Origin of the sequence: Rhizobium sp. Leaf384 (assembly GCF_001424065.1) — a bacterium.
Taxonomy (GTDB): Bacteria; Pseudomonadota; Alphaproteobacteria; order Rhizobiales; family Rhizobiaceae; genus Ferranicluibacter.
In genome coordinates, this window is sequence record NZ_LMQE01000001.1 from 648773 (window position 1) to 706443 (window position 57671).

Sequence of the window (57671 nt, forward strand, 5' to 3'; positions counted from 1 at the left end):
GCGCTCGAAGAGGAGAATGCCAAGCTGAAGAAACTGCTGGCCGAGCAGATGTTGGATGTTGCCGCGCTTCGCGAGCTTCTTGCAAAAAAATGGTAGGGCTCGTCGCCCAGCGTGAAGCCGTCACACATCTGAAGACCGCCATGGGTTTTTCGGAACGGCGGGCCTGCCAGATCATCTCCGTTGATCGCAAGATGATCCGCTACCGGTCGTGCCGACCGTCGGAGGTGGCATTGCGAGCAAAGCTGCGCGATCTGGCCAATGAGCGTCGGCGTTTCAGATACAGACGGCTGTNCGATCCGCTACCGGTCGTGCCGACCGTCGGAGGTGGCATTGCGAGCAAAGCTGCGCGATCTGGCCAATGAGCGTCGGCGTTTCAGATACAGACGGCTGTTCATTCTGCTTCGGCGAGACGGAGAGCCTTCTGGGGTCAATCGCATCTATCCCATGGCCGGTAGTTGATTGCATGCAATCACCGTTAGGCGATTGTATCGGGAGGAAGGTCTTTCCGTGCGCAAGCGCAAAGCSAGGCGGCGTGSTGTCGGCACCCGTGCGCCGATCCTCGTCGAAGCAAAGGCAAATGCACGCTGGTCGCTCGATTTYGTCCACGACCAKTTCGCCTGCGGCAGACGTYTTCGCGTGCTGAATGTGGTCGATGACGTCACCCGCGAATGCCTGGCGGCGATCCCGGACACATCGATCTCTGGCCGTCGTGTTGCTCGCGAACTGACRACATTGATCAAACAGCGAGGCAAGCCCGGCATRATCGTTTCCGACAATGGGACCGAACTCACCTCGAATGCCATCCTTGCCTGGTCGAAGGATCATAAGGTCGAGTGRCACTACATCGCGCAGGGAAGACCGATGCAAAATGGCTACGTCGAGAGCTTCATCGGCCGCATGCGCGACAAGTTACTGAATGAAAGCCTGTTCTTCGGCCTCGACCAGGCCCGCAACGCCATTGCGGAATGGGCGGACGATTACAACAATGTCCGGCCCCACTCATCGCTCGAATACCAGACCCCGGCAGCCTATGTCGAGACCATCGCCGCAACCGGCTCCAACGCTACGCAATATGGACGCTTCGCGTTTCCGCCGGTTGCTCACACCACGACATTTGGCATATCAAACTATGTCGAGACCATCGCCGCAACCGGCTCCAACGCTACGCAATATGGACGCTTCGCGTTTCCGCCGGTTGCTCACACCACGACATTTGGCATATCAARAACCGCCGAGGCTCTAATCGCAGCCGGATGAAAGTTCAGTGGCAGGTCAGCACCTGTCGTATCGTGTAGCGATGCGTCGCCAGTCCTTGAGCTTGGCGAAGTGGCTCTCGACCTTGTGGCACTGGCGATAGAGTACCTTGTCGTAGGGATAAGGAAGTTTCCGCTTCGGCTCGATGTAATACAGGGTTAGATACCCCTTGAGCGCTTGCCGGAACCAAGTGCTGTCGTAGCAGCGATCGGCGATAAAAACGTTGGCTGGCGGAGGGCTTTCAGCACGAGATGGGCACCTTTGTGGTCACTCATCTGACCTTCCAATAGCAGCATGACGACGGGACGGCGTTTGTCGTCGCACACAGTGTGAAGCTTGGAGTTCCAGCGGAACTTGGTGCGTCCGATACGTCGGGGAACATCTCCTTTCTAAGCAGGCTCGCCGCCGTGCGGTGGGCCTTGAGATCTGTCGCGTCGATCATAATGCGCTCGGGCTTGGCACCGTCGCACATTGAAGTCGCAAAGATCCAGTTGAACACGCTGAGCCGTCTCAACGGATGAAGCGATTGTAGAATGTCTTGTGTGGGCCGCAGTCCTTCAACACACCTTTCCACTGCAGCCCGTTGCGGATCACATAGACGATCCCGCTCACCATACGCCGGTCATCGACCCGCGGCACACCATGCGCAAGGGAAAGAACGGCGAGATCCGAGACATCTGACGATCGCTCAGCAAAACAAATCACTTATCACGGCCTCATCATGGAGACTGTGAATTACGTCCCAAATCAGACTAATCGGTCCTGAGCTTAGACTGAGTGCAATACCCGAGCAGTGACTGTTTAAGCCGAGATCCTGCCTCGTCATCCAGAATTGGCAAAGGGATTTAGCGCACATTAAAATAGAGTATTCGGTTTTGGCATGTCGTGAATGTTGACGAGCAGGAAAGGAGTTCCCTGCAGACGCATTAACCCGACAAGTTTGGACTGTCGAATTCTACTGACATGAGGACGCTCGGCTTGACGGCTGCCAGTTGCCACTCCAACCATCTACTTTATCACTCCCGGCTGGCTTCGCCGAAGTTCTAGCATGCCCATGTCATCCAGTGTGCAGGAATCTCTGAAGAGGGCGCTAGAAAAAGAGAGCACCAGTTGGCAAAAGCACCGTCGAGAAATTATTTGTCCAAGCGAGCATCATCATCCGCTTCGCTATACCTGCTCCCGTGACCTAATAAAAATCAGGTAGCTTTTAATGTTTACGCTCGCTGCCCTAGACATCAATAAGATTCCGAATGCGGACAGCAAAACCTCAAAACCACCCGTTGTTAAATGAACACGGGTTATATACACCCTCTCGAAGCGACTGCGGAAACGCAACTCGCAGAATGATGACCAGTGAAAATCCGTTAAAAATCGACGGAGCCGTCAGTGGCCTGACTATATGTCACAGCGCACCTCCGTACTAACTTGATATGCCCTAACTTCCCGAAATTTTGCCCGTGGCTAGAAGCCCGTGCCGCCGCGAAGTTCGGACCATACAGTCTTCACGATTATGTTTACGTCCATCCAGAAGGTGAAGTTGTGAACGTAATAGATGTCGCAAGCAATGCGAGCACGAGCCTTGACCGGGTCTGTGGTCGGGCCGCGGAAGCCGCGAACCTGCGCTAGCCCGGTCAGGCCGGGCTTCACCATGTGTCGGTCATGGTAGTGCGGCACCAGATCCTCATAGAGACGATCCGCAGCCAGCATGCCGATGGCGTGGCAACGTGGGCCGACCAGAGACATCTGGCCTAGAAGAACGTTAAGGAGCTGCGGCAGCTCATCGATGCTCGTCTTGCGCAGAATAGCGCCGAGGCGTGTGATCCGGGGATCGTTCTTGGTGGTCTGTGCGACGCCGGTGGCGTCGCACATGTCCGTCCGCATACTACGTAACTTATAGATTCGGATACGTTTGCCGTTCACGCCCCAGCGAACCTGAGAGAATATTGGCGAACCCGGGCTTTCCAGCCGAATCGCAACGCATACGAGCAGGAAGAGTGGGAGCAGAATCGTCAGCGCCGTCAAGGATACCGCGATGTCCAGCGCCCGCTTGGCAGCGAAGTGCGCTGTCTTACCGCTCTTCATGTCCGCGACCGAGCCCTTCTTCAGGGCAGCGCGGGAAATCGTTGCTGCATTGGCATAGGTCATCGTACCATAGTCCTTCATGCAGGCCTCCAAAATCTTGCCACTTCATGTTGCATCGCAATATGCCTCATAATCAACCATCTGTCATCGCCAATTAGAAATTTTATTAACTACGAGCAGCTGCAATGCGTCTGACGCATAGCTCGGTTCTGGTTTTCCAAATTAACCAGCGATGCGCGCCCGCTTAATCGATAAAAAACATGGTGACCGTGAGGGCGATATGCGGCGAATGAATGGTAAGACGCGTTTGAGCCGCAAGACGCGTAAAATCTTCTTGTTTTGCTTCAGGGGGATTTCACCAAACCCTTGAGAAGATAGACGGACAGTTGGCGGATTAACGGCTCCGTAGGGTCGAACCCGTAGCCTCGGTTCAACACAGGAGGCACATATGTCCTTGCGATTTAAGAGCTTGTCCGCCACATTTGGTATATCGATCGCCCTCTGGGCCGTCCTCATTCAGGGTGGACTTGCTCTCTACCAGACCGCGACCTCGGGAAGCCTGAGCGAATCGGCGATGATGGGTTCGGCTGCGAAATCGCCGGACGGACCGTCGGATGCAGCCCACTTCTGACCGCATCCGAAGGCCTGTCCAGAGGGCCGGCGGCTGGTTGGCCCCGCTTGCCTTTAGATCGACGCCGTCGGTCGAAAACGTCGGCCATCGGCCATCAGTCTTTAGTCCGCCCCGAACAGATCGCGCGTATAGACCTTGTCCGCCACGTCGGCCAGATCGTGCGTGTTGCGGTTGGCAACGATCACGTCGCAGGTCGTCTTGAACTCCGAAAGATCGGAGATCAGCGGCGACTTGAAGAACTCCTTGCCCGGCAAGGACGGTTCGTAGACGACGACCTCGATGCCCTTGGCCTTCAGACGCTTCATTATGCCCTGGATCGACGAATCACGGAAATTGTCAGAGCCTGCCTTCATCACGAGGCGATAGATGCCGACCCGCTTGGGGTCGCGTCGCAGAATGCTGTCTGCAATGAAGTCCTTACGGACGGTGTTCGCGGTGACGATCGCGCCGATCAGCGACTGTGGCACCGCATCGTAGTTTGCGAGTAGCTGCTTGGTGTCTTTGGGCAGGCAGTAGCCGCCGTAGCCGAAGGACGGATTGTTGTAGTGCGTTCCGATTCGCGGATCGAGTCCGACGCCGTCGATGATCTGGCGGGCGTCCAGACCGTGCATCTCGGAATAGGTGTCGAGTTCGTTGAAATAGGCGACGCGCATGGCGAGGTAGGTGTTGGAGAACAGCTTGATCGCCTCCGCCTCGCTGGAGTCGGTCAGGAGGATCTGGACATCCTTCTTGATGGCACCCTGCAGGAGAAGCTCGGCAAAGACCCGCGCCCTCTCGGACCGTTCTCCGACCACGATGCGCGAGGGATGGAGGTTGTCGTAGAGCGCCTTGCCTTCGCGCAGGAATTCCGGCGAGAAGATCACGCTCTCGCGCCCGAGCGATTGTTGCAGGCGCTTCGTGTACCCAACAGGGATGGTGGACTTGATGACGATGACGGCGTCGGGATTGACCGACACGACATCCGCGATGGCGGCCTCGACGGACCGCGTATCGAAGTGATTGGTCGCGGTGTCGTAGTTCGTCGGCGTTGCGATCACCACGTAATTGGCACCGGCATAGGCGTCCGCCTTGTCGCCGGTCGCGCGGAAATTCAATCCGCGGCCCAGATAATCCGACACTTCCGCGTCGACGATTGGGGACTTCCCGCCGTTCAGGAGATTTACCTTGTCGATATTGGTGTCGTAGGCAACGACCTCGTTGTGCTGCGCGAGCAGCATGGCGTTGGAAATTCCGACATAGCCGAGACCGGCAACCGCTATTTTCATTGTGAAACCTTCTCTGGACATAAGGACCGATAGCTGTCCGACACATGCATCGGGTCGCAAGGTGCGTATGTAAGCAGCTAGTATGCTGCAGCGCAGCAAGTCCTAACGCGAAGTTGGCGGTTCAACAAGTCACTCGGTCGCGTTTCTGCGCGACAGGCGATCCTCCCAGTTGAGTGCATCGCGCACAATCACGTCGAGATCGTCATATTGCGGCGTCCAGCCAAGTTCCTGCATCGCCAGAGCCGGATTGGCGACGATCATGGCCGGATCCCCTGCCCGGCGTCCGGCAAACTCGACCGAGAAATCCGCGCCATGGACGCGCTTGACGGTGTCGAGCACCTCGAGAACGGAGAATCCGTGGCCGTAGCCACAATTGGCAACCAGCGATCCGCCGCCGGCGCGCATCCGCTGCAGCGCCTTCAGATGGGCCTGGACCAGATCCCAGACGTGAATGTAATCGCGCACGCAGGTGCCGTCGGGCGTCGGATAATCCGTACCGAAAACGCTCATGGATGCGCGTTTGCCAAGCGCCACGGCGCAGGCGATCTTGATCAGATGCGTCGATGTCTTGGAGGATTGACCGGAGCGACCCTTGGGATCGGCGCCGGCGACGTTGAAATAGCGCAGCACCGTGTAGGTCAGGTCGTGCGCGGCGGCAGCGTCGCGCAGCATGATCTCCGTCATCAGCTTGGACGAGCCGTAGGGCGATTCCGGACGAAGCTGCACGGTTTCGGTGACAGGCTCCAGGACGTCGGGCGTACCGTAGACGGCCGCTGTCGAAGAGAACACGAAATGCGGAATGCCGGCCTTCACGACGCTTTCGATGAGTGCGCGCGACTTGACCGTGTTGTTTTCGTAGTAGCCGAGCGGATCGCTGACACTGTCCGGGACGACGATGGAGCCGGCGAAATGGATCACGGCATCGATATCATTGTCCGAAAAGATCTGCGCCAGCAGAGCTGAGTCGGCAATGTCGCCTTCGTAGAAGCGCGCTTCGGGGGCGATTGCCCAACGGAAGCCGGTGGAAAGACGATCGATGACGACGACGTCCTCGCCCGCTTCCTGCAGAGCCCAGACCATATGGCTGCCGATATAGCCGCCACCGCCCGTTACAAGTACCGCCATGCCATGCCTCTCCGTTGATCTTCGCCGTTGGTATGCAGCGATCGTCGTCTTCTGACAAGATGGCGTGCGCCAGTGCCCGTCCCGGCGATCGCGGTGCCGCGAGCGCTTATGTCCGCTTGGCGGCGCGCAGCAGCGCCTCGCCCAAGGCGCCGGTTGCGGACGCCTGCGGCTTCTCCGGCTTCATCGGGCGATGCTCGGCCCGCGGGCCCGGCGCGGATGCCGGCCGGCCGGAGGCTTCCCCGCCGTCCTTGCGCATGGTGAGGCCGATGCGCTTGCGCGGCACGTCCACTTCCGTCACGCGCACCTTCACCACGTCGCCCGCCTTCACCACTTCGTGGGGGTCCTTGACGAAGCGGTCCGCAAGTTGGGAGACGTGCACCAGGCCATCCTGGTGCACGCCGATGTCGACGAAGGCGCCGAATGCGGCAACGTTCGTCACGGTACCTTCCAAGAGCATTCCGGGTTTCAGATCCTTGATGTCATCGACGCCGTCGGCAAAGGTCGCAGTCTTGAAGCTCGGACGCGGGTCGCGGCCGGGCTTCTCCAGTTCCGACAGGATGTCGCGAATGGTGGGCAGGCCGAACCGCTCATCGACGAAGGCCTTGGGATCGAGCGACTTCAGAAGCTGCGAATCGCCCATCACCGCGCGGACGTCGCGCCCGCAGGCCGAGATGATTTTCTTGGCGATGCCGTAGGCCTCCGGATGCACGGACGACGCATCGAGCGGCTCCTTGCCGCCGGGGATGCGCAGGAAGCCGGCACATTGCTCGAAGGTGCGCGCGCCGAGGCGCGGTACGGTCTTCAGCTCGCTGCGCGTCTTGAACGGACCAATCGCATCGCGGTGGGCGACGATCGCCTCGGCCGTCGAGCGGCTGAGGCCCGAGACGCGTGCGAGAAGCGGCGCAGAGGCCGTGTTCAGATCGACGCCGACGGCGTTCACCGCATCCTCGACCACCGCATCCAGCGAGCGGCTGAGGCGCCCTTGGTCGACATCGTGCTGGTATTGCCCGACGCCGATCGACTTCGGCTCGATCTTGACGAGCTCGGCCAGCGGATCCTGCAGCCGCCGCGCGATCGAGACGGCGCCGCGCAGGGAAACGTCGAGGTTCGGAAACTCGTCGGCCGCCGCCTGTGATGCCGAATAGATGGAGGCGCCCGCCTCGGACACGATGACCTTGGTCGGTTTCGATCCGGGCAGCGTTGCCAGCATGTCGGCGACAAGCCGCTCGGTCTCGCGACTGCCGGTGCCGTTGCCGATCGAGATCAGCTCCACCTTGTGCCGGGCGATCAGCCGGGCAATCTCCGCTTGAGCGCCACGTACGTCGTTCTTCGGCGGAAACGGATAGACGGTGGCGGTTTCGAGCAGTTTGCCCGTTCCGTCGACGACGGCCACCTTGACGCCGGTGCGGATGCCCGGGTCGAGCCCCATCGTCGCGCGGGAGCCGGCCGGCGCCGCCAGCAACAGGTCCTTCAGGTTGCGCGCAAAGACGTGGATGGCCTCCTCTTCGGCTCTCTCGCGCAGTTCGCGCATCAGGTCGAGCGACAGCGACATCGACAGCTTGACACGCCAGGTCCAGCGGATGACCTCCATCAGCCATTGGTCGCCCGGCAGACTGCCGAGCTGGTAGGCCGCGGCGATGATGCTTTCGACCGGCTTGACGGGAGACGGATCCGCCTCGTCGACGACGATATCGACCGAGAGGATCTCCTCGTTCCAGCCGCGCAGCATGGCCAGCGCCCGGTGACCCGGCGCGGTCGCCCAGCGCTCGGTATGATCGAAATAATCGGAAAACTTCGCGCCCGCCGCTTCCTTGCCGGCCACGACCTTGGCCCGGAGAAATGCGCCGCTGCGCATGTGGCCGCGCAGTCTGCCGAGCAGGTCCGCATTCTCGACGATGCCCTCGGCAACGATATCACGCGCGCCATCGAGCGCCGTCTTCACATCGGGCACGTCGGGCGAAAGAAACGACGCAGCCCGCTCGGCCGGCTTGATGCGGCGATCCAGAAGGATCGCATCGGCCAGGGGGCCGAGCCCCCTCTCGCGCGCGATTTCCGCCTTGGTGCGGCGTTTCGGCTTATAGGGGAGATAGATATCCTCAAGCTCCGCCTTCGTCGTCACGGCAGCGATCTTCCGCGCGAGATCGTCGGTCAGTTTGTCCTGGCTGCGGATGGACTCGACGATCGAATTTCGGCGGGCTTCGAGCTCGCGCAGGTAGACCAGGCGTTCGGCGAGCGTGCGCAGCTGCGTGTCGTCGAGGCCGCCTGTGACCTCCTTGCGGTAGCGGGCGATGAAGGGCACCGTTGCGCCACCATCCAGCAGCTCCACCGCGGAGACGACCTGGGCCTGCGTTGCCTTGATCTCCTGCGCGATCAGAAGTGCGATCGGCGGAACGGTCCGCGGGGTCGTCTGTGCGGGCTGCGACATGAGGTGCGATCTCCTGATTGCGAGTCGCGCGGACCATAGAGAGATCGGACGGCGCCGCCAAGACGCCGGGAAGCGACCGTGTGGCTGGAGGCGCTCCGCAGCGCCCATGCCTCAGGCGCTGCCGAGGACACGTCGGCGCCATTACTTCGATGCCTATCCGCGCGGGAATTCGAGGCCCATCTCGCGGAAACGCTCGGGATCGTCTCCCCAGTTTTCCCGAACCTTGACGAAAAGGAAAAGATGGACGGGTTGGTCGAGAATTCCGGACAGTTCCTTGCGTGACGCCATGGAAATCGCCTTGATGGCTTCTCCGTTTCGGCCAAGCGCGATCTTTTTCTGGCTGTCGCGCTCGACATAGATGACCTGCTCGATCCGCACCGAGCCGTCCTTCTTTTCCTCCCAGCTCTCCGTTTCCACATGCGAGGAATAGGGAAGCTCCTGGTGCAGGCGCAGGAACAGCTTTTCGCGGGTAATTTCGGCGGCGAGCTGGCGCATGGGCAGGTCGGAGATCTGGTCTTCCGGATAATACCACGGGCCTTCCGGCAGGGCGTCTGCGAGATAGTCCATGACATCGTCACAGCCGGAGCCGGTCAGGGCCGAGATCATGAAGGTCCGTTCGAACGAGACGACCTCATTGGCGGCGGATGCCAGCTGCAGCAAATCTTCGCGCGACACCTGGTCGATCTTGTTCAGCACGAGGATCTTCGGCTGGTGGACCTCCTTCAGCCCCTCCAGAATCATCTGCGCATCGCCCTTGAGCCCGCGTTCGCTGTCGATCAGCAGCATGATGAAATCCGCATCCTTGGCGCCGCCCCAGGCGGTCGTGACCATGGCGCGGTCGAGCCGACGGCGCGGCTTGAAGATGCCCGGCGTGTCCATGAACACGATCTGGGCGCGGTCGTGGATCGCGATGCCGCGCACGATGGCGCGTGTCGTCTGCACCTTGTGGCTGACGATCGAAACCTTGGCCCCGACCAGTCGGTTGACCAGCGTCGACTTGCCGGCATTGGTGGCGCCGATCATGGCGACGAAGCCGGAATGCGTGGGACGGCTGTCAGCGTCCGTCACGCCGTCGATGTCAGTAGCAGCGTTCTGCGTCGTGTCGGCAGGATCCGTGTGATCTTCGGTCATCATATCCGTCAATTCGTTAAGGGCCGGCATGTCTGTCGGCGTGAGTATGAACCGCAATCGCTTCCGCGACCAGAGGCTTGGAAAAGGTTGGCATCCTGCGCGATCCGACGCCGGACTTCAGACGCCGAAGGTCAGGCTCCGGGATCAGGCACCTGAAGTGACCCAGACCCCTTCCCGCTCGAGAATGCGGGTTGCGGCGGTCTGTTCGGCGGCACGCTTGGAACGGTCGATGCCTGTCTCGGGCGCAACGCCGGGGATGATCACCGTCACCGTGAAGCGCGGATCGTGATCGGGACCGGAACGGTCGTCCACGCGATACTGCGGCGCGACGCCGAACTTGGCATGCGACCACTCCTGCAGCTCGGTCTTGGCATCCCGGCGGGCGCCGTCCGCACGCGTGGCCCGCGCCTTCCAGTGCCGGAGCACGAAGCCGCGCGCGGCTTCCAGCCCGCCATCGAGATAGATCGCCGCGATCAGGGCCTCGATCACGTCGGCGCGAATGTTCAGCACATGCTTGCCGGACAGTTTCTTCACATCGGCGCCGGCGCGAATGAAGCGATGGAGCTCGATCTCGTCCGAGATCGCCGCACAGCTTTCGGCACTGACGAGCTGGTTCAGCCGGACGGACAGTTCGCCTTCGTTCGCCGATTTGAAGGTCTGGAACAGGAGTTCCGCGACGCAGAGGCCGAGCACCCGGTCCCCGAGGAACTCCAGCCGCTCATAGTCGGATCCACCGGAATTGCGCGCGCTCGAATGCGTGAGCGCCCGGTCGAGCCTGACCTTGTCGTTAAAGACATAGCCGAGCACGTCCTCCAGGCGTTCGCGCTCCTGGGGTCCGAGATCGCGCGGTTTCATTACTTCAGAACCTTGAACAGGCGGTCGTAGCGCAGATTTGCCGGCCATTTCCAGATTTCGAGGAAGGAGGTGTCGTGACCGAGCGAGAAGAAGATGAGGCTGGCGCGGCCGACAAGATTTTCCGCCGGCACGTAGCCGACGTCGAAGCGGCTGTCGGCGGAATTGTCGCGGTTGTCGCCCATCATGAAGTAATGACCTTCCGGCACCACGAACTCGCGGGTGTTGTCGCCCCGCGTATCCGGGAACTGGTCCAGCGTGTCGAAGCTGACGCCGTTGTCGAGGGTTTCCCGGTAGACCGGCACGTCGGCGCCGGTGTCGTACTGGTCGTCGGCCCGGAAAACACCGGCGGGCTTGCGGGCGACTTCCGTGTCGTTGACGTAGAGGATGGAGTTGCGCACCTGAACCCGGTCGCCCGGCAGGCCGATGACCCGCTTGATATAGTCGATCTCGGGATTGGGCGGAAACCGGAAGACGGCGATGTCGCCGCGCTTGGGGTCGCTGCCGAAGATGCGGCCGCTGAACAGGTCCGGCGAGCGCGGCAGCGAGTATTTCGAATAGCCGTAGGCGAACTTGTTGACGAAGATGTAGTCACCGACGAGCAGCGTCGGCATCATCGAACCCGAGGGGATGGTGAAGGGCTGGAACAGCACGGTCCGGATCACGAGGGCCAGAAGCAGGGCCTGGATGATGACCTTCACATTCTCCCAGAGACCGCTGTCCTTCTTTGCGATTTTTTCTTCCACGCCCGTCCATCCTTGTTTGCCGCTGACCGGCGCTTGTGTCGTCCGAATGCCGTTGGTCTGAAGGGGTCCGTAAGAGTGCGCTATATGGCTCAGGCGCCCTCGCAAAAGTGCGCAGCGTCAGGCACAGCCGGACCTCGACTGTGCCATCCTCTAGCCGCTAACGTCTTCCGGAGCAACGGGCAGCGCTTCTATTATGACGAAGGCCTGCGCCAGCGGATCGTCGTCGGTGATCGTGAGATGGATGACGGCCCGGTGGCCGTGCGGCAGCATGCTCGCGAGGCGCGCGGCGGCGCCCCCGGTCAGCACCATGGTCGGCTTGCCGCCGGGCAAGTTGACGACGCCCATGTCCTTCCAGAGCACCCCCTGCCCGATCCCGGTTCCCAGCGCCTTGGAACAGGCCTCTTTGGCGGCGAAGCGCTTGGCGTAGGACGCCGACCGGTTCTTGCGGCCCTCGGACTTTGCGATCTCGACATCGGTGAAACAGCGCTGGATGAAGCGCTCGCCGAACCGGCTGAGCGAGTTGTCGATACGCCGGATGTCGATGAGGTCGCTGCCGAGGCCGATAATCATGGAAACCTGATGGGCTAGAGAGGATAAGGTTTAGGACGCCTGCGTCTCTTTGAGCCGGCCGGCGAGACGCGAGACGCGCCGCGACTGGAACAGTCGGGCTGCGGCATAGGCGCCGATGTAGAAAACCACCGCACTGCCGACGACCAGCGGCAGGCTGCCGACCAGCAGCGGCTTCAAGACCGGTCCCCAGAGTTCGGAAAACCGGAGATGCGTCAGCATGTTCAGCATGTCGTCTCCCCCCAGCGGAACGGGGCTTCCCGCTCCGAGAATGGCGGTGCCGATCTCGTAGCTGGTCGCGAGGATGATCGGGATGGTCAACGGGTTGGCCAGCGCGGTCGCAATCCCGGCGGCGATAAGATTGCCGGAAAAGAGATAGGCAGCGGCGACCGCGATCAGGATGTGGAGGCCGACAAAGGGCGTCGCGGAGGACGCAGCCCCTGCGGCAACGCCCACGGCGATGGAATGGGGAGACGACGACAGGCGCAGGATGCGCAGGGTCAGATAGCGCAGCCCGCGCGTGAACCCTTTGCGCGGCCATACGAGCTCGCGAAGCCGGGTCGATAGTGTTGCGGGCTGACGACGTCTGAAAATCATGATGCCGTGATAGACGACGGCCGTGTGGCCGTACAATGGCAATCTTATGCCCGCGTGGGCAATCCGTTGCATTTGGCTGTCGCATCCGGACGCAAAGGTGAAGCCCGGACGGCCTTCGTTCGCGCAATCGAACCGGATCGGTCGCCCGCGCGCTATGGCGAACTGCGTGGGCGGAGCATTCATGCTCCCGGCGATCACGGCTGAACGCGGGCCCGCAATGAGCCGCATCGCGCAGCGATCACCCGCGATCCCTCCGGCGGAGATCATGCTCGTCGAAACCGACCCATCATGTGCCGAGATCCGACAAGCGCTCCCTGCCGTGAGCCATCATGGCGCGTTCCGGCGGGAAGGAAACGTCAGCGTCAACGGCCGCGACACAGACATCTGTCGCGCATGCCAGCCTTGCACCAAGCGCAAGGCTTCCGTCTTCATATGCCTCTTTCGAGGCAGGCTCAGAAGCCGTTGCGGAAGAGGCCGCGGTCGATCTGACGCTGGCGATATTCGAGGTCGATCCGGTCAGACGAGCCATTGAGGTAGCTCAGTTCGCGTTCGGATGCCGACAGAGGGCGCAGGGCGCCAGTAAGCTTCTTGATCTGCTTAAACATTTTGGTAAACCTTTCTTCGTTTACCTCCCGAGGCAGAACATAGGGGTTTCCAGCACTGTCCACCAGCGTTGGCTTCGGCGGGCAGCCATGCGGGACACGCATATCGCCACCTGCCGGAGCCTCGCTTGCGGGCGCCCCTGCCTACAGGAAAACCCGCTTCACCGTCGAAACGACCGGCAGTTCCTTCAGCTGGGTCAGCATGTGGTTCAGCTGGCGCAGATCCCAGACCTCGATGTCGAGCAGCAGCTCGCTGAAATCGGCGGCGATCGGGCCCATGGTGATCGCGCGGATATTGATATCGCCGGTCGCCAAAGATTGTGCAATGTCGGCAAGCGTTCCCGGCTCGTTCAGCGCGTTGACCTGCACGCGCACCATGAAGCGGGTGTTATTGGCCTGATCCAGATCCCAGCGCACATCGATCCAGCGCTCCGACTCGTCGTCGAACTGCTGCAGGCTCGGCGACTGGATCGGGTAGATGGTGATCCCCTTGTCCTTCTCCATGATGCCGACGATGCGGTCGCCGGGCACGGCACCGGATGCGCTGAAATGGACGAAGGCATTGCCCGAAAGGCCGCGGATCGGCAGGTCTTCCGGCCCACCGGCATCGATGGGCGTCGCGGTGCTCTTGGAATGCCCCGGGATCTTGAAGGCCATGCCGGCCGCCGAGCGCATGGCGAACCAGCCGTCGTCGGTGGACGGCTTCGGCGTCACGCGCTCGTCCTGGTGATCGGGATGCATGGCGCGCAGCACGTCGAGCGAGGACAGCTCGCCCCGCCCGACGGCAGCGATGGCATCCTCGATATCCTTCTGACCGAGGCGATGCAGGATCGGCTTCATCGCCTCGCGCGAGAACGGCTTGCCGGCGCGCTCGAAGGTGCGCTCCAGGATGCGGAAGCCGAGCCCGGAATACTGCTTGCGGATGGCGGCCTTGGTTGCACGGCGGATCGCGGCGCGGGCCTTGCCCGTGACGACGATTTCCTCCCAGGCCGCCGGCGGAACCTGGATGCCCGAACGGACGATTTCGACCTCGTCGCCATTGGCGAGCCGCGTGACCAGCGGCATGATCCGGCCGTTGATCTTCGCCCCCACGCAGGTGTCGCCGATATTGGTGTGGACGGCATAGGCAAAATCGATGGGGGTCGCGCCGCGCGGCAGAGCGATCAGCTGGCCCTTTGGCGTAAAGCAGAAGACCTGGTCCTGGAAGAGTTCGAGCTTGGTATGCTCCAGGAACTCTTCCGGATTGTCGCCTTCCGCCAGCGCCTCGATCGTCCGCCGGAGCCAGGAATAGGCATTGGAGGTCGGCGACAGCTTGACGTCGCCCTGGGCCTCGGCCCCATCCTTGTACAGCGTATGGGCGGCAATGCCGTATTCGGCGATTTCATGCATGCGGCGCGTGCGGATCTGCAGCTCGATGCGCTGGCGCGACGGCCCGACGATGGTGGTGTGGATCGACTGATAGTCGTTCTGCTTCGGCGTCGAGATGTAGTCCTTGAACCGGCCCGGGACGACGCGCCACCGCGTGTGGACGATGCCGAGCGCACGATAGCAGGCGGGGATGTCCTCGACGATCACCCGGAACCCCCAGACGTCGGACAGCTGTTCGAAAGACAGCGACTTCGACTGCATCTTGCGAAACACGGAATAGGGCTTCTTCTGACGCCCCTTGACGCTGATGCCCGTCAGCCCCTTGGCCGCCAGCAGGTCGCCCAGCTCGTCCTCGATCTTCTTGATCAGGCCCTCGTTGCGCGCGGACAGCTCGTCGAGACGCTGCGTCACCGTTTCGAAGGCATCGGGGTTGATGTGGCGGAAGGAAAGGTTCTCGAGTTCCTCCCGCATGTCGTGCATGCCCATGCGGCCCGCGAGCGGCGCATAGATCTCCATCGTTTCCTCGGAGATCCGGGCGCGCTTTTCCGCCGACATGTGGTCGAGCGTGCGCATGTTGTGCAGTCGGTCCGCCAGCTTGACGAGAAGAACGCGGACATCGTCGGAGATGGCCAGCAGGAGCTTGCGCAGGTTTTCGGCCTGCTTGGCCTTGCGGCTGACGAGATCGAGCTTCTTGATCTTGGTCAGGCCCTCGACCAGCGCGCCGATGTCCTCTCCGAAGAGGTCGTCGATCTCGGCGCGCGTCGCCGTCGTATCCTCGATGGTATCGTGCAGCAGCGCGACGGCGATCGTCGCCTCGTCGAGATGCATTTCCGTCAGGATCGCCGCGACTTCCAGCGGATGCGAAATATAGGGATCGCCGCTCGCACGCTTCTGCTGGCCATGTTTCTGCATGGCATAGACATAGGCCTTGTTGAGCAGTGCCTCGTTGACGTCGGGCTTGTATTTCTGAACCCGTTCCACGAGTTCATATTGGCGCATCATGCGTGTGCGGCTCCGCGGGGGCTGTATATCTGCAGCGTCACTCCTTCAATGGGATTCCATTTAAATCATGACGTGGCGACAACGAAAAGCGCGTCCGGTGCAAACCCGGACGATTCTGACGATATGACACAGTGCTACGGCAGATTTGCCACCATGGGAATCGATGCTGCTGCAAATCATCGTGCTTTCTTGTCGCGACCGCCCGAAAACGAAAAAGCGCCGGACGATGCCGGCGCTTCTGAACAATACGACCAGAATGGGACGATCAGTAGTCGTCGCTCTTTTCCGGGGGAACGAGGCCCTCGATGCCGGCGAGAAGCTCTTCTTCCGTCATGCGGTCGAAGGTCACGGCTTCCGGCTGGTCATCGTCATCCGACGCGTCGGAGAAGGACGCCGCGCTGCCGCCGGTGATCGATGCCGGATCGGCCTCGGGCTCGTCGACCTCGACATGCTTCTGAAGCGAATGGATCAGGTCTTCCTTGAGGTCGCCGGGAGACAACGTCTCGTCGGCGATCTCGCGCAGCGCGACAACCGGGTTCTTGTCGTTGTCGCGATCGATCGTGATCGCTGCACCCTGGGAGATCAGGCGGGCGCGGTGGCTGGCGAGCAGCACCAGCTCAAAACGGTTATCGACCTTGTCGATGCAATCTTCGACCGTAACGCGGGCCATTGCGTATCCTTCGATGGTTCAAGCGCCGGACGCGGCCAGAAACAGCCCTGCCTGCGCAGATATTGACGATGAGAGCGACCAAGCGCACGAGCGGCTTTCCGCCTCTCGGGAACGGATTGGTTGCCGGATACATCCATTGGGGCGAAAATTCAAGTTTTTCATGATGCGCGGCGCGATAAAGCCTCCGGCCGAGCGGTAGTATTGTTTTCCCCGTGTATCACCGAGATTGCGGATACAACCCAACAACTTTAGGTTTGTATGAAAGAAAGACAGTTGCGGGGACGTTTGAGAGTTCGTTTAACATGTTGATGCGCAGGCTGCGCATCGAGACTAGTGGGTGTCGAAAAACTGTGCTCGAACGACATTTGTTCTGTACCGAACTTTTCTCTCGATCGGTCGTGAGATAAGGACAATGATCATGATGCTCCGGCATGCACTTGTTCCGCGTTCGTGAATGAACATGGAAGACGGTGCGAACCTCGCCGGTTTGAAGGAATGCCAATGTTCGATCCGCGTGAAAAAATTGCTCTCTTTATCGACGGTGCGAACCTCTACGCCGCCTCGAAAAGCCTCGGCTTCGACATTGATTATCGTAAGCTTTTGAAAGCTTTCCAGAAGCGTGGCTACCTTCTCCGCGCCTATTATTATACGGCCCTGATCGAGGATCAGGAATACTCCTCCATCCGCCCGCTGATCGATTGGCTGGACTACAACGGCTACAAGGTCGTGACGAAGCCCGCCAAGGAATTTACCGATTCGCTCGGCCGCCGGAAAATCAAGGGCAATATGGACATCGAGCTTGCGATCGATGCCATGGAGCAGTCGGAAACGGTGGATCACCTCGTGATCTTCTCGGGTGACGGGGATTTTACCACACTGGTGGAGGCACTGCAGCGCAAGGGCCGAAAGGTCTCGGTGGTGTCGACCATGTCGACCCAGCCGCCGATGATCGCCGACGACCTGCGTCGGCAGTCGGATCACTTCATCGACCTCCTCAGCCTCAAGGCGGAAATCGGGCGCGACCCCTCGGAACGGCCGTCGCGGCATGTCGAGCCCGTCCATCAGGACGATATCGGCGGCGCCTGAAACGCGGATCGGCGCGGTAGGCTCCCCGCCGGGGGCCCGCCGCGCCGAACGAGGCACCCGTCAAAGGCAAGGCGCATGACGGGGCGAGGATGTCGCCGTGTCAGCCGTCCTTCAGCAGGCGGCTCTTCTGGCGGTTCCAGTCGCGCTCTTTTTCGCTTTCCCGCTTATCGTGCAGCTTCTTGCCCTTGCCGAGTGCCAGCTCCAGCTTGGCCCGCCCCTGATCGTTGAAATAGATCTTCAACGGGATCAGCGACATGCCTTCACGGTTGACGGCGCCCTGCAGCCGGTTGACCTCCCGCTTCGACAGGAGAAGCTTGCGGCGCCGGCGCGGCTCGTGGTTGAAGCGGTTGGCCTGGAGGTATTCCGGCAGATAGGAATTGATCAGCCACATCTCGCCGCCCTCGTCGGTCGCATAGGACTCGGCGATGTTGGCCTTTCCCTCGCGCAGCGACTTGACCTCGGTTCCGGTCAGCACGAGGCCCGCCTCGTACGTGTCGAGGATCTCGTAATTGTAGCGCGCCTTGCGGTTTTCGGCGACGATCTTGCGAACGGTGCGCTCGCTGCCCTTCGGGGCCATCAGTTCAACAGCCCTGCATGGACAAGCGCCGCGTCGATCGCGCTCTCGGTGGCCGGCTCAAGCGACGACATGAGCGGGGAACGGACCTGACGGCTCATGCCGCGAAGCCGGTGAAGGGCAAATTTCGAACCGCAGACGCCGGGCTCCATGAAAATCGCCTTGTGCAGGGGCATCAGCTGGTCCTGGTAGTCGAGTGCCTTGGCAAAATCGCCGGCACGGGTCGCATTCTGGAAGGCGGCGCTCAGGCGCGGCGCCACATTGGCGGTGACCGAGATGCAGCCGACGCCACCATGCGCATTGAAGCCGAGCGCCGTCGCATCCTCGCCGGACAGCTGCACGAAATCCGCACCGCAAGTGATGCGCTGCTCGGACACGCGCTCGATCTTGCCCGTCGCGTCCTTGACGCCGACGATCGACGGATGCGCCTTGCGCAGGGCGCCCATCGTTTCCGGAGTCATGTCGATGACGGAGCGGCCGGGAATGTTGTAGATCACGATCGGGAGCCGGACAGCCTCGGCGATCGCCGAAAAATGGGCAAAAAGCCCCTTCTGCGTCGGCTTGTTATAATAAGGTGTGACGACGAGGATACCGTCGGCGCCGGCCTTCTCCGCATGCTGCGCAAGCTCGATGGCTTCGCGGGTGTTGTTCGACCCCGCACCGGCGATCACGGGGACGCGGCGACCGGCGGCCTCGATGCAGAGTTCGACGACGCGTTTGTGCTCAGCGTGCGAGAGCGTGGGGGACTCGCCCGTCGTCCCCACGGGAACGACACCATGGCTGCCCTCGGAAATCACCCACTGGACGTGATCGACGAATGCGTCTTCATCCACGGAGCCCGTCGGTGTGAACGGGGTGACGAGAGCGGGAATGGACCCCTTGAACATGCACGACTCCTGACGGCGCGCGGGCATCGGAAACCCATGCTTCGGCCGCATTTCACGGTTAGAAAATCGCCGGCACCTTAATCGTCCCGACCTCCGGCGGCAAGCATTGACTGACGGCGCAGGAGAGACGGAAACGGATGAGACGGCCGGGGGTTCAAGCGGTTAGCGCCGATATGTTCAGGTCTTTCGCGATCACGTTTCCGGGCAAACGCGGGATCGGGGGCCGGCTTAACCTTTCATTAGCATCTCGATTGCCAAATGAGGTAGGATTGCAAAGCGGCGTACGGTCGATCATGGGCGGGAAAGTTTTCATGCGTGGTGCCATCCCTCGAACTCTGGTCGCCGCCCTGAGCGTTTCCGCGCTTGGCCTCGGCACGCTGGTCATTCCGCTCGGCGCGCTGGCGGAAACCGCAGGCGTGCCCCTTCCCCTGTCGCGGCCCACCTCGGTTGCGTCCGCTGCGGAGGCGTTCGTGCCGGTTCCGCGTGCGCCTGCCGCCTTTACCGGCATGAATGGGGGCATGACCGACGGGGGCATCACCGGCGCCATTCCGCGCAGCGTCGTTCCCGCCTCCGTCGAGGCTCTCAAGACCGGTCTCGACGCACTGACGAACCGTGATCCCGTTCGTGCCATCGCCGTGCGCGACGCCATGGGGGACGAGACGCTCGACCGACACATTCTCACCTGGGCGATCGCCCAATCGACGCAGAAGGGCATCCCCTCCTACGAGATCGCGCGGGCCCAGCAGGAACTGAAGGGCTGGCCCGGCCTCGGCGGGCTCAGGGCGAGCTCGGAACGGGCCCTCTACCGGGAAAATCCGCCCTCCAGGGACGTGCTCGCGGCCTTCGGCAACACCCCGCCGGAGACGTGGGAAGGGTCTCTCATCCTCGCACGGGCGCTGGTGGCCAAGGGCGATCCGCGTCAGGCGGCGGGCCTGATACGCGCGCTCTGGGCAACGAAAGCGCTGGATGCTGCCACCGAGACGAAGGTTCTTGCGGAGTTTCCGACGCTGCTGACCACGGCCGACCACAAGCGCCGCATGGAAATGCTGCTCTATCGCGGGCGCTTCGAGCAGGCGACGCGCTTCAGCGATCTCGGCAAGGCGCAGTCACTGTATCGAGCCTGGCTCGCCACGTCGAAGAAGGCCGCGAATGCCGATGCTCTGATCGCGGCCGTCGATCCGTCCTGGCGCGGCGATCCGGCTTTTCTGTTCGTGCGGATCGAACAACTGCGCAAACAGGAAAAATACGACGCAGCCGCAAAGCTTCTGCTGCAGCTGCCGAAAGACCCAGACCGTCTCGTCGATAGCGGAGAATGGTGGGTCGAGCAGCGCATCATCAGCCGCGGCCTTGCCGATTCGGGCGATTTTCGCGGTGCCTACCGGGTCGCCGCCGCGCATGTCGCCACGGATGCCGCCGATGTCGTGGACGCGGAGTTCCACGCCGGCTGGTACGCTTTGCGCGGTCTTCAGGACGGACAAACGGCGGCTGCCCATTTCCAGCGCATTTTGAAAGCGTCCAACCGTCCGATTTCGGTTTCGCGGGCCTACTACTGGCTCGGCCGTGCCGCCGAAAAGGGCGGACCCGGCCAGGCGAAAACCTATTATGCCAAGGCGGCGGCCCTTTCGGGCACGTTCTACGGGCAGCTTGCCGGCGCGAAGCTCGGGCGCAAGACGCTCAATGTGACCTATCCGAGCCCGACGGCCGACGACCGCACGCGGTTCGAGAGCCGCGAAGCTGTGCGCGCCATCGCCCGGCTGGAAGCCGCCGGTCACGGGTGGCGGGCAGACGGGCTCTATCTGGCGCTGGCCGACAATCTGACCAGTCCGGGCGAACTTGCCATCCTGTCGGCCCGCGCGGAAAAGACGCGTACGCACAGTCTTGCGCTGCAGGTCGGCAAACTTGCCTTCGGCCGCGGCGTCGATGTCGCGGCGTTGGCCTTCCCGCTGGGCGTCATCCCCGGCACAGCCAATATCTCCGGCTCCGGCAAGGCCCTTGCCTATGCCATCGCGCGTCAGGAAAGTGCGTTCAACCCCGCCGCCGTCTCCCCGGCCAACGCCCGTGGGCTGCTCCAGATCCTGCCGACGACGGCGAAGCTCGTCGCGAGCCGTCACGGCATTCCCTATTCCAAGGAACGGCTGACGACGGATGCCGGATACAATGCGACCCTCGGGGCACATTATCTCGGCGAACAAATCAACGATTTCGGCGGCTCCTATATCCTGACCTTTATCGCCTACAATGCCGGCCCGCGTCGCGTGCCAGAGTGGATCGGCCGCTATGGCGATCCACGCGGCAAATCCATCGACGAGGTCGTGGACTGGATCGAGCGGATTCCCTTCGCGGAAACCCGCAACTACGTGCAGCGGGTGATGGAAAACTATCAGGTCTATAAATCTCGGCTCGGACAGGAGGCCGATATCGTTGAGGATCTGAGAATGGGTCGCCAGTCCTCCTGACCCTTCCGTCGACGCGTGTTCGTCGTCCGTCCGCTTTCTCCCCCGCCTCGCCATCGTCCCCTCACACCGCTATAAGAAGAGACGCGCGACTGCGCGTCGTCGGGCGGAGGACAGGCTGTTGGACAGGCTCAGGGACAAGACCGGAATCATCGAGCATGTCATCCGGGTCCGGGACGGGTTGACGATTTTTGCAGCCGAGTATCCGGCCGCCGCGGGTCATGCCCGGGACAGCGCCCTCCTCCCGGTCATCTGTCTCCCCGGCCTCAGCCGAAATTCGCGCGATTTTCACGGCTTTGCCAAGGCGGTCTCGAGCGATCCGGTAAAGCCGCGTCGTATCGTGTGCATCGACTATCGCGGTCGTGGCCGATCCGCCTGGGATCCGGACCCGAGCCGTTACCAGCTTGCGGTCGAGGCCAGCGATGTTCTCGAGGTCTGCAGCGCCCTCGATATCGACGCGGCGATCTTCGTCGGCACATCGCGGGGCGGCCTGATCCTGCATCTCCTGCCCGGCATGGCGCCGGATCTCGCTCGCGCCAACATCCTCAACGACATCGGCCCGGTCATCGAGATCGACGGATTGCTGGCGATCGCCCGCTCTCTGACTGCGGAAGGCCGCTATCCCTCATGGCGTGCCGCGGCCACGGCGCTGAAGATGTTGCACGGACCCGCCTTTCCGGCCCTTCAACCTTCGGACTGGGACGAGATGGCGCGGAGCCTCTATCGTGAGGCAGACGGCGTGATCCGAGCGGATTTCGACCCTGCGCTGGTCGCTCCGCTTCTCGAGCTCTCGGCTGAAACGCGGCTTGCCGATCTCTGGCCGCTTTTCGACCGGCTGCGGGATCGTCCGCTGATGGTGATCCGGGGCGAGACCTCGACGTTGTTGTCTGGAGAGACGGTCGCGGCCATGGGCCGGAGACATCCGGCACTGCACGCGCTGACGGTTGCGGGCCAGGGCCACGCTCCCCTCCTCCATCTTCCCGACGTCATCGGGCCGATCAAGGCCTTCCTCGCGACGCTCGACTAAAGCGCGTTGCGTGAAAAAGGGATTCACGCAACGCGCTTCAAGGTCTTGTTGTGATGCATGTCGTTTCCCGAAACCGCTGCACAGTTTCGGGCGGCATGCATCAAGAAGCGACGGAGCCGAGACACGCGCCGGGACGGCGAGACGGTGGCCCGATCAATAGGCGTGGTTCGAAAACGAAAAAACCCGGCATCGCTGCCGGGTTTTCCATCAATGACCGTGAGGTCAAGTGATATTAGAAGTCGCGCTGCAGACGGAGGAAGCCCGTCCAGTCCTTCTGGTCGCCCGGGAGCGATTCGTCGCTGTCCGTGTAGTTGACGGTTGCGAGCGTGCGCAGGCCAGTCGTGATCTGGTAGCCAGCGGTTACACCAACGCGCCATGCATCTTCGTTCGAGAACTCGTTGCCTACGCGAACGTTACCGAAGTACTGAGCGGCCGGGGTGATCGTGAACTTCTCGGTTGCCTTGATTGCGTATTCAGCAGCAACGGTCCACTCCGAACGGTCGTAGTAGTAGTTCGGGTCGGTGGCGTATTCGCCAGCGATGCCGAGCGTGCCCGGGCCGAGTTCAGCCGTTGCGAGGATGCGGAAAGCAGCTTCTTCAGCGTCGAAGTCGTAGGAAGCGAGGCCGTAGATGTTGAAGCCAGCGATCGTTGCGCCGAGCTTGCCGGAAACGCCGAGGCTGTCGTTCGGGTCGTTGTTGGTCGGGTAGGAACCGCCTTCGATTTCTTCAACCGAAACGCCAGCGAGGAAAGAACCGCCGTCGTAGGTGTAACGAGCCGAGTTCTGCAGAGCGCCGAACGAAGAGTCGAGCGAGTCGGTTTCGCCAGACAGGCCGTCGTCCCACCAGCTGTAGAAGTAACCGACGTCGAAGCCAGCGATGTTGATCCATGCGCCGTCGAGGAAGGTGTCGCCGTCAGCGTCAGCCTGGATGTTGATGTAGGAAGACAGAGCGCCGAATTCGGTGTCGTTCTTCGCTTCGATCGTCAGGTAACCGCGGCTGTAAGCGTTTACGTCGCCGTTGTTGCGGATGCCGAAGCCGTCATCGTTGATTTCGAGCTGGGTACGAACGTAACCACCGATCTTGAGGCAGGTTTCCGTGCCGGGGATGTAAAAGTAGCCCGTGCCGACGATGGCGTCGGCAGCGTGTGCGCCGGATACTGCTGCGAGAGCGGCAGCGGAGCCGAGAAGAAGGCTCTTAATGTTCATTTCTGACCTCCAGTCAAAAGTTTAAAACGGGTCTGGGTATTTTGCTGAAGGACAGCGTTCCCTGCCCCATCCCCAACACTTCAGAAGTTGGCGATCAACCGCCCTTGCTTCTGGATTTGAAAATACCTGACGCGGCCGATGGCGCAATCACCAACTTGCGATCGCGCACCCTTTCGTCGGCCCTTCCGCATGTCCTGTTGCTGAAACGACACAAAATGGCCATTCGGGCGCTCAACTCTTAACAAGCTCTTAAGAAAATTGTTTGTTGAGAATGGCTTAGGTTGGCCGAAGCTTGCCTGAAACTGGTGAGAATCGTGGCAAAACAGCGGCTGTTGGCCGGCCTGCCCGCGATCCATCCCCTGCTTCGTCGCCCCTCTCCTGGCCGCGTCCGTATTCACAACGCGGTTCGTGCACAGCCGAGAATCGGTTGCGGCGGATGATTCCCGACGAGAATCGTTTCCGGATCTTGGCGTTCACGGAACGAACGGACCGGTCGGGCGCGTGCGGCCGGTGGCGGATGGGCACTCCAGGCGCACCGCTCTCGCGCGCCACAATCTCCAGGCCTTGTCAGTCCCTTCTCGGCTCCGCTGCCGCTCTCGCAGCAGTATCCGGCGCACACGCTGCCGACGCCATCGTCGCTGCTGAACCGGAAGCAATGGAATACGTCCGCGTCTGCGACGCTTTCGGCGCGGGCTACTTCTACATCCCCGGCACGGAAACCTGCCTCAAGATCGGTGGCCGTGTTCGTACGCAGGTCAACTTCGCCGACGGCAACGCGAGCAACTGGCAGTCCTACACCCAGGGCTACCTGACGTTCGCCGCCAAGAGCGACACCGATCTGGGCGCGCTGACCGCCTACATCAACCTTCAGGCCGATACGGACAAGCAGTACGGCAAGACCGACGGCACGCGCGGTCTCGGCGGCGTGGCTCTCGATGGCGCCTGGATCAATCTTGCAGGCTTCGACGTCGGCTACTTCTACAACTGGTGGGACCAGTACGGCATTGCCGGCGAGACAGGTAGCCTGGGCGGCAATCTCGTCAACTCTGCACGCTACACCTATGACGGCGGCGCTTTCTCCGCCGGTGTTGCGATCGAAGATCTTCGCAAGCAGCCTGCCCAGAACCGTTCCAGCAACAACGATCTCGGCACATCCGCTCTGCTGCTCGGCACCGTCGGCGGTGTCAAGGCACTCGTCATCGGGTCTTACGACTTCGATGTCGACGAAGCCGCCTTCAAGGGTGTGGTAACGGCAGAAGTCGGTCCGGGCTCGCTCGAGATCGCAGGCGTCTACGCAACGGATCCCAGCGCGTATTGGTCAAAGTCTGAGTGGTCTGTCGCAGCCGCCTATGCCCTCAAGGCATCTGAAAAGCTGAAGATCACTCCCGGCGTTCAGTACTATGGAAACGTCGACCAGAAGGCATTCGGCGGAACGGCTGTTGGCTTCAGCAACGACGATGCCTGGACGGCCGGCCTGACCGCAGAATACCTGATCACCGATGGCCTGAAGACACTGGCGACGGTCAACTACACCAAGGTTGATTATGACAAGACCCCCGCTGGCGTCGACGACGACAACTGGACCGGCTTCCTTCGTCTGCAGCGCGACTTCTAAGTCCCGCTACCGCAACGTCGTCAGACCTTCGATCTGAAGGTCTGACACCAAAATCATAAAGCCTGCAGTTCTCGCGAACTGCGGGCCTTGTGGTTTTGGAATTTTGAAAATAAGTATGCTCTGTATAAGGCATATACCATACACGGGGATCGGGGCGTTTCGCCTTGGTCCGGCTCTCGAGACCTCGAAGCCATCGCGCTTCTCTGTTCACACCCTCTGCATCGACCTGCGGTGCCGAGAATGCGGACCTGCGTCCACCGTTCTGCGCGGCTGTTTCGCCGCGCCGACAAGACCTGCATCGGCGCCGCCTTCCGGCGCATCATTGGAGACGGCATACATGGATATCAGCGGCAAGTCCTTTCCGGCGGACACCTATGGCGCCGGTTCGTTTTCCGGCCTGTCCTACACCCTGCGGACGGGATGCGATTTCGAGCCGCCGGCCACGCATACCCTCGTCACGCTTCTCGATCGCTATGGCGACACGCTGTGGGAGGGCGGCAAGCACAAGGCCAATGTCGTCGCCTTCATCCACGACCTCTACGACATGATGGCGGACAAAGAGTTTGGCGGCTTCTCCCAGGACATGCTCGACCGCCTGGTGAATGCGCTGCGCAAGCGCGGCAACAGCAGTGCCACGATCAACCGCAAAATGTCGGCGCTGAGCAAGCTCCTGCGCAAGGCACACAAGATGGGCGACATCTCCGTCCTGCCCGATTTCACCCGCCAGAAGGAGCGCGCCGGCCGCGTCCGCTTCCTGGAGCATGACGAGGAGGCGCGCCTCTTTGCCGCGATCGGCGCGCGCAACGACCTCTATCGGCGGCTCTGCATCTTCCTGGTGGACAGCGGCGCGCGGCTCGGCGAAGCGCTCGGTCTGCGCTGGAACGACCTGCAGGGCTCCATGGCCACCTTCTGGATCACCAAATCCGGCCGCAGCCGTTCCGTTCCCCTGACGACGCGTGCCCGCAAGGCCGTCGGTCATGCCACCTCGCGCGGTCTCGGGCCGTTCTCCGGCATCGATCAGCAGCAGTTCCGCACGGTGTGGAAGCTTGCCAAGCTGGACGCCGGTTTTCTCGACGATCCCGATCTCGTGCCGCATGTGCTGCGGCATACCTGCGCGTCGCGGCTCGTCCGCGGCGGCATCGATATCCGCCGGGTCCAGATGTGGCTTGGTCACCAGACGCTGCAGATGACGATGCGCTATGCGCACCTCGCCTCGCACGATCTCGATCTGTGTGTCCCGGTGCTGGAGCGCGCGAACAAGACCTCTGCCGCCGCCGCCAAAGCCAGGCGCATGCCGCAACAGGCGCCCTCGGCGCCGCCGTGCTAATGCATCTCGCACGAAAATGTGCAGCGGTTTCGGGAGATGACATGCGTCAAACCGCGTTGCGTGAACCCTTTTTCACGCAACGCGCTTTAGAGAAAAAGAAAGGCTGTGGCCTGCCGAACCATCCGCCGCGCGGAATGGCGGATGCCGCTGCGGCAAGCCGATGTCGTGGAGGCGCAGCCTATTGGCTGCCGTCCTGCACGATCTCGTCCGTCACCACGTCGAAGCGAACGAGGGTCGCCGGGCCGAACGCGGTGGACAAGGCGACGTCCGTCGCATCGCGGCCGGTCGCCATGAGAATGCGGCCGATCCGCGGCTTGTTGTGCCGGGCGTCGGCGGTGTGCCAGTGGCCGCCGAGATAGACCTCGAACCAGGCACTGAAATCCATCGGATTGACATCGATCGGCACGCCGATATCGCCGAGATAGCCGGTGCAATAGCGCGCCGGAATGTTCATCGCCCGGCAGAGCGTGATCGCCAGATGCGCGAAGTCGCGACACACGCCGACCTGCTCCGTAAAGCCGCCAAAGGCCGATCGCGTCGAATCGGCCTTCATATAGTCGAAGCGGATGTGGTTGTGGACGAAGTCGAGGATCGCCGCCACGCGCGGCCAGCCGGGCGGCGTGTGGGAAAACGTCTGCCATGCGAAGTTCGAGAGACGATCGGTGTCGCAATACCGGCTGCCGAGCAGGAAGACGAGCACGTCGTCGGGCAGATCCTTGATGGAGTGCTGCACGGCGTCATGCGGGATGAGGTCCGGCTGGCCGCTGTCGTAGATCTCGAACGTGGTGGAGAGCGTCGTGATCCCGGCCGGGGCGACGATCCGGCTGCAGCTGTTGCCGAAGCCATCGACATATTCCCAGGCCTCGATCGGCCGGTCGAACTGCAGAACCTGATCCGTCAGCAGGTCCACGCGCCTGGAAGGATGAATGTTGAGCACCAGCAGCATGGCGGTGTCGTGTTGGCATTCATAGCTGATGTGGAACCCGGCTTTGATCTTCAAATGCTCTATCCTTCGGTGTGGAGTGACGGGAGGGTCATGCGGGGCGGGAGAAAGCGTGCGATGCGGATGGTTGCGCGGGCTCCGGCGTGTCGAGCGTTTCGGGTTTCGAACCTTCGGGATGCGCGTTGACATTTGCGGGCTGCGCCACGGCCGGGTGCAGGGCCTCGCTGATAACGTTGACCTGCACCGTCATACTGTCGAAATCCCCCTTCTTGCCGTCGTAGCTTCCCGACAGCGGCACCGCCTGTCGCGGCGTGCGCGCGACGCCGACGCGGATCAGGTCCCGGTTGCCGACGATCCCGTTGGTCGGATCGAACTCCACCCACCCTGCCCCCGGCAGATAGACCTGGCACCAGGCATGGGTCGATCCGCCGCCGAGCGTCACCTGCCCATCGCGGCTCGGCACATAGATGTAGCCCGTGACGAAACGGGCCGCGAGACCGAGCGAGCGGGCGGCCTCCATCATGAGAAGCGCGAAATCGCGGCATGTTCCCTTGCGCAGGCGCAAGGTCTCCAGAGGCTGCTGCGTGCCATGTTCCTGCCGGCGCGCATACACGAAGCCTTCGCGGATCGCGTAGCAGAGCGTCATCAGGAGATGCCCGGTTTCCGTCGGCCGGCCGACGCGCACGAACTGGCGCGCCCATTTGCCCACCTGATCCTCCGGATCCGGGCAATGCCGCTTCATCGTCTGCTCGAGATCAAATGCCTCTTCGGGATCATAGGCGAACGGATAGGTGCGCGCCTCCTCGTCGATCTCGAAATCGATCGGCACATGCGGCGTGTGTTCCAGCCGGATCAGCGTCTCGAAGGTCAGCTCGCGCGCCGGCTTTTCAAAACCCACCAGCGCCACGCAATTGCCGAACACATCGTGGATCCAGCGAACATAGCTCGGTTCGGGCGAGACATGCAGCGAGGCCTCGAGCAGCCTCTGGTCGAAACTGTCGCGCGGGCGGAACATCAGCCGGTGTTCGCCAAAGCCCACCGGCCGCTTGTAACGATAGGACGTCTTGTGGTGAACCGAGAAGAGAACCATTAGCCGACGTTAGCACCTCATATGCCGCCCGTCGCTGGGAAAGCTCACGACACCGGGGAAATTGCGGGGGGCGTCCGCGGCGCGTGCTTCTCCGCCCGGCCCCGGGCCGTGATCCGCGACGTCGCGCCCCGAACGATCCGTCCTTCAAGCGGTTTGAGCGCCTGCTTCCCGCGCCACGCGTGCGCACCCTTCGGCCGAGACCGGGCCCATCCTTATCGGAACGGCCCGTCGGACGCGGCCGCGCAGGCATCGAGCTCGCGAACGACCGCCCGCAGATAGGTGCCGCGCCGGCAATCGCCCGCCTGCAGCGATTCGACCGACAACGCGTCGCGGATCCTGTCGATGAACCCCTGATGATCGAAGGCGTCCGAACGCACATTGACCTCGACCTCCTCGACATAATGCGACACCAGCGGCTCCAGATCGAGGTTCCCGTCCGCCTGATAGGCCGACGCCATATGCTGGGCGAGCTTGACCATCTGCACATAGGGCCCGAGCGCGGTGCTCATGAAAGTCTCCTTCGTGGCTTGCTGCCCCCGCCACCAGGGACGAAAAGGCTGTCGAACTCCCGTGGAGATGGGGATGCCGCCCGCCGAAGCCATCGCTCCCCCGATAAACTTTCCGTCAGATGAGAGATGGAGACGCCGGAAAAAGGCTTGGATAGGCAGCAGGGGGCGTCGTCGGGGGCACGGTCACGCCGTCGTCAACGTCCGACGGCATTCAGTCCGCGATTTTTCGTACCGCAAGCCTCGACGCGGCACGATGGATGTTCAAAGCCGATCCCCGGTTTTGGAAGCACTCGAGCTTGATGTACCGGCCCGCCGAAAGACGAATTGTGGCGCTCGTCTGCACGGAGGTTTCCGTGCCTGCGGTTGCAATCGCGGCGATGAGCTCGGTCGATCCGGCCATAACCTCGCCTGAGGCTTGAAGACGCGCTCCCCGCATGCCCTTCGGGTCAGGAGCGAAGACGACGTTCCCTGCGATGGAATAGACCCCGTCTTCCCAGATGAAGACCGTATCCGCGTTCGACGCCGGGTTGTGCATGGCGGAGCTGTCTTCGATGTCCGGAGCACTGTAGTCGACAGACGTCCACGTGCTGTCGGCGATGGACGCGACGTCTTCGCCGATGGCACGCACGGAGAGCTCGTGAAACCCCTGCTGCGGAGCGATGGTGTGCCCCTGGCTCTCTAGACCGGAGATCGTGTTTCGGCGGAAGCCGACGACGCCCGGGTGCGGGATTTCGTTGACGGCTCCGTAGCGCATCAATGCCCCGGCACCACGATCGTCGATGGCGGTGAAGTGATCGACCCGAATGCCTTGTGGATAGTCAGGCTTGTTGTGTCCTGCAATGATGGCAAGACCGGCCCAGTTGCCGAAGGCCGGCGACCCGCCAGGATTGATCGCCCGGCAATCAGAAATGCGCAGGTTCTGGGTCTCGTTGGCTGCGGCGATGGAAGGCTCGCTTGCCGGTGAAATCACAAATCCGGCTCCACCGGCCAATATCGATGTACACCCCAGGATCGACCCCTCTTGCGCGGTGTTCGCGCATTTGAACCCCCAAGTATCGTTCTGGTAGGAAACATGATTCCCAATGACGAAATGTCGGTTCCCGACGCTCCCTGTCAGGTCGATGCCCTGATCCACGTTCCTGTTCATACCGCCGATGACGGTAAACCGGGAGTTTCCAGCCAGCGCCAGACCACGCGTAAAACGCTTGCTCGCTGACCCGGCAATCTTCCCGGTAAAATCCATCACGCGCGGGTCGGTCACGCTAAACTGCTTGCAATTGTTCACGCGAATGCCGTTGATGACATCATCCGTTGCGACCGGCAGATCGTAGTTCAGATCACGCACCTGCGGCGAGCGGATCGAAAATGCGTCACAACTCAGGACAGCGATACCGTTCCCCGGCCCACCCTTCGACGCCTTTGCCTCCACAACATCGAAATCCGACGAACCGTCGATCCAGATCAGGCCGTGGTTTTCAATATCGCCCGACGTATAGACACCGGTCCCGATGACCTCGATCTTGCGCAGGACGAAGCCGGCTTGGTCGCGCAGGAAAAGCGCTCTGTGAACCGCGCCGGGTGTGCCCAGCTTCAGCCTGCCGTTCATGAGGCCCTTGAACGAGCCGGTCGATGGCCGGAGGTCGCCGTCGAAGTTGAACGTCAGCCCCTCGAGGTCGACCACGAAACCGGACTGCAGGGCATCGAGAAGCCGGGAGAACTGAGAGGACGTGACCCCGTCCTCGACCGCGCCCAGGCCGAAATAGCCGTAGGACTTCGCCAGCCCGTCATCGATTGCCGTCTGCACGACGGCGGCCGTAGCTGCCCTTCCAAGCGGCGTATGGCCGATGTTGATTCGCAAGGTCGCGCTGGCATTGCGAAGGAAACGGCTAGCGCTCATCATGGAGTTCCGGCACATGGTTGCGGGCTCGTCGCCCACATCAACGGGACGTGACGGGGCAAAGCGGCGCTCTTCGTCGCAACATTGGTCATCGGCACCCCGGAACAGACGGACGCACGTCTGACCGCAGCCTCCAGCGTCCTTCCCCACCTCTGTCGGAGGCAATCAGAATATGAGGCCGGGATGCAAACGCCCAAACGGAGACATTCAAAGAGGAAAACGTATGAATCAGGGAGAAAAATGGCGGAGAAGATGGGATTCGAACCCACGATACCCTTCCGGGTATACTCCCTTAGCAGGGGAGCGCCTTCGACCACTCGGCCACCTCTCCGTCGAGGCCCCTGATAGGATCAATCCACGTGGGGATCAAGGGCTATTTGGTCTTTGCCGCGACGATCTTCCAAAACGGCGGCGCGGATGCCGGGTTGCGTCGGCGGACAGGACGATCGGGGCGGATTGATGCGCCCGCTTCATGCCGGCCTGACGTCCCCGCTTGACGTCCGGGGGTGACAAGGTTGAAACAAGGCTGAAAGCCTAGAGATCGGGAACGACCGAGCGACCCTTTACCGGAGCAATCCCATGTCCATGATCATGCACAGGGCGGAGGCCCGTCCGGGGCAGACAAGTGCAACCTACAAGCACTTTTTCGTCGAGCGTCCCTGCCGCATTCTCGTGGTCGGCCAGCATCTGAAGCCCAAGACGAAATATAACGGGCTCCTGCGGCATATCTCGATCGGTGGCGCCATGATCGATTTCAATCCGGCCGTCTCCTTGCCGCAGCATTTCTTCGTGGAAATCATCGGCTTTCCCGAAGAGATCGGCAGCACGGTGGTGCACCGGATCGGCTCGGAGCTCGGCGTCCGCTTCAACATGCAGTTGACGCCGGAGTTCATCCGCCAGTTGATCCGCATGGATTTCGCCCACAACGGCATTGCCACGCGTTAAGCGCTCTTCCCGACACGACGCGCGGTAATCCGGTTGCGGTTCGCCTCCGTAGACGTGTCAAACAGGAGCGCGACGATGAAGACCTATCTGATTGCCTATGCCGGTACCCTCCTCTCCTTCCTCGTCGTCGACGCCGTTTGGCTGGGCGTAGTGGCGCGGACCTTTTATCGCGACCAGCTGGGCGACCTCATGTCGCCGCAGCCGAACCTCGCCGTCGCGGCGGTGTTCTACCTGTTCTTCGCCGCCGCCATCGTCATCCTCGCCGTCCTTCCGGGGCTCCGGGCAGGTTCGCTGCTGACGGCGATCGGCTATGGCGCGGTGCTCGGGCTCGCCGCGTACGGCACCTACGATATCACCAACCTTTCCACCCTGCGGAACTGGCCGGCCCTCCTCAGCATGGTGGACATGATCTGGGGCACCTTCCTCACTGCCCTTGGCGCTGCCTGCGGCCTGATGGCCGTTCGCTGGCTCGGCGACGCCTCGGTCTGAGGCGCGTGCGGCGGCACGTCGGCGCCGCGTCGATGGCCTTGTATTCCTTTGCGCTTCGTCGGTGCATCGGGGAAAGCGGTTGCCTGCTTTCCCCGGCAGACGCTAGGGTGGCGAACCGTCGTCACCATCGGACCCCGACATGTCAGCTTTTGCCCGCTTCACGCCGCTTGCCCGCTCCCTTCCCGCAACCGTGCCCTTCGTCGGGCCGGAAGCCATCGAGCGGCAGCGCCATGCCCGGCTGACGGCACGAATCGGGGCGAACGAAAGCGGCTTTGGCCCCTCCCCGGTCGCAGTGGCCGCCATGACAGCCGCACTTTCGGACGTCTGGAAATACAATGATCCGGAAAATTTCGACCTGAAGCAGGCGCTCGCCCGGCATCTCGGCGTGGGCGCCGACCATCTGGCCATCGGCGAAGGCATCGACGGGCTCCTCGGCCAGATCGTGCGCCTGGTGATCGAGCCCGGCATGCCCGTGGTTACCTCGCTCGGCGGCTACCCCACCTTCAACTTCCATGTCGCCGGCCATGGCGGGCGACTGGTGACCGTGCCCTATGATGGCGACGATCGGGAAAACCTCGCAGGCTTGCTCGAGGCCGTGCGCCGCGAGGATGCGCCGCTCGTCTACCTCGCCAATCCCGACAATCCGATGGGCAGCTGGTGGGATGCCGACAGCGTGCTGGATTTCGCGCGCGCGCTGCCGGAAACGACGTTGCTCGTGCTCGACGAAGCCTATGGCGAGACGGCACCGGACGGCACGCTGCCTGCGCTCTCGGCCCTTATCGACCGGCCGAACATCATCCGGACGCGGACGTTCTCGAAAGCCTATGGCCTTGCCGGCGCGCGCGTCGGCTATGCCATCTCCACGCCGGGCACGGCCGCCGCCTTCGACAAGATCCGCAATCATTTCGGGATGAACCGCATCGGGACGGCAGCGGCGCAGGCCGCCCTCAGGGATCAGGCCTATCTGCAGACCGTGATTGAACGGATCGCCGCCGCGCGCGCGACCATCGCCCGCATTGCCGAGACGGCCGGCCTGAAGGCGCTGCCCTCGGCGACGAACTTCGTCGCGATCGACTGCGGCCGCGATGCGGCCTTTGCGCGGGCCATCGTGGATGGATTGATGGATGAGGCCGGCGTCTTCATCCGCATGCCGGGCGCCGCGCCGCTCAATCGTTGCATCCGTGTCAGTGCGGGTCCGGAGGCCGAAATGAATGCGCTCGCACAGGCGCTTCCCCGCGTTCTCGACCGGCTCCGCCGCGCGTAAGGCGTCGGTCGACGCCTCGCCGTCGCCCGACCTCAAGGCATGAAAAAAGCGCGTGGCCTAGGCCACGCGCTTTTTTCGTTTACCGTTTCTCAGGCGATCAGTTAACCGAGGTCAACGTCATCGACGTGCCCGTTGCGGCGATGTTCAGGCCGACCTGACCCTGAAGGCTCAGGAGCTGCAGGTGGATCGAACCCGACGTGCCGCCGGTCAGAACATTGGCGCCGACGCCGAGACCGACCGTGGCTTCCGCGGACGCCCCCTGGTAGAGACCGGCCAGCGAGCCGTGGTGATAGCCGGCGGTCGGTGCGAGGACGGCCCAGATCAGGCGGCCTTCGGTGGTGAAGCCGAGGTCGATGCCGAGCTTGCGCATGGCGCCGGAGTAATCGTCCACGGGTTCGCCGTCGATGGTCGACTTGAAGGCGCAATTGACCTCCTTCGACGAGCCGAGAACATAGCCGGCACCCCCGGCAATGGTGCAATCGAGATAGCCGATCTTCACGCCGTTGCGGGCGCCGGAGTCGGAATAGGACTGTGCGGGGGCGAGGTCGGCGGCCATGATCGGGAGGGTGCCGGATGCCATGGCTGCAGCGCAGACGATGCTGGCGAGGGATTTGTTCATGATTTTCTCCTGTCAGAACGAGATACGGACATCGACCCGAGATAGGGCGGAAATGCGTTTGGCCCGTTATAACGCGCGACGCGGCGAAACGATCCGACCCGCCTGTGACCGGGATGTCACAAACCATGACAGGGCGTTACGGATGCGCAGTACGGCCAGATGGACCGGCACGACGCTGCGGCTGACCGCGCCAATGCAGGATATTTACCAGGCGTTAACCATGTTTCCAGCACGTTGGAGGGACCAGAATCACCTGATCGGGGCTCGTCCATGTCCATCTCCCGCCGCGGCCTGCTGCTCGGCTTTTCCGCTCTTCTTGCCGGTTGTGCCGACACCGGCTCGATTGCCCGGCTGAATTATGCGGCCTTGCCGGACGAGCGGTTTCCCCTGCCCGCAGTGCCCCTGGACCAGATCGAGCCGGATCTGCGTCGGCAGGACGTTGCCTACCCAACCGGCTACGCCGCCGGGACCATCGTCGTCGATACCCCGGCGCGGCGGCTCTATTACGTGCTTGGCGGGGGTCGGGCCATGCGCTACGGCATCGGCGTCGGGCGAGAGGGCTATGCGCTCTCCGGCAATGCCTATATCGGCCGCAAGGCGGAATGGCCCACCTGGACGCCGACACCCAACATGATCCGTCGCGATCCCGAGCGAAATCTTAAGTATGCCGGTGGCCTGCCGGGCGGCCCGAACAATCCGCTCGGCGCCCGCGCCATCTACCTCTACCGCGGCGGCAACGACACGCGCTTCCGCATTCACGGAACGAATCAGCCCCGTTCGATCGGGCAGGCGATGTCGAGCGGCTGCGTCCGCATGCTCAATCACGATGTCATCGATCTCTATGATCGCGTGAAGGCGGGCGATCAGGTGGTGGTTCTCCAGGCGGCGGCGTGAGGCGACCGCACGTCGTCTGACGCGAAGAAGGAGCCAAGTGAGCCGGGGCAAAACCTTCGCCAGTCTGCGCGAAGACGAAATAAGCTGCGCGTGCCGCACGGCGGTCATCTTGAAGCCCGTGACGAACGCCGCATATACGATCCGGCGGCAGGGACCGACCGGGGCATGCCCGGTCTGCCCATGCCGTAGCTCAGACACAGCCGGGATCCGCATGAAGCTCAAAGCGATACTGAACAGCGACGGCGGCACCTTTCGCACCACCGACATGAAGGCCTATTCCCAGGCCATGGATTCGGCCTTCCGCTCGGCCGGACACGACATCGAGATTGCCGTGGTGTCGGGCGACGACATGGAAGCGGAACTCAAGAAAGCCGCCAACCGGGACGATCTCGATGCGATGATCGCCGGCGGCGGCGATGGCACAATCTCGGCCGCCGCCGGTGTCGCCTGGAAAAGCGGGCTGCCGCTCGGCGTCGTGCCGGCCGGGACCATGAACCTCTTTGCGCGCTCGCTGAAGCTGCCCCTCGACATCTGGAAGGTTCTCGACGTGCTCGCGACCGGCGAGGTGATCGACGGCGACATCGGCAGCGCCAACGGCCGGGCCTTCGTGCACCAGTTTTCCATGGGTCTGCATGCGCGCATGGTCCGCTACCGCGAGTCCTACAGCTTCGCCTCCCGCCTCGGCAAGATTTCGGCCAGCACGCGTGCCGCCATCGGCGTGGTGTTCAACCCGCCGCAGTTCCGCATCGAGTTTCGGGCGGATGGCGTCACCGAGCGCCGAAAGGTTTCCGCCCTGTCGGTGTCCAACAATCACTTCGGCGCCAACGCGCTGATGTATGCGGACGACCTGACCGGCGGCCATCTCGGCTTCTACACGGCGCCGCCCCTCACCCCGCCGGGCGTCGGCCGGCTCGTGTTCGATATTCTCAGGGGCAAGTTTCGCGAGAGCACGCTCATCACCGAGATGAGCGTCAAGCAGGTGGAGCTCTATTTCCCGCACGCCCGCAGGCACAAGATCAACTGCGTGATCGACGGCGAACTCCTGCCGCTTCGCGGCGATGTCGACATCCGGATCCATGCGGGCGAGCTGAAACTGCTCGTGGGACGACCTGTCGAGCCGCAGGCGGCAGCCGTCACGCCGCCGCCGGACGCGACGGCCTGATCGAGGCCACCCTCCGCCGGCGCCGATCTGTCGAGATTACTGGAACGCCGTCTCGAAGAAGCTGCGAAGCTTGCGGGAATGCAGCTTTTCGGGCGGCATTGCGGCAAGCTTTTCCAGGGCGCGGATGCCGATCTGCAGGTGCTGGCTGACCTGGTTCTTGTAGAAGGCGGTGGCCATGCCCGGCAGCTTCAGCTCGCCATGCAGCGGCTTGTCGGACACGCACAGCAGTGTTCCATAGGGCACGCGGAAACGGAAACCGTTCGCGGCGATCGTGGCGGACTCCATGTCAAGCGCGATGGCGCGCGACTGCGAGAGCCGCTTGACCGGGCCGCGCTGGTCGCGCAGCTCCCAGTTGCGGTTGTCGATGGTCGCGACCGTGCCCGTCCGCATGATGCGCTTGAGGTCGTAGCCCTCGTAGCCGGTGGTTTCGGCCACCGCTTCCTGCAGCGCCATCTGCACTTCGGCGAGAGCGGGGATCGGAACCCAGACCGGCAGGTCGTCGTCCAGCACGTGGTCCTCCCGCACATAGGCGTGCGCCAGAACGTAATCCCCGAGCGCCTGGCTGTTGCGCAGGCCGGCGCAGTGACCGAGCATCAGCCAGGCATGCGGGCGCAGGACGGCGATGTGGTCAGTGATCGTCTTCGCATTGGACGGGCCGACGCCGATATTGACGACGGTGATGCCGCCATGCCCCTTCTTCTTCAGGTGGTAGGCCGGCATCTGCGGCAGGCGCGCGAGCGTAAGGTCGCTGTCCGGCGCGTCAGAGCCGGCCTGTGTCACGATATTGCCCGGCTCCACGAAAGCCGTGTAGCCATTGCCGCCCTCGGCCATCTGCTTGCGGGCCCAGGCGCAGAACTCGTCGATATAGAACTGGTAGTTTGTGAAGAGCACGAAATTCTGGAAATGGGCTGCGCTGGTGGCCGTGTAGTGGCTGAGGCGCGCCAGCGAATAGTCGATCCGTTGCGCGGTGAATGGCGCAAGCGGAAAGGGTTCGCCGGGTCCGGGCTCATAGGCGCCGTTGGCAATTTCGTCGTCGGTGGTCGAAAGATCCGGTGTGTCGAACAGGTCCCGCAGCGGCACGTCGATGTTTTCGGCAAGCGATGCCTCGACATGCGCGCCCTCGCCGAAGGCGAAGTGCAGCGGGATCGGTGTCAGGGATTCCGATACCGTGACCCCGGTGCCGTGGTTGCGAATGAGGAGACCCAGCTGTTCCTTCAGATAGTGACGGAAGAGCTTTGGGCGCGTGACCGTGGTCGTGTAGACGCCGGGCGCGGTGACATGGCCGTAGGACAGCCGCGAATCGACATGGCCGAAACTGGAGGTTTCCATGCTGACCTGCGGGTAGCAGGCGCGGAAACGGCTGGCGGCCACGCCTTTGCCAAGCGCCGTGAACCCATCCACCAGGAACGCCGTGTTGCGATCATAGAGCGCCGTCAGCGCATCGACAGCCTTGACGGGATCGTCGAACGTCTGCGGCTCGAAGGCCTCGGGCATGGCAACGGGAAGGACGGGGACGGAGGAGATTCGTGCGCTCATGCGGCATTATAGGATGCCGCCAAAGACAAGCAAACGACAAGTGGCGCCGCGGCGCTGCAATTCCTGCGTCCGCGCTTCCAGACGCTGCCGGCAGCCTGTCTTCAGCTTCGGGCCGGCACGAGGATGACGAGCGTGCCGGCCAGGGCCAACAGCACGCCGGCCAGATCGAACCGATCCGGCCGCACGCCTTCCGCAAGCCACATCCAGAGGACCGAAGCCGCAATGTAGATGCCGCCATAGGCGGCAAAGCTCCGACCGGCCGCCGGCTGCGGGCTGAGGGTCAGGAGCCAAGCGAAGGCGATCAGACTGGCGATGCCGGGAAGGAGCCAGAGCACGGACCGATCGAGCCGAAGCCAGGCCCACAGGCTGAAACAGCCTGCGATCTCGAACAGGGCTGCGCAGGCATAGAGGACAAGGGTGGAGAGAGGGCGTGCGACCATGTCGCAATGATGCTCGCACCTGGGGGATCGGCACAAGCGGATTTGTCGTCGCGGACGCCGTTCCCGGAAACCGCACCTGGGGACGGGAAAACATCGACGGGCCGGGAACTCGCCCGGTTTCGTCAGGTTGGAATGCGGGATGGGCGAGGACGGGTGGTGTCTTGGCACCGCCCGCCCGGTCGATGACCTCCGCCCGATGTCAGAGCTTTGCCTGGCAGAACTGCGCGGTATGGGCGGTGCAGTCGGCCAGCGTCGTGGTGTAATCGTGCTGGCGGCGGCGCTCGGTATCGGCGCTGACGGCGGCTGCCAGGCTCATGGCGAAGACGACCATGAGAGCGCTGATGATCGTGAGGCGGCGAGCAAGAATATCCATGACAGTCGATCCGTTCGAGGCGATTGGGGTGGGTGTGGGTTCGATGATCGTCTTTTCGCACACGCCGCCTGAATTCTAGCTGAGAGGTCGGTTCATGTGCCGTTCAGGTTGAATGCTGCATTGCACGGAGTCTCGTTTTCGGCCCCTCGCCGGACGGCCGGGCGCAGCCTGATGGCCGGCCCGGGACAGGCGCCCGCGTCGGCCCCGCGTCGGCCCCGCGTCGGCAATGGGTGGGCAGGTCTCGGTCGGAACGGTTCTCGTTCTGCGGTTTCTGCGCTAGGTTCACGCGAATCCATGCGTTCGAGAAACCGGAGACACCCATGTCCGCACCGATAGACCTCTATTACTGGCCGACCCCCAACGGCTGGAAGATCACGATCATGCTGGAAGAGCTCGGCCTTCCCTACGCGGTCAAATATGTGAACATTTCCAAGGGCGAGCAGTTTGCGCCCGATTTCCTGAAGATCGCCCCCAACAACCGCATGCCGGCCATCGTCGATCCCGACGGTCCGGGCGGCGCGCCGATCTCGGTGTTCGAGTCCGGTGCCATCCTGCAATATCTCGGCCGCAAGACCGGGCGCTTCTACCCGAGCGACGAGCGGGCACGCGTCGACGTCGATCAGTGGCTATTCTGGCAGATGGGCGGACTTGGCCCGATGGCCGGGCAGGCCAATCATTTCCGGCATTACGCGCCCGAAAAGATCGCCTACGGCATTGACCGCTACACCAACGAGGTCAATCGCCTTTACGGCGTCATGAACCGGCGTCTCGCCGATCGGGCGTTTCTGGCCGGCGAGTATTCGATCGCCGACATGGCCTGCCTCGGCTGGGTGCGCCAGTATGAAAGCGGCGGACAGGATCTGAACGACTTCCCGCATCTCAAGCGCTGGTTCGAAACGCTTTCCGCCCGCCCGGCCGTCATCGCCGGCTTCGATGTCGGGCGTGAGGAACGCGAGCGGCAGAAGCATCTTTCGGAAGACAAGGATGCGCAGAAGATCCTCTTCGGCCAGCGCGCGCAGTAAATCGCCCTGAAGTGGCGGAGCCCATCACGAAGCGGGCTCCGCCGTCCTGCACCTCTTCGTTATCCCTGCCCCGTTCTGCCTGGCTTGGCGGAGCCGACAACGTTCTGGACACCCAAGGGCCAACGGGATGACCAGCCTCAGGGCCGCGGACGCCTAGAGCGCGGTGCGTGAAAAAGGGTTCACACACCGCGCTTCAAGGTCTTGTTGTGATGCATGTCGTTTCCCGAAAGCGCTGCACACGTTCGGGCGACATGCATTAGAGCCGGCTCCAGGTCTGGCTCTTGCAGAGCACCTTCAACACGCAACCCTTCAGCTTTAGCTGGCTGCCGGTAACGGCAGCAGAGCCGCTATAGGTCTTGTCGTTGTTCGGGTCCGTCACCTCGCCGGTGTAGCTTTCGCCCGATCCGGATAACGTGCCGATCTTTTTCCCCGCATGCTTGCCCGTCTTCACCGTGATGCAGAAGCTGCCGCCGCAGCTCTCGATCGCGGCGGTCTCTCCATTGGCCGTCTTCCAGTTGCCGACGATCGGCTCGGCCGCAAAGGCCGGCAGGGCAAAGAGGGCGGCGCCGAGTGCCGCGGCAGACAGTCTCGATAGGATCTTCATGAACTCTCCCTCCAAACGACGCTCCCGAGCGCCCGCATCAAAGTTACGTGAACGTAAAGGGAATGTCAAAAGGCGGTGCGGAAAAGTCCGGACGCGCTGTTCGTCTTCCTGCCCGCAAAAGCGCCATCTGTTTCGTGGTGAACGAAGCGTTGAAATCGACGTGTAAAAGATGCGTAAAATTTGCGGCAAAAGCCCCGTATTGCAGGGTGCTGGATGTTTAACAAAAACCCAAGTTTACCAATCGTTTGAACTTCGTTTGCTGCGAATTAATCATGCATTTTAAGCGCCCATTGAAGGCCGTGCGGCATACTTTAACCCATAAGACGAGCGGAGACGAAACACTCCGCCGACAGCCTCCGGAAGATCAAGAGCCCCGCAGAGGGCCGGGCTTCCAGGGGTCGAAACAGGGACTGCACGAAGAAACGTCAACGCAACAGGGACAACGACAATGGCACGCTTCGACCTTCAGAATTTTACCTATGCCACGATCGGCGGCGAGAACCGCGCGGAAGCCTTCTGCAACATGGGCCTGATGTACGCCACCGGCCGCGGCTGCGATGTCGACGTGATCGCCGCGCACAAATGGCTGAACATCGCCGCCATCAAGGGCTCCGAGCGGGCCGCCGAGCTGCGCGCCGAGCTTGCCGCCACCATGTCGAAGGCGGATCTTGCCATCGCACTCCGCTCGGCCCGCGAATGGATGACCGTGCATTGATCGATCCCACCAACGAAAAACCCTCCCTCTCCGCACCACCGTCCTTCAGGCCGACCTGACAGGACGTGGACGGAGAGCGGAGGGTTTTCGGCGTGGTCGAGACCCCGTCTCCAGACGCCCGTTACCTGACGCGGACAGTCCGGACCGCGTTTTCCCCTACATGTTCGGGTAGACCGGCCCCTCTCCGCCCTGGGGCGGAACCCAGGTGATGTTGCCGTTGGGGTCCTTGATGTCGCAGGTCTTGCAGTGCACGCAGTTCTGCGCGTTGATCACGAACGCCGCCTCGCCGTCCTTTTCCACCCATTCATAGACGCCGGCCGGACAGTAGCGCGTCGACGGACCGGCATAGACGTCGTGCTCGGAGCGCTTCTGCAGCGCCATGTCCTTCACCTTGAGATGGACCGGCTGGTCCTCCTCGTGGTTGGTGTTGGAAAGGATAGACGTCGTGCTCGGAGCGCTTCTGCAGCGCCATGTCCTTCACCTTGAGATGGACCGGCTGGTCCTCCTCGTGGTTGGTGTTGGAAAGGAACACCGAGGACAGGCGGTCGAAGGTCAGGACGCCGTCGGGCTTGGGATAGGCGATCGGCCTGTGCCGCGCCGCCGGCTCGAGGCTCTGCGCATCGGTCTTGCCGTGCTTCAGCGTGCCGAAGACCGAGAAGCCGAGAAGCTGGTTGGTCCACATGTCGAGGCCGCCGAGCGCAACGCCCGCCACCGTGCCGAGCTTCGACCAGAGCGGCTTGACGTTGCGCACCCGCCGCAGATCCGTGCCGATCGGGCCGGCCCGCCATTCGGTCTCGATCTCGATCCAGAGCGGCTTGACGTTGCGCACCCGCCGCAGATCCGTGCCGATCGGGCCGGCCCGCCATTCGGTCTCGATCTCGATCACCTCGTCGTTGGCCCGTCCGGCCGCAATCGCGGCCGCGATCTTCTCGGCGGCCATCTTGCCCGACAGCATCGCATTGTGGCTGCCCTTGATGCGGGGCACGTTGACGAAACCCGCCGAACAGCCGATCAGCGCACCGCCGGGGAAGGTCAGCTTCGGCACCGACTGGTAGCCGCCTTCGGTGATGGCGCGGGCCCCGTAGGACAGCCGCTTGCCGCCCTCGAACGTGCCGCGGATCGCCGGATGCGTCTTGAACCGCTGGAACTCCTCGAACGGATGGAGATAGGGGTTCTTGTAGTTGAGATGCACCACGAAGCCGACGGCCACCGTGTTGTCCTCGAGATGATAGAGAAACGAGCCGCCGCCGGTGCGAAGGCCAAGCGGCCAGCCGAAGGAGTGCNAGATGCACCACGAAGCCGACGGCCACCGTGTTGTCCTCGAGATGATAGAGAAACGAGCCGCCGCCGGTGCGAAGGCCAAGCGGCCAGCCGAAGGAGTGCTGCACGAGACCCGGCCTGTGGTTCTCCGGCTTCACCTGCCAGAGCTCCTTGATGCCGATCCCGTATTTCTGGGGCTCGCGGTCCTTCTGGAGATCGTATTTCGCGATCAGCTGCTTGGCGAGCGAGCCGCGCACGCCTTCGCCGATCAGCACGTATTTGCCGCGCAGCTCCATGCCGCGGGCAAAGTTGGGGCCGGGCTCGCCGGTCTTCTCGATGCCCATGTCGCCGGTGGCCACGCCGACCACCGCGCCGTTCGCGTCATAAAGCACCTCGGTCGCGGCAAAGCCCGGATAGATCTCGACGCCGAGCGCTTCGGCCTTGCCGGCCAGCCAGCGACAGACATTGCCGAGCGAGACGATGTANACCGGCGTCCTGAAGGGATGATCCGCCTCCGCCCGCCAGCCCGGCAGGAGCGCGTCCATGCCGCAGGGATCGACAACCGCGCCCGACAGGATATGCGCGCCCACCTCCGCGCCCTTTTCCAGCACCACGACCGTCAGATCCGGGTCGAGCTGCTTCAGCCGGATCGCCGCCGCAAGCCCCGCCGGGCCCGCGCCCACCACGACCACGTCGAAATCCATGCTCTCGCGCTCAGGCCATTCGTGTGTTGCGCTCATGATCACCCCGCCTCCCAGCGACTGCTACCGGACCCGTCTTCATCGGTTCGTCATGTCAAATCCGCGCAGGCTTGTCGAGCCGATGTGCGCCATCGACCGTGCCGATCCGGTCATTCGTTCCTGTTTTTCACGCGCGCTGGTTTTTTCTTACGTGCTCGTTTTCTCAGGCGCTTGTTTTCCACGCACTCTTGTTTTTCCCGGCAGCCCATGCGAGGGAGCGCCCTTCCCGAAGCCGCCACCGGCGACAGTCCATTTCGCAGGGCCCTCCTGACCGAGGGTCTCATCGCAAGACCCTCATCGTGAGGCCCGTCCGCCGGGCCGGCCGATGTCGGTACCGCACGGCCCGCAACCCATCGCCATCCCGGCGCCCGACCCCTCGGCGCGATGGCGTCGCGTCGCGGCCATCCGCACCAGGAGACAGACCATGACCCCGTCGCTCGGCTTCGACTTCGGCACCACCAACTCCGTCCTCGCGACCGTCGGCAGCGGCGGCACACAGGCGATCGCATTCGACAGCCCCGCCGGACGCTTCGACACGATGCGCACCGCGCTCTCCTTCATGAAGCACCCGAACCTTGGCGCGCAGGCCCTGCAGATCGAGGCGGGACAGGCCGCCATCCGCACCTTCATCGACAATCCCGGCGACGCGCGCTTCCTCCAGTCGATCAAGACCTTTGCCGCGAGCCCGCTGTTCCAGGGGACGCTGATCTTTGCACGCCGCAACGGGTTCGAGGATCTGATGCGCGCGTTCGTCGAGCGCCTGAAGGATTATGCTGGTGCCGCGTGGCCCGTCGAAGACACCCGCATCGTCGTCGGGCGCCCGGTGCGCTATGCCGGGGCGAACCCGGACGACAACCTGGCGCTGGAACGCTACCAGACGGCGCTCGGCACCTTCGGCTTCTCCGACATCCGCTATGTCTACGAGCCGGTGGCCGCCGCGTTCTACTTCGCGCAGACGCTGAAGCAGGATGCGACGGTGCTGGTTGCCGACTTCGGCGGCGGCACCACCGACTATTCGCTGATCCGCTTCGAGACCCGGGCGGGCGTGCTGTCGGCGACGCCGATCGGCCATTCCGGCGTCGGCGTGGCAGGCGATCATTTCGACTTCCGCATCATCGACAACCTCGTGTCGCCGCTGATCGGCAAGGGCACGCAGTTCCGGTCCTTCGACAAGGTGCTCGACGTGCCCTCCGGCTACTACGCCAATTTCGGGCGCTGGAACCAGCTCTCGATCTTCAAGACGCTCAAGGACTTCGCCGACCTGAAGCAACTCATCCGCGCCTCGCTGGAGCCGGAAAAGCTCGAGGCCTTCGTTGACCTGATCGAACATGACGAGGGCTATCCGCTCTACCAGGCGGTCTCGGCGACCAAGATGCGGCTTTCCTCCGAGGACGAGACCGAATTCCACTTCGCGCCGCTTGGCGAACGCAGCCGCAAGATCGTGCGTCGCGCCGATTTCGAACAGTGGATCGCCCCGGAGCTTAGCCGCATCGAGACGGCGCTGGACGAGGTGCTGGACAAGACGAACACGCCCGCCACAGCGGTGGACAAGGTGTTCCTGACGGGCGGCACGTCCTTCGTTCCTGCCGTGCGGCGGATGTTCGAACGCCGCTTCGACGCCGGGAGAATCGAGAGCGGCGGCGAGCTTCTCTCCATCGCTCACGGCCTTGCCCTCATCGGCGCCCGCGACGACATCGATCTGTGGACGGCGGACGGGAACTGAGCCTTCGCGCGTGACGCGACGGCCTTTGCGCCAATTGCCGCTTTCCTGCGTGGCGGCGCTTCTGTAAACCTTGTCCCATGACCTCCCCCATTGAGACACGGGATTCCGACGGACCGACCCTGGATGCGATGACGCCGCACGAGCTTGCGGCGCTTCTGTCGTTCCATGCGGATTGCGGCGTGGAATGGCTTCTCGAGGACGATCCGATCGACCGGATCGCCGCCTTTGCCGAAAGCCAGGCGACACGCGATCGGGCGGGATCGAGCGTCGGCGGCGAGGCTCTGCGGAATTCGCAGGGCTCGAGGGGGGCCGCGCCCAAAAATGAGGCGACCAGCCGCGCGCCATCCTCCGCTCCGCAGACGCGGCAGACAGGCGGATCATCCGAGGCTGCACCGCGCCCCGTATCGACGCGGGTCGCCATTCCCGACGAGCAGGCGGTCGCCGAGGCGCGGATTGCCGCAGGTTCGGCTCAGACGCTCGCCGATCTCAAGCTGGCGCTCGACGGTTTTACCGGCTGCAACCTGCGCAACAGCGCCCGCAATCTGGTGTTCGCCGAAGGGGATCCGGCGTCCGGACTGATGATCGTCGGTCCGGGCCCCAACGGCGACGACGATCGCGAGGGACGGCCCTTTGCCGGGCGCCAGGGGGATCTCCTCGACAAGATGCTGGCGGCCATCGGCCTCGACCGGTCGGGCGTGCTCATCACCAATGTCATCCCCTGGCGGCCGCCGGGCAACCGCATGCCGTCCGCGCGCGAGCTGGAGATCTGCCGGCCCTTCCTCGACCGCCAGTTCGCGCTCGCCAAGCCGCGCCGGGTTCTCGTCCTCGGTAATTTCGCGGCGCGATTCTTCTTCGGCGGCAGCGATACGATCCACGAAATGCGGGGTGACTGGCGGACCATCACCACCGGCGGCGAGACCTTTCGGGCATTGGCCACGCTGCATCCGCAGGACCTGATGTCGGCGCCGATCTGCAAGCGCCTCGCCTGGCAGGATCTGCAGATGTTCACAGCCCCGGATGCCGACTGAGAGAGCGGGGCTGCCGCCGCGCGCCGCGCTTTTGCCTTTCGTGCGTCCGCCGTGGGTCTGCCGGTCATCCGCGATATTGCCCACATCTGCCATTCCTAAAGAAAATGTGAATGCTAGCCGGAAAAAGCCATGCAAGTTGCGCATGGCAGCAACCCGCCTTCACGGCTTGTGAAACGCATGCTGCAGCGCAATATAGCATCACGGGAGGAACGGAATTTAAGGAACTGACAATGAACACCCGTCCGCGTCCCCTGCATTGCGGCTTTGAAACGCTCCGCCGCAGCGGCTCTGCCCTCCGCACGCCGTTCAACGGCTTCGGTTCGGCCGCCAACGAACAGATGACGGCCGCCGGCTATGCCCGCGCTGTCCGTCCTGCGACGATCTACGCCGAATTCATCCAGCGCTAAGCGGTTCGGCGATGCCGCCGGTCTGAAGGCCGTCTCCGGTCTTCTTGGCCTGATCGCCGGGCCGAACGATGAACGAATGACGATCCGGACGATCTCCGGAAAATACTCAAGGACTTCCCATGGCCATCCGCGCGCTGAACGCTTTCTTTTCCGACATCCGGATCGCCGTGCGTGCGTCTCAGACCTTTTCGGACCTCAGCCGCGATGCACGTGCGTCGTCGGACATGAACCGCGGGGCATTCGGCCTGCTGCCGCGCTGATCTGCCGGACTGTACAGCCCAATCCTTTGCCGCAGGCGACAGCCCGAGCGAGCTACCCGGGTCGCAAACGCTGTCATGTCGTGAGGGATCAGCGCCTCCTTGTCCGGCCGATGGCCGAGCGTGCCCGCGCCACTTGCCTTCGGCATGTGACCGTCCAAACTTTCCCGTCCCTTTTCAGTCTTTTGCTCTCTTCGAAGCGCCTCAGCCCTGCGGCGTCACGAGCTTGCGTGCGGCCTTCCGCTCGAGGCCCAGCCGATGCTCGCGCAGGATGATGAAGATGCCGGCGCTGATGACGATGGCGGTGCCGATCAGCATGGTGACGGTGGGCACGTCGTCGAACAGCCAGTAGCCGATCACCAGGCCGAGCACGATCGACGTGTATTCGAACGGTGCGATGGTCGACATGTCGGCATGACGATAGCTCTGCGTCAGCAGCAGCTGCGCGACGCCGCCGCAGAATCCCGCCGCCATGAGAAAGAGAAAGGCGCGCCAGCTGAGCGGCTCCCATCCGAAGGGCAAGGTCAGCAGCGAGAAGAGCGAGGCGGAAAGCGAGAAATAGAGGACGATCGTATGCGTCCGCTCGTTCATCACCAGCTTGCGCACCAGCACCATTGCCGTTGCGCCGAGCGCGGCCGAAATCAGCACCGCAAGCGCGCCATAGGCCGCGCCGGCATCGCCGCCGCCGCCGGCAAAAAGCGTCAGCCGCGGATAGGTGATGATCATCACGCCGAGCAGGCCGACGATGACGGCCGACCAGCGATAGACGCGCACGACCTCCTTCAGGAACACGGCGGCAAAAAGGACGGCCAGCAGCGGCATGGCATAGCCGATGGCGATCGCCTCCGGCAGGGGCAGATGCGTGAGCCCGTAGAAGCCGCAGCTCATGGCGAGAATGCCGATGAAGCCGCGGACGAGATGGCCGAAGGGATCGCGCGTCTTGAAGGCCGTGCCGAGATCGCCCTTGATGGCGAGATAACCAAGGATCGGCACCATGGCAAACGCCGAGCGGTAGAAGGTGATCTGGCCTGTGGCGATGCCGGCGCCCGCCGACTTGATGAAGGTCGACATCGCCACGAAAACGAGAACGGAAGACACTTTAAGAGCAATACCCAGAAGTGGGTTGGGCTCGTCGCGATCCATAAGATCGGTCCTGCATGCACGAGGAGGGAAAAGCAGCCGGAGGCGGCGCGGAGAATCGCAAGCCTACTGCATAAATCCGGAAACCGGAATCGGCTTGGCCGGAAAGTTGCAGATATCTGCAAGGCCCTTACCCGGATCGATCCGGGAACCCTTTGTCACTCTGCCGCCACCGCCCATGCCGCCATGCCGGCCCGCCAAAGGTGGACCGCGGAGCGCGCATCCGCCCAGAAATAGCGATTCGAAAAGGATGAAGTCCGCCGGAAAATGGCTTATTGCTTAAAATCTTGTTAGGCCGAAGCGCGTAATTGTTCAGGTCTTTGATCGGCACTGGCCCTCGCACCCTTGCGAACGGCGTCTCAGGCTGCCTCGGGAGCAAAACGACACATGCGGACGGACACAGGCCAGATTATCCACCTCGAAGACTATCAACCGACGGATTTTGTGCTTGAACGCGTCGATCTGACGTTCGAACTGGATCCGCTGGAAACAAAGGTCGAAGCCCGTCTGATCTTCCACCGCCGCGAGGGCGTCGCCGCCGATCGGCCGCTGGTGCTGGATGGCGACGAACTGAAGATGACCGGTCTGCTTCTGGATCAGGAGCCGATCGCGGCGGACGACTATACCGAGACCGCGGAGACGCTGACCATTCGCGGCCTGCCCGAGAGCACGCCCTTCGAAATCACCGTGACGACCGAGCTTTCGCCGCTGACCAACACCAAACTGATGGGCCTCTACCGGACGAACGACGTCTATTGCACGCAGTGCGAGGCCGAAGGTTTCCGCCGCATCACCTTCTTCCCCGACAGGCCCGACGTTCTCGCCGTCTACACGGTCAACATCATTGCCGACAAGGCGACCGTGCCGCTGCTGCTGTCGAACGGCAACTTCCTCGGCGGCGCGGGCATGGGCGACGGACGCCACTTCGCCGCCTGGTTCGATCCGCATCCCAAGCCGAGCTATCTCTTCGCACTGGTCGCCGGCGATCTCGGCGTGATCGAGGACAGCTTCACCACGATGTCCGGCCGCGAGGTCGTCCTGAAGATCTATGTCGAGCATGGCAAGGAGCCGCGCGCGGCCTATGCCATGGATGCGCTGAAACGCTCCATGCGCTGGGACGAGGAGGCGTTCGGCCGCGAATACGATCTCGATATCTTCATGATCGTCGCGGTGTCCGATTTCAACATGGGCGCCATGGAGAACAAGGGCCTCAACGTCTTCAACGACAAATACGTGCTGGCCGATCCGGAAACCGCCACCGACCAGGATTATGCCAACATCGAGGCGATCATCGCCCATGAATATTTCCACAACTGGACCGGCAACCGCATCACCTGCCGCGACTGGTTCCAGCTCTGCCTGAAGGAAGGCCTGACGGTCTATCGCGATCACCAGTTCTCTGCCGATCAGCGTTCGCGCGCGGTCAAGCGCATCGCGGAAGTGCGCCACCTCAAGGCCGAGCAGTTTCCGGAAGATGGCGGTCCGCTGGCCCATCCGGTCCGGCCGACGCGCTACCGCGAGATCAACAATTTCTACACGACAACCGTCTACGAGAAGGGGTCCGAGGTTACCGGCATGATCGCGACCCTGCTCGGGCCCGATCTCTTCAAGGCCGGCATGGACCTCTATTTCGAGCGTCATGACGGCGAGGCCGTGACCATCGAGGATTTCGTGCGCGCGTTCGAGGATGCGAGCGGCCGGGACCTTTCCCAGTTCGCGCTCTGGTACCACCAGGCGGGCACGCCGCTCGTCAGCGCCTCGGGCACCTATGATGCCGCCCGGCAGACCTTCACGCTGGCGCTCGAGCAGACCGTGCCGCCCACGCCGGGACAGAGCACCAAGCAGCCGATGCACATCCCGCTGCGCTTTGCGCTGATCTCGGAAGACGGCTCGCTGGCGCAGGCGTCGAGCGTTTCGGGTGCCGAGATCACCGGCGACGTGCTGCATCTCGTCGAGCGCAGCCAGACCGTGACGTTCGAGGGAATCGCCTCGCGTCCCGTCGTCTCGCTCAACCGCGGCTTCTCCGCCCCGATCAACCTGCATTTCGAAAAGTCCGCCGCCGACCGCACCCATATCGCCCGGTTCGAGACGGATCTGTTCGCACGCTGGCAGGCGCTGAACGATATGGCGCTCGATGCGCTGGTCGCCGCGACCGAAAGCGTCCGCACCGGCAAGCCGGTCGACTGCGATCCGTCGCTGGTCGACGCGCTGATGGCGACCGTTTCGGGCGATACTCTCGAGCCCGCCTTCCGGGCCCAGGCCCTGGCGCTGCCGAGCGAGTCGGATATTGCGCGGGAGATCGGCCGGGACAACGATCCGGACGCCATTTTCGCGGCCCGTCGTGCGATCATGACGGCGATCGCGGTTGCGGGCCGGGAGACGCTGGCCCACCTGTTTGACACGCTGGGCGCGTCGGGGCCGTTTTCGCCGGATGCCGGCAGCGCCGGCCGCAGGGCCCTGCGCAACGGCGCACTGTCCTATCTCGTGCTCGCCGAAAACACGCCGGCGAGAGCCGTCGAGGCGTTCGCGGCAGCCGACAACATGACCGATCTCAGCCAGGCGCTGACCATCCTCGTGCACCGCTTCCCCGAGACGCCGGACGCCGACAAGGCGCTCGACAGCTTCCGGACGCGCTTTGCCGACAATGCGCTCGTGCTCGACAAGTGGTTCACCGTGCAGGCGACCATTCCCGGCGCGGCGACGCTGGAGCGCGTGGAGGCCCTGATGGCGCATCCGCTGTTCAACGGGCTCAATCCGAACCGCGTCCGCGCGCTCGTCGGCACCTTCGCCTTTTCCAATCCCACGGGTTTCAACCGGGCGGACGGCAAGGGCTTCCGGTTCCTCGCCCGCCAGATCCTCGAGATCGATCCGCGCAATCCGCAACTCGCCGCGCGCCTCCTCACCGCCATGCGGTCCTGGCGTTCGCTCGAAGCAGGGCGCGCCGAACAGGCCCGCGCGGCGCTCGGCGAGATTGCAGCTGGCGCGAAGCTTTCGCCGGATGTGAGAGACATCGTCGACCGCACGCTCAACGGCTGAGCTCGGGGATCGGCGCACAGGAAATATGTGATTCTGATCAACGACTTACGTCAAAAACCGAATTCGCGGCGCGGCAAGCTGCGAATTCGTACCGGTGAGAAGTGGTTAACCTCTCGTTAGCCTTTTCGCTGGACAAGAAGATTCTGAATTGATTCATTGAGCCAGATTCGGGCGAGCGGCGCGTCGAATCACACGAGGTTCAAAGAATTGACGAAGATGGCGGAAGCGCAGCAGATGCACGCGGCCGGGGAACGGCTGCGTCCAAGATTCCCGGGCTTTGCGAGCCTTGAGCAGGTTTTCCTGCGGCATGTGCGCGGGCTTGCCGCGCCGGCCTCGATCCGGCTGAACAAGGCGGAGCCGCTTCTCAAGCGCTCCATTCCCGTTCTCATCACGGCCTTCCTCATCGTCGTCGCCATTTCCCGCATCAGCGGCATCGTCAACGAATATGCCCGAATGGAAAACAGCGCCCGCCAGAACACGGTGATGGCGGCAACCGCGGCGGAAGCCGTCCTCGCCCCGCAGGCGCACCTGCTCTTCGACCAAGCGCAGCGGGCACCGGTCGAGCAGGCGCTCAACGACCTCCTCACGCCGGACATGCTGGAGCCCGGCGCCTTCGCGCTCGGCGTTCGCAACGACGGCCGGATCTTTGCCGCCTCGTCGGACGGCAAGCCCTTCACGGGACGCGCACTGTCGGCGATCTCGCCCGAAATCGCCGCCTTCCAGTATTTCGGCGAACGCTCGACCGTCATGCATGCCTTCATCGGCGGAGACGAATATGTCGTGGCGCTGATGCAGGTGGCCGACAAGGCGGGCACGCTGATGGTGGCGACGCCGCTTGCCCACATGGACGGGCTCTGGCGCGACGAAGTCTCGCTCAACGTCACGCTGTTTGCCGGCATTTCGGCGATTTTGCTGATCGTCCTCTACGCCTATTACATCCAGGCCAAGCGCGCGCGCGACGCCGACCAGATCTTCGCCGAGTCCAATCTGCGCGTCGAGACCGCGCTGTCGCGCGGTCGGTGCGGCCTGTGGGATTTCGACATGCCCAACCGGCGCCTCTTCTGGTCGCGCTCGATGTACGAGATGCTCGGCATGACGCCGCAGGGCAGCGTCCTCTCGTTCGGCGATGCCGCGCGGCTGATGCATCCCGACGACACCGGCCTCTACAAGGTCGCGCGCTCGATCGCCCGCGGCGACATCCGCCACATCGACCATGTGTTCCGCATGCGCCATGCCGACGGACATTATGTCTGGCTGCGAGCCCGCGCGCAGGTGATCCGCACCAGCGGCGACCGCGTCCACCTCATCGGCATCGCCATGGACGTCACCGAGCAGCATCGCCTCGCCCAGCGCTATGCCGAAGCCGACCAGCGGCTTGCGGACGCCATCGAGTGCACATCCGAAGCGTTCGTGCTCTGGGACAAGAACGATCGCCTGGTCATGTGCAACACGCATTACCAGCAGGCCTATCAGCTTCCCGACAGCGTGCTCGTGCCCGGCACCGAGCGTTCGGCCGTCAACGCCGCCTCCGCCCGCCCGATCATCGAGCGCCGGATCGCCGATCCGGATCGCGCCAATCATTCCTCGACGTCGGAGGTGCAACTGGCCGACCAGCGCTGGCTGCAGATCAACGATCGCCGCACGCGCGACGGCGGCCTCGTGTCCGTCGGCACCGACATCACGCTCCTGAAGCGGCATCAGGTCCGTCTGCGCGAGTCCGAGCGCCGGCTGATGGCGACCATCGGCGACCTTTCGACATCGCGCATGACGCTGGAGCACCAGAAGTCGGAACTCTCCATCGCCAATGCCAACTACCTCGCGGAAAAGCAGCGCGCGGAAGCCGCCAACCGGGCAAAGTCCGAATTCCTCGCGAACATGTCGCACGAGCTGCGCACGCCGCTGAACGCGATTCTCGGCTTTTCCGAGATCCTCAAGAACCGGATGTTCGGGCCGCTGGGGTCCGACAAATACGGCGAATACGCGCTCGACATCCATGACAGCGGCAAGCACCTCCTCAACGTCATCAACGATATCCTCGACATGTCGAAGATCGAGGCCGGGCAGATGCGGATCGACCGCGAGCGCATCGATCTCGCGCCGCTGATCGAGGAAACGCTGCGGCTGACCACCGTTCCGGCCACGCAGAAGAATATCAGCGTCATGCATCAGGTCTCTTCGGGTCTGACCATGGTCGCGGACCGCCGGGCGATGAAGCAGGTGCTGCTCAATCTTCTGTCGAATGCCGTGAAGTTTACCAATGACGGCGGCCGGATCTCGCTGCGCGCCCGCAAGGTGTCCGGGGCGGTCATGCTGACCATTGCCGATACGGGCATCGGCATCCCGCGCTCGGCCATGCGCAAGATCGGCCTCCCGTTCGAACAGGTTCAGAGCCAGTACGCCAAGAGCAAGGGCGGCTCGGGCCTCGGGCTTGCCATCTCCCGCTCGCTGACCACGCTCCACGGCGGCCGCATGAAGATTCACTCGGCCGAAAACGTCGGCACGATCATCTCGGTGCGCATCCCCGATTCGGTCTAATGCAGGTTGGCCGAAAACGGGCAGCGGCTTCGGAAAAGACAGGCATCCAGACAAGACCTTAAAGCGCGTTGCGTGAATCCTTTGTCACGCAACGCGCTTCAGGACCGCGCGGACTCAGACCCCCGGCCGGCGACGAGCGCGAGAAAGATGCGGCGCACGGCCTTTGTCAGCCGCCGCAGTTCGCCCTCGAGAACCTTGATGTCGGGGACATCCCCTGCCCGGCACAGCCGCTCGATCAGGCCGGCGGGCGCCTGGTGCGGGTCGAACGGCCCGTCGATGCAGAGGCGGATGATCTGCGACAGATCCGTCATCAGCGCGAGCGCCTGCCGCAACAGCGTGAGGTCGGCGTCCGGCAGGACGCCCGGACCCAGCTGTTCCAGAACCTCCATCGTCGACAGGCCGCTCGTGGGCAAGGCCTGTCCCTCGGCGGAGGCCAGCAGGAACATGGTCTGGGCGGCAAACTCGATGTCCACGAGGCCGCCCGGAACAAGCTTCAGATCCCAGGCATTTTCCGGCGGTTTTTCCTGTTCGACCAGCGCGCGCATCTCGCGCACATCCTTTCGAACGGTCTCCGCGTCGCTCGGCTCGGCAATCACCGCCTGGATCGCATCGGCCGTCCTCTGCATCATGTCCGCATCGCCCGCAATCGGGCGGGCACGGGTCAGGGCCATGTGCTCCCAGGTCCAGGCATCCTCGCGCTGATACTTGACGAAGGCCGGCAGGCGGGTGGCGACCGGCCCCTTGTTGCCGGACGGCCGCAGCCGCATGTCCACCTCGTACAGCACGCCCTCGGCCGTGGGGGCCGACAGGGCGGCGATCAGCCGCTGCGTCAGGCGGGCGTGATAGCGCGCGGCATCGAGCGGGCGCGGCCCGTCGGAATCCGCCGCATCGCCATCATGGTCGTAGATCAGGATCAGGTCGATGTCGGAGCCCGCCGTCAGCTCGCGACTGCCGGCCTTTCCCATCGCGACGAGCGCAACCCGTCCACGGGCGATCTCGCCATGGGCCGCGGCAATTTCGTGACGCACGGCGCGGAAGGTGGCGGCGACGACGATCTCGGCAAGGTCGGTCAGGGCCCTGCCCGTGGCCGGCCCGTCGATCACACCGGTCAGAAGCCGGATTCCGATCAGGAAGCGTTGCTCGGATGCGAAGATGCGCAGGCGATCCAGCCGGTCCTCGTAGTGACGCGCGGTCGAGAGGAAGTCGTCCAGCCGTCCGGCCAGATCGTCCCGCTCCGGCATCTCGTTCAGCACCCGCCGATCGAGCATGCCGTCGAAGACGTGCGGCTTGGCGGCGATGATATCGGCAAGGCGCGGCGCCGCCGACATGATGGTGACGATGAGGGACAGAAGCGCCGGGTTGTTGCCGAGCAGCGAAAACAGCTGGATGCCGGCCGGAAGCTTGGCGAGAAAGGCATCGAAGCGCAGCAGCGCCTCGTCGGCGCGCCGGCTTTCGCCGAACACCGTCAGAAGCCGCGGTGTCAGCTCCGTCAGCCGCTCGCGCGCCTCGACGGACTGGGTCGCCCGGTAGCGGCCATTGTGCCAGGTGCGCATCACGCGGGCGATGTCCTGCGGCCGCTCGAAACCGAGGCCGCAGATGGTCTCCAGCGTGTCGGGGTCGTCCTTCTGGCCGGTGAAGACGAGATTGCCGAGCTCCGAGGACAGCTCGGCCTCACGCTCGAACAGCTGGACATAGCGGCGCTCGACGGTGCGCATCGCCGCGGACAGGCTGTCGCCGAAGGTCCGGGTGTCGGCGAAGCCGGACATCAGCGCAATGCGTTTCAGCTCGGCCTCCGCGGTCGGCAGCGTGTGGCTCTGCTCGTCGCGAACCATCTGGATGCGATGCTCGACATCGCGCAGGAACCAGTAGGCCTGTGTCAGCTCGTCGCGCGTACGCGCGTCGATCCAGCCGGCCTCCGCCAGCGCCGCCAGCATCGCCTCCGTTTCGCGTCCCCGCAGGGCGGCGGAACGTCCACCGGCGATCAGCTGCTGCGTCTGCACGAAGAATTCGATCTCGCGGATGCCGCCCCGGCCGAGCTTGACGTTGTGCCCCTTGACCGCGATCTCGCCATGCCCCTTGTGCGCATGGATCTGTCGCTTGATCGAGTGGATGTCCGCAATCGCCGCGTAGTCGAGATACTTTCGGAAGACGAACGGCCGGAGCGCCTTCAGGAACCGCTCGCCCGCCTCCAGGTCGCCGGCGACGGGTTGGGCCTTGATATAGGCCGCCCGCTCCCAGTTCTGCCCGCGCCCTTCATAGTAGATCAGGGCGGCCTCGACGGGAATGGCAAGCGGCGTCGCGCCCGGGTCGGGCCGCAGGCGCAGGTCGGTGCGGAACACGTAACCGTCGCCCGTGCGCTCCTGCAGGATCCGCACCAGCCGGCGCAGCAACCGCGCGAAGATGTCCGAGGCATCGAGGAGATCGGCAAAACCGAGCGCGTCCGGTTCGTAGAACACCACGAGATCGATGTCGGAGGAATAGTTGAGCTCGCCGGCACCGAGCTTGCCCATGCCGAGGACGATCACGCCGGAGCCTTTGCTCGGATGGTCCTCGTCGCCAAGCCGGATCTTGCCGCTGCGATGCGCGCCCACGAGCAGGTGGTCGATGGTGGCGGACGTGGCGGCAGCGGCGAACCGGCTCAACAGCTGCGCGCTGCTGCGCGCGTCCGTCAGCCGCGCGAGGTCATGGAGCGCGAGCGCGAAGGCGGTCGTTCGCTTGGCTCTCCGCAACCGCTCCATCAGCACGGTGTCGCTGAGATCGGCGCCGCGCCAGCTCTCGCGCGCCTCGGCGATCGCGCTGTCGACAAGCGGACCCAGCGGCTGGTCGATCGCCCGCCAGAGCAGGGCCGGATGGGCCACCGCGATATCGCGCAGGTAGGGCGACAGGGAAAAGGCGGCGACAAGGAAATCGCGCAGCGCCGGGGCCGCGTCCAGAAGCGGCTGAAGCTGCGGCTCGGCCTTTGCCATCGCCTTGAGGTCGGCCGCAACGCTGCGCGCCTCCGTCTGGCTGATCGGCTTCAGCACGCTTGTCTGAAGCGCTGCCAGCCGTGCCGGCATCTCCTGCCCCGTCGTCGAACCGTCCGATGTCATGAAACCTCCCGATCACGACGTTTTCCGCCATGTCTTACAGCATCTCTGCGCCGATCGTGCATCGGTTTCGTGCAAAAGGCTGGACAGACGAGAACGTCAGGTCGGGCTCTGCGGGAAGATCATGTCGACCGTCAGGCCCTTGGCGCCGGCGGCCTCCGGCATCGTGCTGCGCAAGGCCAGGCTGCCGTGGTGCAATTCCATCACGGCCTCTACCAGGGACAGGCCAAGGCCCGTTCCCGGCTTCGACCGGCTCTGGTCAAGCCGCACGAACCGCTGAACCACCACGTCGCGCTTGTCGTCGGGAACGCCGGGCCCGAAATCCGCGACCGAGACGACGACGCCGCCACCATCGCGCCGCGAAAGCCGCACGAGGATGCGGGCGTCCTTGGCGCCTTCGGAATATTTGACGGCATTGTCGATGAGGTTTCCGAGCGCCTGCCCGATCAGCTCGCGGTTTCCGGTGACGGAAATGCCGGGCGTGATCTCGGCTTCGAGCGCCAGCGCATGCTCGTCCGCCAGGGGCTCATAGAGCTCGACGCAATCGGCCACGCTCTGCGACAGATCGACATCGCTCATCTCGGCCGCGGACGATCCCGCCTCCACGCGGGAGATCATGAGGAGCGCGTTGAACGTGCGGATCAGCTGGTCGGATTCGTTGATGATCTCGTCCAGCGAGCCGCGATAGCCGTCGATGGAGGTATTGTGGGAAAGGGCGGCTTCCGCCTTGTTGCGCAGGCGGGTCAGCGGGGTCTTCAGGTCGTGGGCGATGTTGTCGGACACCTGCCGCAGACCCTCGTTCAGCTTCTCGATGCGGCCGAGCATGGCGTTCAGCGATTCCGACAGGCGATCGAACTCGTCGCCGGAACCGCTCATCGGCAAACGCTGGGACAGATCGCCCGCCATGATGCGCGTGCTGGCATCCGACATGCGGTCGATCCGCTTCAAGGCGTTGCGCCCGATGGCAAACCAGATGATGAGGGCGCCGACCCCCATGACCCCCAGCGCCACCATTAGCGCCTGGCGCACGAGAACGCGGAATTTCTCCGGCTCCTGCAGGTCGCGGCCGACGAGCACGCGCAGGCCGTTGTCCAGGAAGAGCACCTGGGCGAGCGCCACGTGGCGGTCCTTGCGCGTCTCGTCCGTATAGCGCTGATAGGCGAAGGCCTCGTCGGTCCAGCCTTCCTTGTCCAGCAAGCCCGGCTGCAGCGAGGCGACGTTGCCGGCGAGAATCTCCCCTGTCGGACCGGCGATCACGTAGAGGGCAGCACCGGGCTGGCGCGCCCGCCGTTCCAGCGTGCGCAGAAGTCCGTTCACACCGGCACGCCCGTAGATCGCCTCGATCTGCGAGACTTCGGCGCTGACGGCATCCTTGGTCTGCTGGTCGAGCAGACGCTGCGACATGCCGGTGACGTAGAAGACGAGGAAGGCCGCACAGAGGGAGAACAGCACGAGATAGAGCGCCGA

Annotated in this window: 45 protein-coding genes, 1 tRNA gene and 7 pseudogenes (1 of these 53 cut by a window edge); 21 read left to right on the forward strand and 32 right to left on the reverse strand. The window is 63.2% G+C overall.

Annotated features, from left to right (window positions below):
• Together ASG25_RS23355 and ASG25_RS03080 are read left to right on the forward strand one after the other, a co-directional pair.
• Window positions 1–291, forward strand: a pseudogene (locus ASG25_RS23355) (IS3 family transposase); the annotation flags it as partial.
• A 1-nt stretch (window position 292) separates the two neighbouring features.
• A pseudogene (locus ASG25_RS03080) lies at window positions 293–1125 on the forward strand (IS3 family transposase); the annotation flags it as partial.
• Between the two features lie 147 nt (window positions 1126–1272).
• Here the strand turns inward: ASG25_RS03080 and ASG25_RS22090 are convergent.
• Window positions 1273–1931 (reverse strand): annotated as a pseudogene (locus tag ASG25_RS22090) (IS5 family transposase).
• A 784-nt stretch (window positions 1932–2715) separates the two neighbouring features.
• Window positions 2716–3336 carry a sugar transferase gene (locus ASG25_RS03090; RefSeq protein WP_062472005.1) on the reverse strand — a complete coding sequence of 207 codons (621 nt, stop codon included), beginning with the start codon at window positions 3334–3336 and terminating at the stop codon, window positions 2716–2718.
• A gap of 448 nt (window positions 3337–3784) precedes the next feature.
• Here ASG25_RS03090 and ASG25_RS03095 point away from each other — a divergent pair, with 448 nt between their 5' ends.
• Complete coding sequence (locus tag ASG25_RS03095) at window positions 3785–3967, forward strand: hypothetical protein (RefSeq protein ID WP_062469095.1); 183 nt, start codon at window positions 3785–3787, stop codon at window positions 3965–3967.
• Between the two features lie 101 nt (window positions 3968–4068).
• On the opposite strand, the gene ASG25_RS03100 is transcribed toward ASG25_RS03095, so the two are convergent.
• The 11 genes from ASG25_RS03100 to rpoZ all read right to left on the reverse strand — a co-directional run bounded on the left by ASG25_RS03100 (window position 4069) and on the right by rpoZ (window position 16317).
• Window positions 4069–5232, reverse strand: a complete 1164-nt coding sequence (locus tag ASG25_RS03100) for a nucleotide sugar dehydrogenase (RefSeq protein ID WP_062469098.1) — start codon at window positions 5230–5232, stop codon at window positions 4069–4071.
• Window positions 5233–5361: 129 nt separating this feature from the next.
• On the reverse strand, window positions 5362–6357 hold the full coding sequence (gene galE, locus ASG25_RS03105) for a UDP-glucose 4-epimerase GalE (RefSeq protein ID WP_062469102.1): 996 nt from the start codon (window positions 6355–6357) through the stop codon (window positions 5362–5364).
• Between the two features lie 106 nt (window positions 6358–6463).
• Window positions 6464–8782, reverse strand: coding sequence for a Tex family protein (locus ASG25_RS03110; RefSeq protein ID WP_062469106.1), 2319 nt, complete (start codon window positions 8780–8782; stop codon window positions 6464–6466).
• Between the two features lie 153 nt (window positions 8783–8935).
• Window positions 8936–9913, reverse strand: coding sequence for a GTPase Era (gene era, locus ASG25_RS03115; protein WP_062472021.1), 978 nt, complete (start codon window positions 9911–9913; stop codon window positions 8936–8938).
• A gap of 144 nt (window positions 9914–10057) precedes the next feature.
• Complete coding sequence (rnc, locus tag ASG25_RS03120; protein ID WP_062469109.1) at window positions 10058–10768, reverse strand: ribonuclease III; 711 nt, start codon at window positions 10766–10768, stop codon at window positions 10058–10060.
• Window positions 10768–11511, reverse strand: a complete 744-nt coding sequence (gene lepB / locus ASG25_RS03125) for a signal peptidase I (RefSeq protein WP_062469112.1) — start codon at window positions 11509–11511, stop codon at window positions 10768–10770. The genes rnc and lepB overlap by 1 nt, the downstream gene beginning before the upstream one ends.
• A 150-nt stretch (window positions 11512–11661) precedes the next feature.
• The gene (gene acpS, locus ASG25_RS03130) at window positions 11662–12081 is read right to left on the reverse strand and encodes a holo-ACP synthase (RefSeq protein ID WP_062469115.1); all 420 of its coding nucleotides are present in this window, start codon (window positions 12079–12081) and stop codon (window positions 11662–11664) included.
• A 30-nt stretch (window positions 12082–12111) separates the two neighbouring features.
• Window positions 12112–12747 (reverse strand): DUF2062 domain-containing protein, encoded by a 636-nt coding sequence (locus tag ASG25_RS03135; protein ID WP_062472024.1) that lies wholly within the window; start codon window positions 12745–12747, stop codon window positions 12112–12114.
• Window positions 12748–13127: 380 nt separating this feature from the next.
• Window positions 13128–13280, reverse strand: coding sequence for a DUF3563 domain-containing protein (locus ASG25_RS22095; RefSeq protein WP_082475770.1), 153 nt, complete (start codon window positions 13278–13280; stop codon window positions 13128–13130).
• Between the two features lie 141 nt (window positions 13281–13421).
• On the reverse strand, window positions 13422–15647 hold the full coding sequence (locus ASG25_RS03140) for a bifunctional (p)ppGpp synthetase/guanosine-3',5'-bis(diphosphate) 3'-pyrophosphohydrolase (RefSeq protein ID WP_062469118.1): 2226 nt from the start codon (window positions 15645–15647) through the stop codon (window positions 13422–13424).
• A 265-nt stretch (window positions 15648–15912) separates the two neighbouring features.
• Window positions 15913–16317 (reverse strand): DNA-directed RNA polymerase subunit omega, encoded by a 405-nt coding sequence (gene rpoZ, locus ASG25_RS03145; RefSeq protein ID WP_062469121.1) that lies wholly within the window; start codon window positions 16315–16317, stop codon window positions 15913–15915.
• Window positions 16318–16818: 501 nt separating this feature from the next.
• On the opposite strand from rpoZ, the gene ASG25_RS03150 reads away from it, so the two are divergent.
• Window positions 16819–17403 carry an NYN domain-containing protein gene (locus ASG25_RS03150; protein WP_062469124.1) on the forward strand — a complete coding sequence of 195 codons (585 nt, stop codon included), beginning with the start codon at window positions 16819–16821 and terminating at the stop codon, window positions 17401–17403.
• Window positions 17404–17503: 100 nt separating this feature from the next.
• Here ASG25_RS03150 and smpB read toward each other — a convergent pair whose 3' ends face one another.
• Window positions 17504–17980 carry an SsrA-binding protein SmpB gene (smpB, locus tag ASG25_RS03155; RefSeq protein WP_062469127.1) on the reverse strand — a complete coding sequence of 159 codons (477 nt, stop codon included), beginning with the start codon at window positions 17978–17980 and terminating at the stop codon, window positions 17504–17506.
• On the reverse strand, window positions 17980–18864 hold the full coding sequence (gene dapA / locus ASG25_RS03160; RefSeq protein ID WP_062469130.1) for a 4-hydroxy-tetrahydrodipicolinate synthase: 885 nt from the start codon (window positions 18862–18864) through the stop codon (window positions 17980–17982). Before dapA ends, smpB begins: the two co-directional genes overlap by 1 nt.
• Before the next feature lie 311 nt (window positions 18865–19175).
• Here dapA and ASG25_RS03165 point away from each other — a divergent pair, with 311 nt between their 5' ends.
• The gene (locus ASG25_RS03165) at window positions 19176–21320 is read left to right on the forward strand and encodes a lytic transglycosylase domain-containing protein (RefSeq protein ID WP_062469133.1); all 2145 of its coding nucleotides are present in this window, start codon (window positions 19176–19178) and stop codon (window positions 21318–21320) included.
• Window positions 21321–21438: 118 nt separating this feature from the next.
• Window positions 21439–22344: an alpha/beta hydrolase gene (locus tag ASG25_RS03170; RefSeq protein ID WP_062469136.1), complete on the forward strand. Its 906-nt coding sequence runs from the start codon at window positions 21439–21441 to the stop codon at window positions 22342–22344.
• Between the two features lie 232 nt (window positions 22345–22576).
• Here ASG25_RS03170 and ASG25_RS03175 read toward each other — a convergent pair whose 3' ends face one another.
• Window positions 22577–23548, reverse strand: coding sequence for a porin (locus ASG25_RS03175; RefSeq protein ID WP_062469140.1), 972 nt, complete (start codon window positions 23546–23548; stop codon window positions 22577–22579).
• Window positions 23549–24065: 517 nt separating this feature from the next.
• Here ASG25_RS03175 and ASG25_RS03185 point away from each other — a divergent pair.
• Both ASG25_RS03185 and ASG25_RS03190 read left to right on the forward strand, forming a co-directional pair.
• Window positions 24066–25163 (forward strand): porin, encoded by a 1098-nt coding sequence (locus ASG25_RS03185; RefSeq protein WP_062472026.1) that lies wholly within the window; start codon window positions 24066–24068, stop codon window positions 25161–25163.
• 337 nt (window positions 25164–25500) lie between these two features.
• Complete coding sequence (locus ASG25_RS03190; RefSeq protein ID WP_062469146.1) at window positions 25501–26490, forward strand: site-specific integrase; 990 nt, start codon at window positions 25501–25503, stop codon at window positions 26488–26490.
• Between the two features lie 178 nt (window positions 26491–26668).
• On the opposite strand, the gene ASG25_RS03195 is transcribed toward ASG25_RS03190, so the two are convergent.
• The 5 genes and pseudogenes from ASG25_RS03195 to ASG25_RS03215 form a co-directional block, all read right to left on the reverse strand.
• On the reverse strand, window positions 26669–27490 hold the full coding sequence (locus tag ASG25_RS03195) for a transglutaminase family protein (RefSeq protein WP_062469149.1): 822 nt from the start codon (window positions 27488–27490) through the stop codon (window positions 26669–26671).
• A 166-nt stretch (window positions 27491–27656) separates the two neighbouring features.
• Window positions 27657–28523, reverse strand: a pseudogene (locus tag ASG25_RS03200) (transglutaminase family protein); the annotation flags it as partial.
• 212 nt (window positions 28524–28735) lie between these two features.
• Window positions 28736–29032, reverse strand: a complete 297-nt coding sequence (locus ASG25_RS03205) for a hypothetical protein (protein WP_062469152.1) — start codon at window positions 29030–29032, stop codon at window positions 28736–28738.
• A gap of 211 nt (window positions 29033–29243) precedes the next feature.
• The gene (locus tag ASG25_RS03210) at window positions 29244–30638 is read right to left on the reverse strand and encodes a hypothetical protein (protein ID WP_156379726.1); all 1395 of its coding nucleotides are present in this window, start codon (window positions 30636–30638) and stop codon (window positions 29244–29246) included.
• Window positions 30639–31170: 532 nt separating this feature from the next.
• Window positions 31171–31260 (reverse strand) — tRNA-Ser (locus tag ASG25_RS03215).
• Between the two features lie 248 nt (window positions 31261–31508).
• On the opposite strand from ASG25_RS03215, the gene ASG25_RS03220 reads away from it, so the two are divergent.
• The 3 genes from ASG25_RS03220 to ASG25_RS03230 all read left to right on the forward strand — a co-directional run bounded on the left by ASG25_RS03220 (window position 31509) and on the right by ASG25_RS03230 (window position 33627).
• Window positions 31509–31874 carry a PilZ domain-containing protein gene (locus tag ASG25_RS03220; RefSeq protein WP_062469155.1) on the forward strand — a complete coding sequence of 122 codons (366 nt, stop codon included), beginning with the start codon at window positions 31509–31511 and terminating at the stop codon, window positions 31872–31874.
• 75 nt (window positions 31875–31949) lie between these two features.
• On the forward strand, window positions 31950–32363 hold the full coding sequence (locus ASG25_RS03225) for a DUF2177 family protein (RefSeq protein WP_062469156.1): 414 nt from the start codon (window positions 31950–31952) through the stop codon (window positions 32361–32363).
• A gap of 139 nt (window positions 32364–32502) precedes the next feature.
• Window positions 32503–33627, forward strand: a complete 1125-nt coding sequence (locus ASG25_RS03230; RefSeq protein WP_062469157.1) for a pyridoxal phosphate-dependent aminotransferase — start codon at window positions 32503–32505, stop codon at window positions 33625–33627.
• Window positions 33628–33724: 97 nt separating this feature from the next.
• On the opposite strand, the gene ASG25_RS03235 is transcribed toward ASG25_RS03230, so the two are convergent.
• A complete protein-coding gene (locus ASG25_RS03235) occupies window positions 33725–34246 on the reverse strand; it encodes a DUF992 domain-containing protein (protein WP_062469160.1) in 522 nt (173 codons plus the stop codon).
• 270 nt (window positions 34247–34516) lie between these two features.
• Here ASG25_RS03235 and ASG25_RS03240 point away from each other — a divergent pair, with 270 nt between their 5' ends.
• Both ASG25_RS03240 and ASG25_RS03245 read left to right on the forward strand, forming a co-directional pair.
• Window positions 34517–35140, forward strand: coding sequence for a L,D-transpeptidase (locus ASG25_RS03240; protein ID WP_062469163.1), 624 nt, complete (start codon window positions 34517–34519; stop codon window positions 35138–35140).
• Between the two features lie 211 nt (window positions 35141–35351).
• Window positions 35352–36302, forward strand: a complete 951-nt coding sequence (locus tag ASG25_RS03245) for a diacylglycerol kinase family protein (protein ID WP_062469166.1) — start codon at window positions 35352–35354, stop codon at window positions 36300–36302.
• A gap of 36 nt (window positions 36303–36338) precedes the next feature.
• Here the strand turns inward: ASG25_RS03245 and ASG25_RS03250 are convergent, their stop codons facing one another.
• The 3 genes from ASG25_RS03250 to ASG25_RS23085 form a co-directional block, all read right to left on the reverse strand.
• Complete coding sequence (locus ASG25_RS03250) at window positions 36339–37838, reverse strand: AMP nucleosidase (protein WP_062469170.1); 1500 nt, start codon at window positions 37836–37838, stop codon at window positions 36339–36341.
• A gap of 101 nt (window positions 37839–37939) precedes the next feature.
• The gene (locus ASG25_RS03255) at window positions 37940–38278 is read right to left on the reverse strand and encodes a YnfA family protein (protein WP_062469173.1); all 339 of its coding nucleotides are present in this window, start codon (window positions 38276–38278) and stop codon (window positions 37940–37942) included.
• Between the two features lie 199 nt (window positions 38279–38477).
• Window positions 38478–38651, reverse strand: a complete 174-nt coding sequence (locus ASG25_RS23085; RefSeq protein ID WP_092932804.1) for a hypothetical protein — start codon at window positions 38649–38651, stop codon at window positions 38478–38480.
• A gap of 320 nt (window positions 38652–38971) precedes the next feature.
• On the opposite strand from ASG25_RS23085, the gene ASG25_RS03265 reads away from it, so the two are divergent.
• The gene (locus ASG25_RS03265; protein WP_062469182.1) at window positions 38972–39673 is read left to right on the forward strand and encodes a glutathione S-transferase N-terminal domain-containing protein; all 702 of its coding nucleotides are present in this window, start codon (window positions 38972–38974) and stop codon (window positions 39671–39673) included.
• Between the two features lie 256 nt (window positions 39674–39929).
• On the opposite strand, the gene ASG25_RS03270 is transcribed toward ASG25_RS03265, so the two are convergent.
• Window positions 39930–40277, reverse strand: coding sequence for a DUF2147 domain-containing protein (locus ASG25_RS03270; protein ID WP_062469186.1), 348 nt, complete (start codon window positions 40275–40277; stop codon window positions 39930–39932).
• 448 nt (window positions 40278–40725) lie between these two features.
• Between ASG25_RS03270 and ASG25_RS03275 the strand changes: the two genes are divergently transcribed.
• Complete coding sequence (locus tag ASG25_RS03275) at window positions 40726–40992, forward strand: sel1 repeat family protein (RefSeq protein ID WP_062469189.1); 267 nt, start codon at window positions 40726–40728, stop codon at window positions 40990–40992.
• Window positions 40993–41148: 156 nt separating this feature from the next.
• On the opposite strand, the pseudogene ASG25_RS23360 reads toward ASG25_RS03275, so the two are convergent.
• From ASG25_RS23360 to ASG25_RS23370, 3 pseudogenes are all read right to left on the reverse strand, one after another.
• Window positions 41149–42275: pseudogene (locus ASG25_RS23360) on the reverse strand (electron transfer flavoprotein-ubiquinone oxidoreductase); the annotation flags it as partial.
• 1 nt (window position 42276) lies between these two features.
• Window positions 42277–42737: pseudogene (locus tag ASG25_RS23365) on the reverse strand (NAD(P)/FAD-dependent oxidoreductase); the annotation flags it as partial.
• Between the two features lies 1 nt (window position 42738).
• A pseudogene (locus ASG25_RS23370) lies at window positions 42739–42992 on the reverse strand (NAD(P)-binding protein); the annotation flags it as partial.
• Between the two features lie 424 nt (window positions 42993–43416).
• On the opposite strand from ASG25_RS23370, the gene ASG25_RS03285 reads away from it, so the two are divergent.
• The 4 genes from ASG25_RS03285 (at window position 43417) to ASG25_RS22560 (ending at window position 46410) form a co-directional block, all read left to right on the forward strand.
• A complete protein-coding gene (locus tag ASG25_RS03285; protein ID WP_062469195.1) occupies window positions 43417–44715 on the forward strand; it encodes an Hsp70 family protein in 1299 nt (432 codons plus the stop codon).
• 77 nt (window positions 44716–44792) lie between these two features.
• The gene (locus ASG25_RS03290; RefSeq protein ID WP_062469198.1) at window positions 44793–45743 is read left to right on the forward strand and encodes a uracil-DNA glycosylase; all 951 of its coding nucleotides are present in this window, start codon (window positions 44793–44795) and stop codon (window positions 45741–45743) included.
• Window positions 45744–45973: 230 nt separating this feature from the next.
• Complete coding sequence (locus ASG25_RS23090) at window positions 45974–46150, forward strand: hypothetical protein (protein ID WP_164490742.1); 177 nt, start codon at window positions 45974–45976, stop codon at window positions 46148–46150.
• A gap of 119 nt (window positions 46151–46269) precedes the next feature.
• Window positions 46270–46410, forward strand: a complete 141-nt coding sequence (locus tag ASG25_RS22560; protein ID WP_156379843.1) for a hypothetical protein — start codon at window positions 46270–46272, stop codon at window positions 46408–46410.
• Between the two features lie 201 nt (window positions 46411–46611).
• Here the strand turns inward: ASG25_RS22560 and ASG25_RS03295 are convergent, their stop codons facing one another.
• The gene (locus ASG25_RS03295; RefSeq protein ID WP_062469203.1) at window positions 46612–47550 is read right to left on the reverse strand and encodes a DMT family transporter; all 939 of its coding nucleotides are present in this window, start codon (window positions 47548–47550) and stop codon (window positions 46612–46614) included.
• A 384-nt stretch (window positions 47551–47934) separates the two neighbouring features.
• Here ASG25_RS03295 and pepN point away from each other — a divergent pair, with 384 nt between their 5' ends.
• Window positions 47935–50583, forward strand: a complete 2649-nt coding sequence (gene pepN, locus ASG25_RS03300) for an aminopeptidase N (protein ID WP_062469206.1) — start codon at window positions 47935–47937, stop codon at window positions 50581–50583.
• A 207-nt stretch (window positions 50584–50790) separates the two neighbouring features.
• Complete coding sequence (locus ASG25_RS03305) at window positions 50791–53118, forward strand: ATP-binding protein (protein WP_062469209.1); 2328 nt, start codon at window positions 50791–50793, stop codon at window positions 53116–53118.
• 98 nt (window positions 53119–53216) lie between these two features.
• On the opposite strand, the gene ASG25_RS03310 is transcribed toward ASG25_RS03305, so the two are convergent.
• A complete protein-coding gene (locus ASG25_RS03310) occupies window positions 53217–56174 on the reverse strand; it encodes a bifunctional [glutamine synthetase] adenylyltransferase/[glutamine synthetase]-adenylyl-L-tyrosine phosphorylase (protein WP_062472029.1) in 2958 nt (985 codons plus the stop codon).
• 129 nt (window positions 56175–56303) lie between these two features.
• Window positions 56304–57671: the 3' portion of a HAMP domain-containing sensor histidine kinase gene (locus tag ASG25_RS03315; RefSeq protein WP_062469211.1), read on the reverse strand. It continues 45 nt past the right edge of the window; the window shows 1368 of its 1413 coding nt (coding positions 46–1413); its start codon lies off the right edge, out of view — the gene reads right to left on this strand; it ends in the stop codon at window positions 56304–56306.

Bases quoted from the DNA above. Each gene is read 5' to 3' on its own strand.
- ASG25_RS03185 (WP_062472026.1), top strand. From the start codon at position 24,066: ATGGGCACTCCAGGCGCACCGCTCTCGCGCGCCACAATCTCCAGGCCT.
- ASG25_RS03250 (WP_062469170.1), bottom strand. From the start codon at position 37,838: ATGAGCGCACGAATCTCCTCCGTCCCCGTCCTTCCCGTTGCCATGCCC.
- ASG25_RS03110 (WP_062469106.1), bottom strand. From the start codon at position 8,782: ATGTCGCAGCCCGCACAGACGACCCCGCGGACCGTTCCGCCGATCGCA.
- pepN (WP_062469206.1), top strand. From the start codon at position 47,935: ATGCGGACGGACACAGGCCAGATTATCCACCTCGAAGACTATCAACCG.
- ASG25_RS03255 (WP_062469173.1), bottom strand. From the start codon at position 38,278: ATGGTCGCACGCCCTCTCTCCACCCTTGTCCTCTATGCCTGCGCAGCC.
- dapA (WP_062469130.1), bottom strand. From the start codon at position 18,864: ATGTTCAAGGGGTCCATTCCCGCTCTCGTCACCCCGTTCACACCGACG.
- ASG25_RS03240 (WP_062469163.1), top strand. From the start codon at position 34,517: ATGTCCATCTCCCGCCGCGGCCTGCTGCTCGGCTTTTCCGCTCTTCTT.
- ASG25_RS03235 (WP_062469160.1), bottom strand. From the start codon at position 34,246: ATGAACAAATCCCTCGCCAGCATCGTCTGCGCTGCAGCCATGGCATCC.
- era (WP_062472021.1), bottom strand. From the start codon at position 9,913: ATGACCGAAGATCACACGGATCCTGCCGACACGACGCAGAACGCTGCT.
- ASG25_RS03220 (WP_062469155.1), top strand. From the start codon at position 31,509: ATGTCCATGATCATGCACAGGGCGGAGGCCCGTCCGGGGCAGACAAGT.
- ASG25_RS03245 (WP_062469166.1), top strand. From the start codon at position 35,352: ATGAAGCTCAAAGCGATACTGAACAGCGACGGCGGCACCTTTCGCACC.
- ASG25_RS03090 (WP_062472005.1), bottom strand. From the start codon at position 3,336: ATGAAGAGCGGTAAGACAGCGCACTTCGCTGCCAAGCGGGCGCTGGAC.
- ASG25_RS03100 (WP_062469098.1), bottom strand. From the start codon at position 5,232: ATGAAAATAGCGGTTGCCGGTCTCGGCTATGTCGGAATTTCCAACGCC.
- ASG25_RS23090 (WP_164490742.1), top strand. From the start codon at position 45,974: ATGAACACCCGTCCGCGTCCCCTGCATTGCGGCTTTGAAACGCTCCGC.
- ASG25_RS03205 (WP_062469152.1), bottom strand. From the start codon at position 29,032: ATGAGCACCGCGCTCGGGCCCTATGTGCAGATGGTCAAGCTCGCCCAG.
- ASG25_RS03265 (WP_062469182.1), top strand. From the start codon at position 38,972: ATGTCCGCACCGATAGACCTCTATTACTGGCCGACCCCCAACGGCTGG.
- ASG25_RS03230 (WP_062469157.1), top strand. From the start codon at position 32,503: ATGTCAGCTTTTGCCCGCTTCACGCCGCTTGCCCGCTCCCTTCCCGCA.
- ASG25_RS03270 (WP_062469186.1), bottom strand. From the start codon at position 40,277: ATGAAGATCCTATCGAGACTGTCTGCCGCGGCACTCGGCGCCGCCCTC.
- ASG25_RS03165 (WP_062469133.1), top strand. From the start codon at position 19,176: ATGCGTGGTGCCATCCCTCGAACTCTGGTCGCCGCCCTGAGCGTTTCC.
- ASG25_RS22095 (WP_082475770.1), bottom strand. From the start codon at position 13,280: ATGTTTAAGCAGATCAAGAAGCTTACTGGCGCCCTGCGCCCTCTGTCG.
- ASG25_RS03150 (WP_062469124.1), top strand. From the start codon at position 16,819: ATGTTCGATCCGCGTGAAAAAATTGCTCTCTTTATCGACGGTGCGAAC.
- ASG25_RS03210 (WP_156379726.1), bottom strand. From the start codon at position 30,638: ATGAACGGCAGGCTGAAGCTGGGCACACCCGGCGCGGTTCACAGAGCG.
- galE (WP_062469102.1), bottom strand. From the start codon at position 6,357: ATGGCGGTACTTGTAACGGGCGGTGGCGGCTATATCGGCAGCCATATG.
- ASG25_RS03190 (WP_062469146.1), top strand. From the start codon at position 25,501: ATGGATATCAGCGGCAAGTCCTTTCCGGCGGACACCTATGGCGCCGGT.
- ASG25_RS03225 (WP_062469156.1), top strand. From the start codon at position 31,950: ATGAAGACCTATCTGATTGCCTATGCCGGTACCCTCCTCTCCTTCCTC.
- acpS (WP_062469115.1), bottom strand. From the start codon at position 12,081: ATGATTATCGGCCTCGGCAGCGACCTCATCGACATCCGGCGTATCGAC.
- ASG25_RS03175 (WP_062469140.1), bottom strand. From the start codon at position 23,548: ATGAACATTAAGAGCCTTCTTCTCGGCTCCGCTGCCGCTCTCGCAGCA.
- ASG25_RS03095 (WP_062469095.1), top strand. From the start codon at position 3,785: ATGTCCTTGCGATTTAAGAGCTTGTCCGCCACATTTGGTATATCGATC.
- ASG25_RS23085 (WP_092932804.1), bottom strand. From the start codon at position 38,651: ATGGATATTCTTGCTCGCCGCCTCACGATCATCAGCGCTCTCATGGTC.
- rnc (WP_062469109.1), bottom strand. From the start codon at position 10,768: ATGAAACCGCGCGATCTCGGACCCCAGGAGCGCGAACGCCTGGAGGAC.
- rpoZ (WP_062469121.1), bottom strand. From the start codon at position 16,317: ATGGCCCGCGTTACGGTCGAAGATTGCATCGACAAGGTCGATAACCGT.
- ASG25_RS03310 (WP_062472029.1), bottom strand. From the start codon at position 56,174: ATGCCGGCACGGCTGGCAGCGCTTCAGACAAGCGTGCTGAAGCCGATC.
- smpB (WP_062469127.1), bottom strand. From the start codon at position 17,980: ATGGCCCCGAAGGGCAGCGAGCGCACCGTTCGCAAGATCGTCGCCGAA.
- ASG25_RS22560 (WP_156379843.1), top strand. From the start codon at position 46,270: ATGGCCATCCGCGCGCTGAACGCTTTCTTTTCCGACATCCGGATCGCC.
- ASG25_RS03275 (WP_062469189.1), top strand. From the start codon at position 40,726: ATGGCACGCTTCGACCTTCAGAATTTTACCTATGCCACGATCGGCGGC.
- ASG25_RS03290 (WP_062469198.1), top strand. From the start codon at position 44,793: ATGACCTCCCCCATTGAGACACGGGATTCCGACGGACCGACCCTGGAT.
- ASG25_RS03295 (WP_062469203.1), bottom strand. From the start codon at position 47,550: ATGGATCGCGACGAGCCCAACCCACTTCTGGGTATTGCTCTTAAAGTG.
- ASG25_RS03140 (WP_062469118.1), bottom strand. From the start codon at position 15,647: ATGATGCGCCAATATGAACTCGTGGAACGGGTTCAGAAATACAAGCCC.
- ASG25_RS03135 (WP_062472024.1), bottom strand. From the start codon at position 12,747: ATGCAACGGATTGCCCACGCGGGCATAAGATTGCCATTGTACGGCCAC.
- ASG25_RS03285 (WP_062469195.1), top strand. From the start codon at position 43,417: ATGACCCCGTCGCTCGGCTTCGACTTCGGCACCACCAACTCCGTCCTC.